Source organism: Streptomyces sp. TBY4 (genome assembly GCF_024213195.1).
GTDB lineage: Bacteria > Actinomycetota > Actinomycetes > Streptomycetales > Streptomycetaceae > Streptomyces.
Map to the genome: position 1 here is coordinate 1 of NZ_JANAVF010000025.1, position 57,191 is coordinate 57,191.

At 72.4% G+C, this 57,191-nt stretch carries 46 protein-coding genes (1 of these 46 running past the window's edge); 17 read left to right on the forward strand and 29 right to left on the reverse strand.

What is annotated here, in order from left to right; translation table 11 throughout:
* Window positions 1–338 precede the first annotated feature (338 nt).
* Window positions 339–1,346, reverse strand: a complete 1,008-nt coding sequence (locus NLX94_RS36445) for a stage II sporulation protein M (protein ID WP_254387566.1) — start codon at window positions 1,344–1,346, stop codon at window positions 339–341.
* A 113-nt stretch (window positions 1,347–1,459) separates the two neighbouring features.
* On the opposite strand from NLX94_RS36445, the gene NLX94_RS36450 reads away from it, so the two are divergent.
* Entirely contained in the window at window positions 1,460–2,383 is a 924-nt protein-coding gene (locus NLX94_RS36450) for an RDD family protein (RefSeq protein WP_254387567.1), read from the forward strand.
* Here the strand turns inward: NLX94_RS36450 and NLX94_RS36455 are convergent.
* Both NLX94_RS36455 and ahcY read right to left on the reverse strand, forming a co-directional pair.
* Entirely contained in the window at window positions 2,380–3,012 is a 633-nt protein-coding gene (locus NLX94_RS36455; protein ID WP_254387568.1) for a hypothetical protein, read from the reverse strand. The two genes, NLX94_RS36450 and NLX94_RS36455, sit on opposite strands and share 4 nt — an antisense overlap.
* Window positions 3,013–3,119: 107 nt before the next feature.
* A complete protein-coding gene (gene ahcY / locus NLX94_RS36460) occupies window positions 3,120–4,571 on the reverse strand; it encodes an adenosylhomocysteinase (RefSeq protein WP_254387569.1) in 1,452 nt (483 codons plus the stop codon).
* 349 nt (window positions 4,572–4,920) lie between these two features.
* Between ahcY and NLX94_RS36465 the strand changes: the two genes are divergently transcribed.
* Together NLX94_RS36465 and lepB are read left to right on the forward strand one after the other, a co-directional pair.
* Complete coding sequence (locus NLX94_RS36465) at window positions 4,921–6,996, forward strand: fructose-specific PTS transporter subunit EIIC (protein ID WP_254387570.1); 2,076 nt, start codon at window positions 4,921–4,923, stop codon at window positions 6,994–6,996.
* 119 nt (window positions 6,997–7,115) lie between these two features.
* A complete protein-coding gene (gene lepB / locus NLX94_RS36470; RefSeq protein WP_254387571.1) occupies window positions 7,116–7,841 on the forward strand; it encodes a signal peptidase I in 726 nt (241 codons plus the stop codon).
* Window positions 7,842–7,910: 69 nt separating this feature from the next.
* On the opposite strand, the gene NLX94_RS36475 is transcribed toward lepB, so the two are convergent.
* The 6 genes from NLX94_RS36475 to NLX94_RS36500 form a co-directional block, all read right to left on the reverse strand.
* The gene (locus NLX94_RS36475) at window positions 7,911–8,855 is read right to left on the reverse strand and encodes a cation diffusion facilitator family transporter (RefSeq protein WP_254387572.1); all 945 of its coding nucleotides are present in this window, start codon (window positions 8,853–8,855) and stop codon (window positions 7,911–7,913) included.
* A 93-nt stretch (window positions 8,856–8,948) separates the two neighbouring features.
* Window positions 8,949–10,121: a mannose-6-phosphate isomerase, class I gene (gene manA / locus NLX94_RS36480; RefSeq protein ID WP_254387573.1), complete on the reverse strand. Its 1,173-nt coding sequence runs from the start codon at window positions 10,119–10,121 to the stop codon at window positions 8,949–8,951.
* A 39-nt stretch (window positions 10,122–10,160) separates the two neighbouring features.
* Window positions 10,161–11,294 (reverse strand): SIS domain-containing protein, encoded by a 1,134-nt coding sequence (locus tag NLX94_RS36485; protein WP_254387574.1) that lies wholly within the window; start codon window positions 11,292–11,294, stop codon window positions 10,161–10,163.
* 83 nt (window positions 11,295–11,377) lie between these two features.
* On the reverse strand, window positions 11,378–11,563 hold the full coding sequence (locus NLX94_RS36490; RefSeq protein ID WP_037797711.1) for a Trm112 family protein: 186 nt from the start codon (window positions 11,561–11,563) through the stop codon (window positions 11,378–11,380).
* Between the two features lie 119 nt (window positions 11,564–11,682).
* A complete protein-coding gene (locus tag NLX94_RS36495) occupies window positions 11,683–13,053 on the reverse strand; it encodes a phosphomannomutase/phosphoglucomutase (RefSeq protein WP_254387575.1) in 1,371 nt (456 codons plus the stop codon).
* A gap of 78 nt (window positions 13,054–13,131) precedes the next feature.
* The gene (locus NLX94_RS36500; RefSeq protein ID WP_254387576.1) at window positions 13,132–13,506 is read right to left on the reverse strand and encodes a DUF3499 domain-containing protein; all 375 of its coding nucleotides are present in this window, start codon (window positions 13,504–13,506) and stop codon (window positions 13,132–13,134) included.
* 114 nt (window positions 13,507–13,620) lie between these two features.
* Here NLX94_RS36500 and NLX94_RS36505 point away from each other — a divergent pair, with 114 nt between their 5' ends.
* The gene (locus NLX94_RS36505) at window positions 13,621–14,127 is read left to right on the forward strand and encodes a metallopeptidase family protein (protein WP_374684065.1); all 507 of its coding nucleotides are present in this window, start codon (window positions 13,621–13,623) and stop codon (window positions 14,125–14,127) included.
* A 27-nt stretch (window positions 14,128–14,154) separates the two neighbouring features.
* Here NLX94_RS36505 and NLX94_RS36510 read toward each other — a convergent pair whose 3' ends face one another.
* The 3 genes from NLX94_RS36510 to NLX94_RS36520 all read right to left on the reverse strand — a co-directional run bounded on the left by NLX94_RS36510 (window position 14,155) and on the right by NLX94_RS36520 (window position 19,965).
* Window positions 14,155–15,639 carry a DUF5719 family protein gene (locus NLX94_RS36510; protein WP_254387578.1) on the reverse strand — a complete coding sequence of 495 codons (1,485 nt, stop codon included), beginning with the start codon at window positions 15,637–15,639 and terminating at the stop codon, window positions 14,155–14,157.
* Complete coding sequence (locus NLX94_RS36515; protein WP_254387579.1) at window positions 15,636–19,334, reverse strand: glycosyltransferase family 2 protein; 3,699 nt, start codon at window positions 19,332–19,334, stop codon at window positions 15,636–15,638. The genes NLX94_RS36510 and NLX94_RS36515 overlap by 4 nt, the downstream gene beginning before the upstream one ends.
* Window positions 19,335–19,701: 367 nt before the next feature.
* Window positions 19,702–19,965, reverse strand: a complete 264-nt coding sequence (locus NLX94_RS36520; RefSeq protein ID WP_112450237.1) for a WhiB family transcriptional regulator — start codon at window positions 19,963–19,965, stop codon at window positions 19,702–19,704.
* A 660-nt stretch (window positions 19,966–20,625) separates the two neighbouring features.
* Here NLX94_RS36520 and NLX94_RS36525 point away from each other — a divergent pair.
* From NLX94_RS36525 to NLX94_RS36535, 3 genes are all read left to right on the forward strand, one after another.
* Window positions 20,626–21,183, forward strand: coding sequence for a cysteine dioxygenase family protein (locus tag NLX94_RS36525; RefSeq protein WP_254387580.1), 558 nt, complete (start codon window positions 20,626–20,628; stop codon window positions 21,181–21,183).
* 105 nt (window positions 21,184–21,288) lie between these two features.
* Entirely contained in the window at window positions 21,289–22,248 is a 960-nt protein-coding gene (cofD, locus tag NLX94_RS36530; RefSeq protein WP_254387581.1) for a 2-phospho-L-lactate transferase, read from the forward strand.
* A gap of 32 nt (window positions 22,249–22,280) precedes the next feature.
* Window positions 22,281–23,630, forward strand: a complete 1,350-nt coding sequence (locus NLX94_RS36535; RefSeq protein ID WP_254387642.1) for a coenzyme F420-0:L-glutamate ligase — start codon at window positions 22,281–22,283, stop codon at window positions 23,628–23,630.
* A 27-nt stretch (window positions 23,631–23,657) separates the two neighbouring features.
* Here NLX94_RS36535 and NLX94_RS36540 read toward each other — a convergent pair whose 3' ends face one another.
* Window positions 23,658–24,536, reverse strand: a complete 879-nt coding sequence (locus NLX94_RS36540) for a DNA-3-methyladenine glycosylase 2 family protein (RefSeq protein ID WP_254387643.1) — start codon at window positions 24,534–24,536, stop codon at window positions 23,658–23,660.
* A 1,395-nt stretch (window positions 24,537–25,931) separates the two neighbouring features.
* Window positions 25,932–27,389 (reverse strand): peptidoglycan recognition protein, encoded by a 1,458-nt coding sequence (locus NLX94_RS36545; RefSeq protein ID WP_254387582.1) that lies wholly within the window; start codon window positions 27,387–27,389, stop codon window positions 25,932–25,934.
* 150 nt (window positions 27,390–27,539) lie between these two features.
* Between NLX94_RS36545 and NLX94_RS36550 the strand changes: the two genes are divergently transcribed.
* The 4 genes from NLX94_RS36550 (at window position 27,540) to NLX94_RS36565 (ending at window position 33,489) form a co-directional block, all read left to right on the forward strand.
* Entirely contained in the window at window positions 27,540–28,289 is a 750-nt protein-coding gene (locus tag NLX94_RS36550) for a TIGR03089 family protein (RefSeq protein WP_254387583.1), read from the forward strand.
* A 215-nt stretch (window positions 28,290–28,504) separates the two neighbouring features.
* On the forward strand, window positions 28,505–29,725 hold the full coding sequence (locus NLX94_RS36555) for an LCP family protein (protein WP_254387584.1): 1,221 nt from the start codon (window positions 28,505–28,507) through the stop codon (window positions 29,723–29,725).
* 222 nt (window positions 29,726–29,947) lie between these two features.
* Entirely contained in the window at window positions 29,948–31,681 is a 1,734-nt protein-coding gene (locus tag NLX94_RS36560; RefSeq protein ID WP_254387585.1) for an LCP family protein, read from the forward strand.
* Between the two features lie 101 nt (window positions 31,682–31,782).
* Window positions 31,783–33,489: an LCP family protein gene (locus NLX94_RS36565; protein WP_254387586.1), complete on the forward strand. Its 1,707-nt coding sequence runs from the start codon at window positions 31,783–31,785 to the stop codon at window positions 33,487–33,489.
* Between the two features lie 105 nt (window positions 33,490–33,594).
* Here NLX94_RS36565 and NLX94_RS36570 read toward each other — a convergent pair whose 3' ends face one another.
* The gene (locus NLX94_RS36570; protein WP_254387587.1) at window positions 33,595–34,620 is read right to left on the reverse strand and encodes a glycosyltransferase family 2 protein; all 1,026 of its coding nucleotides are present in this window, start codon (window positions 34,618–34,620) and stop codon (window positions 33,595–33,597) included.
* 93 nt (window positions 34,621–34,713) lie between these two features.
* Between NLX94_RS36570 and NLX94_RS36575 the strand changes: the two genes are divergently transcribed.
* Window positions 34,714–36,291, forward strand: a complete 1,578-nt coding sequence (locus NLX94_RS36575; RefSeq protein ID WP_254387588.1) for an LCP family protein — start codon at window positions 34,714–34,716, stop codon at window positions 36,289–36,291.
* Here NLX94_RS36575 and NLX94_RS36580 read toward each other — a convergent pair.
* Complete coding sequence (locus tag NLX94_RS36580) at window positions 36,288–36,830, reverse strand: acyl-CoA thioesterase (protein WP_254387589.1); 543 nt, start codon at window positions 36,828–36,830, stop codon at window positions 36,288–36,290. The genes NLX94_RS36575 and NLX94_RS36580 overlap by 4 nt on opposite strands.
* Before the next feature lie 106 nt (window positions 36,831–36,936).
* Between NLX94_RS36580 and NLX94_RS36585 the strand changes: the two genes are divergently transcribed.
* On the forward strand, window positions 36,937–38,283 hold the full coding sequence (locus tag NLX94_RS36585) for an LCP family protein (RefSeq protein WP_254387590.1): 1,347 nt from the start codon (window positions 36,937–36,939) through the stop codon (window positions 38,281–38,283).
* A 71-nt stretch (window positions 38,284–38,354) separates the two neighbouring features.
* Here NLX94_RS36585 and NLX94_RS36590 read toward each other — a convergent pair whose 3' ends face one another.
* The 3 genes from NLX94_RS36590 to NLX94_RS36600 all read right to left on the reverse strand — a co-directional run bounded on the left by NLX94_RS36590 (window position 38,355) and on the right by NLX94_RS36600 (window position 41,511).
* Complete coding sequence (locus NLX94_RS36590) at window positions 38,355–39,437, reverse strand: NDP-sugar synthase (RefSeq protein ID WP_254387591.1); 1,083 nt, start codon at window positions 39,435–39,437, stop codon at window positions 38,355–38,357.
* Window positions 39,438–39,551: 114 nt separating this feature from the next.
* Window positions 39,552–40,202, reverse strand: a complete 651-nt coding sequence (locus NLX94_RS36595; protein WP_254387592.1) for a hypothetical protein — start codon at window positions 40,200–40,202, stop codon at window positions 39,552–39,554.
* A 136-nt stretch (window positions 40,203–40,338) separates the two neighbouring features.
* Window positions 40,339–41,511 carry an acyl-CoA dehydrogenase family protein gene (locus NLX94_RS36600; protein ID WP_254387593.1) on the reverse strand — a complete coding sequence of 391 codons (1,173 nt, stop codon included), beginning with the start codon at window positions 41,509–41,511 and terminating at the stop codon, window positions 40,339–40,341.
* Between the two features lie 205 nt (window positions 41,512–41,716).
* Here NLX94_RS36600 and NLX94_RS36605 point away from each other — a divergent pair, with 205 nt between their 5' ends.
* The gene (locus NLX94_RS36605) at window positions 41,717–43,072 is read left to right on the forward strand and encodes a UDP-glucose/GDP-mannose dehydrogenase family protein (protein WP_254387594.1); all 1,356 of its coding nucleotides are present in this window, start codon (window positions 41,717–41,719) and stop codon (window positions 43,070–43,072) included.
* Window positions 43,073–43,176: 104 nt separating this feature from the next.
* The gene (locus tag NLX94_RS36610) at window positions 43,177–44,475 is read left to right on the forward strand and encodes a glycosyltransferase family 87 protein (RefSeq protein ID WP_254387595.1); all 1,299 of its coding nucleotides are present in this window, start codon (window positions 43,177–43,179) and stop codon (window positions 44,473–44,475) included.
* Window positions 44,476–44,482: 7 nt separating this feature from the next.
* Here the strand turns inward: NLX94_RS36610 and NLX94_RS36615 are convergent, their stop codons facing one another.
* The 4 genes from NLX94_RS36615 to NLX94_RS36630 form a co-directional block, all read right to left on the reverse strand.
* Window positions 44,483–45,559, reverse strand: coding sequence for a membrane dipeptidase (locus tag NLX94_RS36615; protein WP_254387596.1), 1,077 nt, complete (start codon window positions 45,557–45,559; stop codon window positions 44,483–44,485).
* A gap of 205 nt (window positions 45,560–45,764) precedes the next feature.
* Window positions 45,765–46,979, reverse strand: a complete 1,215-nt coding sequence (locus NLX94_RS36620; RefSeq protein WP_254387597.1) for a dipeptidase — start codon at window positions 46,977–46,979, stop codon at window positions 45,765–45,767.
* The gene (gene purE, locus NLX94_RS36625) at window positions 46,976–47,512 is read right to left on the reverse strand and encodes a 5-(carboxyamino)imidazole ribonucleotide mutase (RefSeq protein ID WP_254387598.1); all 537 of its coding nucleotides are present in this window, start codon (window positions 47,510–47,512) and stop codon (window positions 46,976–46,978) included. The genes NLX94_RS36620 and purE overlap by 4 nt, the downstream gene beginning before the upstream one ends.
* Entirely contained in the window at window positions 47,509–48,627 is a 1,119-nt protein-coding gene (locus NLX94_RS36630) for a 5-(carboxyamino)imidazole ribonucleotide synthase (RefSeq protein WP_254387644.1), read from the reverse strand. The genes purE and NLX94_RS36630 overlap by 4 nt, the downstream gene beginning before the upstream one ends.
* 241 nt (window positions 48,628–48,868) lie before the next feature.
* Between NLX94_RS36630 and NLX94_RS36635 the strand changes: the two genes are divergently transcribed.
* Complete coding sequence (locus NLX94_RS36635) at window positions 48,869–49,402, forward strand: GtrA family protein (RefSeq protein WP_254387599.1); 534 nt, start codon at window positions 48,869–48,871, stop codon at window positions 49,400–49,402.
* A 24-nt stretch (window positions 49,403–49,426) separates the two neighbouring features.
* Here the strand turns inward: NLX94_RS36635 and NLX94_RS36640 are convergent, their stop codons facing one another.
* Entirely contained in the window at window positions 49,427–50,692 is a 1,266-nt protein-coding gene (locus tag NLX94_RS36640) for an ATP-binding protein (protein ID WP_254387600.1), read from the reverse strand.
* 50 nt (window positions 50,693–50,742) lie between these two features.
* The gene (locus NLX94_RS36645) at window positions 50,743–51,420 is read right to left on the reverse strand and encodes a response regulator transcription factor (RefSeq protein ID WP_254387601.1); all 678 of its coding nucleotides are present in this window, start codon (window positions 51,418–51,420) and stop codon (window positions 50,743–50,745) included.
* 496 nt (window positions 51,421–51,916) lie between these two features.
* On the opposite strand from NLX94_RS36645, the gene NLX94_RS36650 reads away from it, so the two are divergent.
* Complete coding sequence (locus NLX94_RS36650; protein WP_254387602.1) at window positions 51,917–53,434, forward strand: peptide MFS transporter; 1,518 nt, start codon at window positions 51,917–51,919, stop codon at window positions 53,432–53,434.
* A gap of 72 nt (window positions 53,435–53,506) precedes the next feature.
* On the opposite strand, the gene NLX94_RS36655 is transcribed toward NLX94_RS36650, so the two are convergent.
* The 4 genes from NLX94_RS36655 to NLX94_RS36670 form a co-directional block, all read right to left on the reverse strand.
* Window positions 53,507–54,832 (reverse strand): hypothetical protein, encoded by a 1,326-nt coding sequence (locus NLX94_RS36655; protein ID WP_254387603.1) that lies wholly within the window; start codon window positions 54,830–54,832, stop codon window positions 53,507–53,509.
* On the reverse strand, window positions 54,829–55,971 hold the full coding sequence (locus tag NLX94_RS36660; protein ID WP_254387645.1) for a hypothetical protein: 1,143 nt from the start codon (window positions 55,969–55,971) through the stop codon (window positions 54,829–54,831). Before NLX94_RS36660 ends, NLX94_RS36655 begins: the two co-directional genes overlap by 4 nt.
* 77 nt (window positions 55,972–56,048) lie before the next feature.
* A complete protein-coding gene (locus NLX94_RS36665) occupies window positions 56,049–57,122 on the reverse strand; it encodes a hypothetical protein (protein ID WP_254387604.1) in 1,074 nt (357 codons plus the stop codon).
* Window positions 57,123–57,139: 17 nt separating this feature from the next.
* On the reverse strand, window positions 57,140–57,191 hold the end of the coding sequence (locus NLX94_RS36670; RefSeq protein WP_254387605.1) for an LPXTG cell wall anchor domain-containing protein. It continues 626 nt past the right edge of the window; 52 of the gene's 678 nt are visible here — the last part of the coding sequence; the start codon falls outside the window, past its right edge; it ends in the stop codon at window positions 57,140–57,142.

Genomic DNA, 57,191 nt, shown 5'->3' on the forward strand with positions numbered 1-57,191 from the left:
CTCCGGGCTTTCGTTCTGTTCTTGCGTTTCAGACTCTATCAGAGTCCGTCTCGCTTGTTTTCCGCCTTCCAGGTCATTCGCTTTCGCGTTTTCCCTTTCCGGCGAGTCCGACTCTATCAGAAGTTTTCCACCGGATTTCCCGGCTTCAGTTTCCTGAATGAAGAGTTGGGTGTGCCCGCTTGGAATTCAATTCCTGGGGGCGAGAAAGACTTTAAACCATCGCTGCCGAACTTGTCCAGTTCGAGGCAACCGTTCGAATCTACCTCCCCGCAGCCGCCGTGTCAACGGTGTTTGCGGGACGACGAGGAGACTAGCAGCTCAGCATGCTCGTACGCACATCAGGCCGCGGTGGGGAGCGTCGCCGTGCGGTCGGCCTGCTCCACGTCGCCCACCTCGCCGGCTCGGGCGGCGCGGCCGCCCAGGGCGTAGACGTAGAGCAGGAAGGCGGCCTCGGCAGCCACGCCGATGCCGATGCGGGCCCAGGTGGGCAGGCCGGAAGGGGTGACGAAGCCTTCGATCAGGCCCGACAGGAAGAGGACCGCGGCCAGGCCTATGGCCATGCCGAGGGCGGCGCGACCCTGTTCGGCCAGGGCCACGCGGCGGGTGCGGTGGCCGGGGTCGATGACCGTCCAGCCGAGGCGCAGGCCCGTACCGGCGGCCACGAAGACGGCCGTCAGTTCGAGCAGGCCGTGCGGGAGGATCAGGCCGAGGAAGACGTCGAGACGGTCGGCCGAGGACATCAGGCCGATGCCGACGCCCAGGTTCAGCATGTTCTGCCACAGGATGTACAGGACCGGCAGGCCCAGGAAGCCGCCCAGGACCAGGCAGATCGCGGCCGCCTGGGCGTTGTTCGTCCAGACCTGGGCCGCGAAGGAGGCCGCGGGGTGGCTGGAGTAGTACGTCTCGTAGCCGCCGCCCGGCTTCGTCATCTCCTTCAGGTCCTCCGGGGCGCCGATGGCGCCCTGGATCTCCGGATGGGTGGCTATCCACCAGCCGACGAGCACGCCGACGGCCGTGGAGACCAGCGCCGTGGGTATCCACCAGCGGCGGCTGAGGTAGACGGCAGCCGGGAAGCCCGCCGTGAAGAAGCGGGCCGCGTCGCGCCAGCCGGACCTGCGGGTGCCCGTCACCTTGGAGCGGGCGCGGGCTACCAGCTGGGTCAGGCGCCCCGTGAGCATCGGGTCGGGGGTGCTCGACTGGACGAGGGAGAGGTGCGTGGCCGTGCGCTGGTAGAGCTCGACGAGCTCGTCGGCCTCGGCTCCCGTGAGGCGCCGGCCGCGGCCCAGAAGCTGTTCGAGCCGGGCCCACTCGGCCTGGTGGGCCGCAACGAAGACGTCGAGATCCATGCGGTTGGCGCTCCCCTGCCCCTGGTCACTGCCGGTTTCTCTACTGCTTGCTCCGTCAGCTTGGCAGACTGGAGGCCGATGGGGCGGGGCAGGTCAGTGAAGGGTGTGCGTCGGTGAGCGATCTGGTGACGGGGGACGCGGTCGTCCTGGGGCTTCGGCCGGCGAGGCTGCCGAGCCGGGCGCTGGCGATCCTGCTCGACCTGCTCGTGTACGTCGCCGGGTACCTGCTGATCTCCGTCGGGCTGGTGCTGGCCACCGCATCGATGGACGGGGCGGCCCGGGCGGCCGTGTCCGTGGCCTCGTTCGTGCTCATCCTGGTCGGCGTGCCGATCGCGGTGGAGACGCTGAGCCACGGGCGCTCGCTCGGCAAGCTCGCGTGCGGGCTGCGCGTGGTGCGCGACGACGGCGGGCCGATCCGGTTCCGGCACGCGCTCGTGCGGGGTGCCTTCGGGGTCTTCGAACTCCTGATGACCTTCGGGTCCGTGGCGTGCATCGCCTCGCTGTCCTCCGAGCGGGGACGGCGGCTCGGGGACGTGTTCGCGGGGACGCTGGTGATCCGGGAGCGGGTGCCCGGGGCTCGGGTGATGCCCGTGCCGCCGCCGCCTCCGTGGCTGGCCGGGCGGTTCGGCGGGCTGGACCTGTCCGCGGTGCCGGACGGGCTGTGGCTGGCGATCCGGCAGTACCTGACGCGCATGAACCAGCTGGATCCGCAGGTGGGTGCCTCGATGGCGGCCCGGCTCGCGGACGATCTGGTGGCGCGTACGGGGGCTCCGCCGCCGGTCGGGGTGCCCGCCGCCGCGTTCCTGATGGCCGTGGTGCACGAGCGGCAGTCGCGGGACGCCGCGCGGGCCTTCCGCCCGCAGCCGCCCGCGCCGGGGGCGGCTCCCGTCGCGTACGGGCAGCAGCCCACGCCCGTGGTGATGCCGGCCGTGGTGGCCCCGGCGGCCCCGGTGATCGTGCCCGTCGCGGCTCCGGTGGCGCCCGTACCCGTACCCGTAGAGCCGCCGAAGGCGACCGGGTTCGCGCCGCCCGCCTAGTCGGCCGGGCCGTCGGGGAAGGCGGAGGGCGGGGTCTCCAGGTGTTCGAGTTCTATGCCGGGGGCCGAAAGGACCACGTCACCTGCGATGTGGACCGTGTGGACCTGGCCGGTGTCCAGGGCGGTGACGCGGTACTCGTCGACCAGCAGCGGGCCGCTGTCCGTGGGGTGCTCCGCGCGCTGCACGAGCTGCCAGGCCTGGTCCGTCGTACGGGCCGCCAGGACGGGGTCGGTCAGGGCGACGAGGCGGACGCGGGTGGCGGGGGCGCCGGGGGCGAGGCGCAGCAGCCGTGACGTGGCGACGAGGAAGGCCGGGGAGGTGCCGGTGAAGCCGGCGGCGCCGGGGACGTTGCCCTCGGTGGCCTCGGCTCCGGCCGGGTCGGTGCGCACCCAGGTGATCCCGTCGATGGCGGCTCCGCGGACCTGCCAGCTGGAGGCGTTGACCTCGAGCCGGATGGGGCGGCCCAGTTCGTCGACGGCCAGGTCGAGGGAGCCGCGGTGCGCGCCGTCGGGCGCGGTGAGCTGCGAGACGTAGCGCCAGCCGGAAGGGCCCGGGGCGCAGTGGAAGTGCTCCTCGCCGAGGGGGGTGTGGTCGTGCGGGTCGTGGAGCGCGTAGCGGCCTCGGGGCATGGGGCGTCTTCCTGGGGGTTCCTGGGTTGCGGGCGGGTACGGGGCAGGCCCCCGGCACGGATGCCGGGGGCCTGACCTGACGCGTGGGTGCCGCTGATCCGTGGGGATCAGTAGCGGTAGTGGTCCGGCTTGTACGGGCCGGCGACGTCCACGCCGATGTACGCGGCCTGCTCGGGGCGCAGGGTGGTGAGGCGGACGCCGAGGGCGTCGAGGTGGAGGCGGGCCACCTTCTCGTCGAGGTGCTTGGGGAGTACGTAGACGTCGGTGGGGTACTCGGCCGGCTTGGTGAACAGCTCGATCTGGGCCAGCGTCTGGTCCGCGAAGGAGTTCGACATCACGAACGACGGGTGACCCGTCGCGTTGCCCAGGTTCAGCAGACGCCCCTCGGAGAGGACGATGAGGACCTTGCCCTCGGGGAACTTCCACGTGTGGACCTGGGGCTTGACCTCGTCCTTGACGATGCCCTCGATCTTCGCGAGACCGGCCATGTCGATCTCGTTGTCGAAGTGACCGATGTTGCCCACGATCGCCTGGTGCTTCATCTTGGCCATGTCGGAGGCCATGATGATGTCCTTGTTGCCCGTGGTCGTGATGAAGATGTCCGCCGTCGCCACGACATCGTCCAGCGTCGCGACCTGGTAGCCGTCCATCGCCGCCTGCAGCGCGCAGATCGGGTCGATCTCCGTGACGATAACGCGCGCGCCCTGGCCGCGCAGCGACTCCGCGCAGCCCTTGCCGACGTCGCCGTAGCCGAAGACCACGGCGGTCTTCCCGCCGATGAGGACGTCGGTGGCACGGTTGATGCCGTCGATGAGGGAGTGGCGGCAGCCGTACTTGTTGTCGAACTTCGACTTGGTGACGGCATCGTTCACGTTGATCGCCGGGAAGAGCAGGGTGCCCTCGGCCATCATCTCGTAGAGGCGGTGGACACCGGTCGTGGTCTCCTCGGTGACACCGCGGATCTCCGACGCGAGCTGCGTCCACTTCTGCGGGGCCTCGCCCAGCGTGCGGTTCAGGAGCGTCAGGATGTGCGCGTACTCCTCGGAATCCGCCGTGGACGGGTCCGGAGCGGCGCCGGCCTTCTCGAACTCGACACCCTTGTGAACCAGGAGCGTGGCGTCACCACCATCGTCCAGGATCATGTTCGGGCCGCCGGTCGGGGTGTTCGGCCAGGTCAGCGCCTGCTCCGTGCACCACCAGTACTCCTCCAGCGTCTCGCCCTTCCAGGCGAAGACGGGGACGCCCTGCGGGTTCTCCGGGGTGCCGTTCGGGCCCACCGCGATGGCGGCGGCCGCGTGGTCCTGGGTGGAGAAGATGTTGCAGGAGGCCCAGCGGACGTCGGCGCCGAGGGCGACGAGCGTCTCGATGAGGACGGCGGTCTGCACGGTCATGTGCAGGGAGCCGGTGACGCGGGCGCCGGCGAGCGGCTGGGTGGCCGCGTACTCCCGGCGGATCGACATCAGACCGGGCATCTCGTGCTCGGCGAGGGTGATCTCCTTGCGGCCGAAGACGGCGAGGGAGAGGTCCGCGACCTTGAAGTCGGTGAAAGCGGCAGTCATGTGGGTGCTGCTCCTTGTGATGTGGAGAGGTGGGTACGGCTGAGCCGCGCACCGTCGTCAAGACGGCGCACATGGCGCTCAGTCCGTCGGGGGTCCTCTCTCCCCTCGGCCGGTCCTGAGGACCGCCCGACCGCCATCAGCAGCGACGCCTGACACTGATGACGAATCTACACCGATCGGCGGAGCGGGGCCCAGGTGACTTGGGGGCAAGTCTCGGCTGAGCTTCGGGGCCTACGGCGGAGGATTCAGGGCCTTTCGGACTTTTGATCCGACCCTTACCTGTTGGACGATGCCGTTGGGTCGGGTTGTACGCGCGATCCCGCAGGACAACGCTCGTGAGGAGATTCCAGTGACCAGTCCGGCAGGCCCTCCCGAAGGCGGGGACGCGAGCGGGCGCAAGCCCGTGAAGATCGTCGCCGTTACCGCGTGCCCCACCGGTATCGCGCACACGTACATGGCGGCGGAGAAGCTCCAGCAGGCCGGCGACCGGCTCGGCATCTCGATCAGGGTGGAGACGCAGGGCTCGATCGGGGCCGAGAACGTGCTCTCTGACAACGATGTCAGAGAAGCGGACGCCGTCATCATCGCCGCCGACAAGGAAGTCGACCTCGAGCGGTTCGCGGGCAAGCGCGTCCTGTCCACGGGCGTTGCGGACGGCATCCACAAGCCGGAGGAGCTGATCCGGCGGGCGCAGAGCGCTCCGGTGCAGGCCGGGACCTCGGCGGCGGCGGGCAGCGGCGCCGGCGGGGGCGGCGGCAGGCAGCGCAGTCAGGCGTACAAGGCGCTGATGAACGGCGTCTCGCACATGATCCCGTTCGTGGTCGTGGGCGGTCTGCTGCTGGCCGTCTCCCTCTCCCTGGGCGGGCACGCGGACGCCAAGGGCGGGCTGGTCATTCCCGACGGGACCTTCTGGTTCTACGTCAACAAGCTCGGCGTGACCGGCTTCTCCCTGATGTTGCCGATCTTCTCCGGCTACATCGCCTACGCGCTGGGCGACCGGCCGGCCCTCGTACCCGGCATGATCGGCGGATTCCTCGCCGCGGACGCCGTGCACATCTACGGGGCCGACGCGAACGCGGGCTTCCTGGGCGCCATTGCGACCGGTTTCCTCGCGGGCTATCTGGTCGTGTGGATCAAGAAGGTCAAGGTCCCCAAGGTCATCCAGCCGATCATGCCGATCATCGTGATCCCGATCGTGTCGACCGTGGCCCTGGGCTTGTTCTACATCTACGTGATCGGGCAACCGATCTCCTGGATCTTCACGCACCTGACCGACTGGCTCAACGGGATGACCGGCTCCAGCGCGATCCTGCTGGGCACCATCATCGGCCTGATGATCGCCTTCGACATGGGCGGCCCGGTCAACAAGACCGCCTTCCTCGTCGCCGTCGGCCTGATCGGCACCAACAACCACGTCATGGGCATGGCCGCGGCGGCCATCCCCGTCATGCCGCTCGGCCAGGGTCTGGCCACGCTGCTGCGCCGCAAGCTCTACAGCGACGAGGAGAAGGAAACCGGCCTCGCCGCCCTGTTCATGGGCTTCTTCGGCATCTCCGAAGGAGCGATCCCCTTCGCCGCGGCCCGGCCCGCCCAGGTCATCCCCGCCAACATGCTCGGTGGCGCGGTGGCCGGTGCCATCGCCGGTGTGGCCGGGGTCCAGGACTCGGTGCCGCACGGCGGTCCGATCGTCTCGCTGTTCGGTGCGATCAGCGGCGTCGCGATGTTCTTCGTGGCCATCGCGGCCGGTGCGGTCGTGACCGCGCTGACCACGAACGCGCTGATCGAGTTCAAGCTGCGCCGGGAGGGCGTGACCGGCGGTGCCTCGGTGCTCGCGCCGGAGCCGGCCCTGGTCGGTGCGGGTGCCCCGGTGGGCGGCGGCGGCGCGAGCGCGGCAGGAGCGGGAGCCGCCGCGGCTGCCGTACGGACGCAGCCCGTGCCGGCGGCTCCGGTGGCCGCGGGCGGTCCCCCGGAGGTGCTGTCCGGGTACCTCACCGAGCAGACCGTGAAGACGGAGCTGGCCTCGGGCTCCAAGGAGGCGGCGATCCGCGAGATGGCGGAGATGCTGGCCACGACGGGCAACGTCACCGACGTGGACGAGCTCGTACGGGTCGCCCTGGCCCGGGAGGCACAGGGGACGACCGGACTCGGCGAGTCCATCGCCATCCCGCACGCCAAGACGGACGCGGTGACCCGCCCGACGGTGGGCTTCGCCCGGTCCGACGAGGGCATCGAGTGGGGCGCGCTGGACGGGACGAAGGCCAGGCTGGTCTTCATGATCTCCGTACCGGAGGCCGCGGCCGGGGACGAGCACCTGCGGATCCTGGCGCTGCTGTCGCGCAAGCTGATGGACACCGGCTTCCGCGAGCGGCTGCAGGCAGCCTCCGGCAAGCCCGCGATCCTGGACGTGCTGCGCGAGATCCAGTAGCCGCGAGGCCCCCTCGCACGAGCCCTCGGGCCCCGTACCCCACCTCGGTGGTACGGGGCGCGAGGGCTCTGCGTACGCTTCCCGGTCCGGACACGGTGGTGTGGGGAGAGGGGAAGCGCATGGGACGGGATCGGCGCAGGCCGGGGCGGCGGAGGGGGATCTGGGCGGTGGTGCTGATGGCGCTCGGCCCGCTGCTCTACGCGGGCGCCAGCGTCCTGCTCGTGTTCCTCGGGGGCGACGGGTACGCGAGGGGAGCGATCTCCTCGGAGGCGATGGCACCGGCCTACCACCGCGGGGACGCCGTGTGGATCGCCCCGGTCGTCCCGGAGAAGGTGGGGCGCGGAGACCTCGTGCTCGTCACTCCGCCGCCCTCGTGGGAGTCCGACGCGGACCTCCTCAAGCGGGTGATCGCCGTGGGCGGCGACCGCGTCTCCTGGACCAACGGCGATGCCGCGCTGACGCTGAACGGGGAGCGGCTGGCCGAGCCGTACCTCGCGAACCCGGCCGTACCGGCGATCGCGACCTTCGACGTCACCGTGCCCGAGGGGCGGATCTTCGTGATGAGCGACAACCGAGCGGCGGCCCTCGACTCCTCCGCGATGGTCTACGACCCGGACGACGGGACCCTGGCGCTCTCGGCCGTGCGGGGGGTCGCCGCCGCGGCCCCGGTGATGGTGTCGGTGGCCCCGGTGATGGCCGGCCTGGGGGTCGCGGCCCTCTTCCTCGGCGGCGGTCTCGGCATCGGCTCGCTGGTGGCCCGGCAGCGCGCGGCGCAGGCCGCCCGCAACCCACTCCCCGGCGGCCCGGGCGCCGGCTGGGCGCACCGGACGGCGCCGGAAGACTGATCCGCGGGGCGCGGTACGACGAGGCCCCCCTGCGCTGTCGCAGGGGGGCCTCGTCGTACCGGGTGCGGGTCAGTGGCCCGGGTTGGTGCCCTTCGCGGCGGCTTCGGCGTTGAAGATGTCCGGCTCCAGGTAGATCACGCGGGCGATCGGGACCGCCGCGCGGATGCGGGCCTCGGCGGCGTTGATGGCGTTGGCCACCTCGGTGGCGGTGTCGTCGCTCTGGACGGCGATCTTCGCCGCGACCAGGAGCTCCTCGGGGCCGAGGTGCAGGGTGCGCATGTGGATGACGCCGGTGACCACGTCGCCGTCGACCACGGCGGCCTTGATCTTCTCGACGTCCTCGGTGCCGGCGGCCTCGCCGAGCAGCAGGGACTTGGTCTCGGCGGCCAGCACGATGGCGATGATGATCAGCAGGATGCCGATGCACAGGGTGCCGATGCCGTCCCAGACGCCGTTGCCGGTCAGCAGGGCGATGCCGACGCCCGCGAGGGCGAGGACGAGGCCGACGAGGGCGCCGAGGTCTTCGAGGAGGACCACCGGGAGCTCGGGGGCCTTGGCGCGCTTGATGAACTGGCCCCAGGTGAGGCTGCCGCGGATCGCGTTCGACTCCTTGATCGCGGTGCGGAAGGAGAAGGACTCGGCGATGATCGCGAAGACTAGGACGCCGACCGGCCAGTACCAGTGCGTGATCTCGTGCGGGTTGTGGATCTTCTCGTAGCCCTCGTAGATGGCGAACATGCCACCGACGGTGAAGAGCACGATGGAGACCAGGAAGGCGTAGATGTAGCGCTCGCGCCCGTACCCGAAGGGGTGCTGCGGAGTCGCCTCGCGCTGGGCCTTCTTGCCGCCCAGCAGGAGCAGGCCCTGGTTGCCGGAGTCCGCCAGCGAGTGGACGCTTTCCGCGAGCATCGACGACGAGCCGCTGAAGACGAAGGCCACGAACTTGGCTACCGCGATGGCCAGATTGGCGGCGAGTGCCGCCACGATCGCCTTGGTACCGCCCGACGCGCTCATGGTTGCGATGTGTCCCTTCCTCGGTGCGGCGCCCCGGGCCGGGACGCCGCGCTACGGCCGCAGATTCTCACAGCCACCGAGAGGGACGGTACGTCAGACCACCACAGTGGCACGGAAGACGGTGCCGGTTCCGGACAGTTCGACCTTTTCGCCGACCGGTACGAAGACCGATTCACCGGGTGCCAGGGTCAGTTCGCCGGACTCGGCGGAGTTCGCCTTCGGGGATCCGGCCGTGCACAGCAGGATCTGCGCGGTGCTGTCGGGGACCACCCGGGGGGCGCCGCCGGGGGCCAGGACGAAACGGGAGAGCCGGAATTCGTCGATGGGGGTCTCGTAGACCTCCTCGCCGTTGCCCTCCGGGCGCAGGATGCCGGGGTCGCCGGGCTCGAAGAGGGTGACCTTCAGCAGCTCCGGCACGTCCACGTGCTTGGGGGTCAGCCCGCAGCGCAGGACGTTGTCGGAGTTGGCCATGAGCTCGACGCCGAGGCCATCGAGGTAGGCGTGCGGAATGCCGGCGCCGAGGAACATGGCCTCGCCGGGCTGCAGTTGTACGTGGTTGAGGAGCATCGCCGCGATGACGCCCGGGTCTCCCGGGTAGTGGTGGACGAGCCCGGCGTACGGGGCGTACGGGCCCCCGAGCCGCTCGGCGGCGGCCGCGGTCTCGGTGACCGTACGGGCCATCTCGGCGCGGTCGGCGGTCAGGACGGCGGTGAGCACCTCGCGCAGGGCCGCCTCCTCGGGGTGGGCCCGCAGGAGGTCGGCGTAGGGCTTCAGGGAGTTGACGCCGAGGCCCTCCAGGAGGGCGGCGGCCTCCAGCGGCGGGCGGAAGCCGGAAAGTCCCTCGAAGGGGGTGAGGGCGCAGACCAGCTCGGGCTTGTGGTTGGCGTCCTTGTAGTTGCGGTGCGGTGCGTCGATCGGCACGCCGCGGCGCTCCTCGTCCTCGAACCCGGCCTTCGCCTGGGCGAGATCGGGGTGGACCTGGAGGGAGAGCGGGGCGCCGGCGGCGAGGAGCTTGAAGAGGAAGGGGAGGCGGGGGCCGAACTTGCGGACGGCGGCGGCTCCCAGTTCGCCTTCGGGGTCGGCCGCGATGACGTCCGAGAGGGCTTGCTCGCCTGCTCCGCGGTCGAGGCGTGAGGGGGCGCCGGGGTGGGCGCCCATCCACAGCTCGGCCTGGGGTTCGCCGGTCGGTGCGACTCCGATGAGTTCGGGGATCGCGGTGGTCGATCCCCAGGCGTAGGGGCGGATCGTGTTCGTGAGGCGGTCCATCGGTCGTCTTCCTGGGTGAGAGGGGCGCGATTGTGCGCCTCAGCTGTGTCCCCCGGAGGCCAGCGCCAGGTAGGCGGTGGCGAAATCCGTGACGGCGAGGAGTTCTGCGAGCTGTTCCAGCTCGGTGCCCTCCTCCGGTGCGAGCTCGCTGATGGCCGTGTCGTGGCTGAGGGCGAGCTCTCGTGCGGCAGGGGCGGCTGTCAGTCCGCCTGCGGGCCGGTCGCGCAGCAGCACGATGCGTGCGCGAAGGGCCTGCGGTTCTTCCACTCGGTCGCGGAAGAAGTCATCGGGGTCGGCTCCGGCGGCGAAGTCTCCGGAGAGGAGCACCCCGTGGGCCGGGAGCGCCTCGGGGAGGTCGGCGGCGAGTGCGGGACGGCCGGCGAGTTCGGCGAGGGTGGCGGCGAAGCGGCGCCCGGCGGGTCCGGCTGCGGCGCCCTCGCTCCAGATGAGCGGGAGGGAGTCGGCGAGCTCGGCGGCCAGGGTCTTGGCCGGGTTGGAGTAGGTGGCGATGGCGGGGCCGCAGCGTTCGGCCGTGCGGTCGAGCCGGTCGGCGACGAGCTGCAGGGTGTGCGGGGCGGCGGTGATCAGGCCGACCCGGTCGAGGAGCACCAGCAGCGGGGTCAGCAGGGCCCAGAGGGCGCCGGGGCCGGCCGCGGCCGACTCGTCGTACTCCTGGTACGGGGCCTTGGCCATCGGTACGAGGAGCCCGTGCGCGCCGTCGACCGCTTCGCTCAGCGGCGAGCGCTCGGGGGCGACGGCGACGACGGTGCAGCCGCGCCGGTAGGCCTGCTCGGCGAGGACCGCGAGGCCGGGCTCGGTCCCGTCGGTGGTGGCGATGAGCAGCAGGTCGACGGGGCCGGCCCAGCCGGGCAGGGTCCAGCGCAGGGCCCCGGCGGCGTGCGCGACGCCGGTCGGGTGCAGCCGGATGACGGGCGCGGAGGCGCCGGCGAGCGCCCCGAGCAGGTCGGCGACGCCGGTGGCGGCGGTGCCGGGCCCGGCGATGAGGACCGCGCGGGGGCGGCCGTCGGGTCGCAGGTCGGCGAGGCCCGCCTCGGTGGCGTGCCGGGCCGCGGTGCGCACCCGGGCGCCGGCGTCGGCGGCGCCGCGGAGCAGGCCGCGGCGGTCGGCGCGGGCGAGATCGTCAGGTGCGTCGAGGAGTGACTCGTCGAGCATGGCGGCCTCCGGCTGTGTCTGTGACGGAACCTGTTCGGTGACGGAACCAGTCTCGGCTCTTGCCCGGGGTGGCGGCAGGAGGCTCAGGCGGGGCGGCGCGCCTCGTCGACGAGGAGCACGGGGATGCCGTCGCGGACCGGGTAGGCGAGACCGCAGTCCTGGCCGGTGCAGATCAGCTCGGGGGCCGTCTCGTCCGCCGACTTGTCCTCGAGGGGGGAGTGGCAGGCGGGGCAGGCGAGGATCTCCAGCAGGCCGGCTTCGAGCGGCATGGGGTGTTCCCTTCGGGGATGTGGATCGGGCCAGGTCAGCCTACCGCCGAGTCACCTCTGGTGACGGGTGGAGAGTACTCGGCGGTAGGCGGACATCAGGTGCGGCGGCGCTGCCGGTGCTACGCGCGGATCAGTGCCAGGACCTCGTCGCGGACCTTGGCCAGGGTGGCCTCGTCGCGGGCTTCGACGTTGAGGCGGAGCAGGGGCTCCGTGTTGGAGGCGCGGACGTTGAACCACCAGTCCTCGGCGGTCGCGGTGAGGCCGTCCAGTTCGTCCAGGGTGACGCCCTCGGTGGAGCCGTAGGCGGCCTTGACGGCAGCGAGGCGGGCCGTCTGGTCGGCGACCGTGGAGTTGATCTCCCCCGAGCCCGCGTAGCGGTCGTAGGAGGAGACCAGCTCCGAGAGGGGGCCGTCCTGGCCGCCGAGGGCCGCGAGGACGTGGAGCGCGGCGAGCATGCCGGTGTCCGCGTTCCAGAAGTCCTTGAAGTAGTAGTGCGCGGAGTGCTCGCCGCCGAAGATGGCGCCGGACTTGGCCATCTCCTCCTTGATGAAGGAGTGGCCGACGCGGGTGCGGACGGGGGTGCCGCCGTTCTCGCGCACGACCTCGGGCACGGACCAGGAGGTGATCAGGTTGTGGATCACGGTGCCGGTGCCGCCGTTGCGGGCGAGTTCGCGGGCGGCGACCAGGGCGGTGATGGCGGACGGGGAGACGCCCTCGCCGCGCTCGTCGACGATGAAGCAGCGGTCGGCGTCGCCGTCGAAGGCGATGCCGAGGTCGGCGCCCTCGGCCAGCACGCGGGCCTGGAGGTCGACGATGTTCTTCGGGTCGAGGGGGTTGGCCTCGTGGTTCGGGAAGGTCCCGTCCAGCTCGAAGTACATGGGGACCAGGTCCAGCGGGAGGCCGGTGAAGACGGTGGGGACGGTGTGCCCGCCCATGCCGTTGCCCGCGTCCACGACGACCTTGAGGGGGCGGACGGCGGTGAGGTCGACCAGGCCCTTCAGGTGCTCGGCGTAGCCGGTGAGGGTGTCCTGCTCGGTCACGGTGCCCGGGACGGTGCCGGCGGGGATCTCCGGGGCGCCCTCGTCGTTCCACTTCTCGGCGAGTTCGCGGATGGTGGCGAGGCCGGTGTCCTGGCCGACCGGGGCGGCGCCGGCCCGGCAGAGCTTGATGCCGTTGTACTGGGCCGGGTTGTGCGAGGCCGTGAACATCGCTCCGGGCAGGTTCAGCTTGCCGGAGGCGTAGTACAGCTGGTCGGTGGAGCAGAGCCCGATGAGGGTGACGTCGACGCCGCGGGCGGCCGCGCCGCGGGCGAAGGCCTGGGACAGGGCCGGGGACGAAGGCCGCATGTCGTGTCCGATGACGATGGCCGGGGCACCGGTCACCTCGACGAAGGCGGCACCGAACAGTTCGGCCAGGTGCTCGTCCCACTCGTCCGGCACGACGCCCCGTACGTCGTACGCCTTGACGATGTTCGAAAGATCGGTGGCCACTGCCTGCCCTCCTGAAGGTGATGTGCTGTGAAGCAAACCTACCGTGGACACCGTGCGGCTTTTCAGATCAACTGAATGTCAGGAATCGGGCGAGCGCAGGACGCGCAGGTGTCCGCGACGGGTCTCCCCGGGGTGGGGACCGCCCTGACCTGCGCCGCCCGCTCCGGCCGCGCGCTCCGGCGGACGGGCCGCCTCGCGCACGGCGTTGGCGAGGGCTTCGAGGTCGTCACCGGTGGGGCGCGAGGGCGCCGAACCGTCGGTGAGGCGTACGACGTCCCAGCCGCGCGGGGCGGTCAGGCGCTCCGAATGCTCGGCGCAGAGGTCGTAGCAGTGGGGTTCTGCGTAGGTGGCGAGCGGGCCGAGAACTGCGGTCGAATCGGCGTAGACGTACGTCAGAGTCGCGACGGCAGGGCGGCCGCACGCGGTGCGCGAACAGCGACGTACAAGGCTCACGACGTTGGACGGTACCGCACTCTTGACCGGGCCGCGACGACTCTCCCCCGGGCGCTCCCCCGTGTCGCCCGATCTCCCCCGCCCCGGCGCGGATGTGCGGGCTACCCTGCGGGGGTGACGGACAGCACTCTGCCTCCCCTTCCCCCTCCCCCGCCCGTGCCCCCGGTTGCCTCCCTGCCGGGCGGGTCCCCCGCCGGTGAGCCACGGGTGCGGCGGCGCGACCGGCACGGGCGCGGGATGCGCGGGCCGGTGGCCCCGCCGCAGGTGCCGCTGTCGGCGAGCCGGGGGGAGCTCTTCGGAGACCTCGTACGGGACTCCGTGGAGCGGCTGGAACGGCGCTGGCCGCAGCTGGCGGAGGTGGAGTTCCTGGTCGGCGACGTGCCGGGGCCGCCGGGCGGGGCGGAGGCCGGGTGGAACGACGAGGCGGTGCCGCTGGGGGCGCTGGTGGAGGCCGGGGGCGGGCGGCCGGCGCGGATCGTGGTGTTCCGGCGGCCGGTGGAGATCCGGGCGAAGTCCCGGGACGAGCGGGCGATGCTGGTGCACGAGATCGTGGTGGAGCAGGTCGCGGAGTTGCTCGGGCTGTCGCCCGAAACGGTTGATCCGCGGTACGGGTCGGACTAGCCCGACCCGCACCGCGGACGCCAGGCGCTACTGGGTCAGGACCGAGAGGTCCTGGGAGGCCTTGGGGACGGAGACCGTGGAGTGGTCGTCCGTGAGGGTCTGGACGGTGAACATGGGGATGCCGTCGCGCGGGATCGTCAGGGTGCGGGCGGCGTGGACGGGGCCGCCGGAGACGGTTTCCACCGTGAGGGCGTAGGCGCCCTTGCCGCCCGTCGGGGCGAGGGTGACGGTCTGGGTGGTGCCTCCCTTGACCGTGACGTCCTGGGAGGCCGCCTCGCCGCCCTCGGTGCCCGGCGAGGCCGTCACCTTGACCGTGGCGTCGGCTCCGGGCGGGGCCGTCAGGGAGAGGAGGGTCGCGTTCTCCTCGGGGCGGTTGTCCGCGACGGTCGCCCGCGTGCCGACGGGGGCGGCGGCCTGGATGAAGCCGGTCTCCTGCTTGGCTCCGCTGCCGCGGACCACCCTCAGGGCGGCGACCACGGGGACGGCCTTCTTGCCGTCGGCCGGGGACAGGACGAGGGAGCCCGGTTCGCCGCGGGTGACGTCCTTGAGGTCGAGGCTCGCGGTCATGCCGGCCTTGACGTGGAGCTGCTCGCTGCCCGCGGGGCTGATCGAGCCGGTCGGCCCGGCCAGCTTCACCTTGAGGTCCGCGTCCTCCTCGCCGGGGGCGAAGGCGACGAGCCGTACGGAGGTGGCGTCCGCGGGGATGCCGGGCAGGACCAGGGTGCCCGCCGGGTCCACGGAGGCGGGCAGCCAGTCGGAGCCGACGCCCTCCTCGCCCGCCTGGGCGGTGGCTCCGACGCGGCCCGCGCGGGTGGTCACGTGGGCGGTGACGTCCGCGAGCTGTGCGCCGGGGGCGAGGGAGGCCAGCGAGATGGCCTTGCTGGACTTCGGGTCGATGCGGATGTTCTCGCTGGTGCCCGCTTCGGCCTTGACCACGCCGTCGGGGCCGAACAGCTTGATGTCCACCACGGCCGCGCCGTCGTCGGGGTTGGTGAGGTGGACGTAGTCCTCGCGGCCCTTGGCGGTGCTCACGCCGGGGAACCAGAAGTCGGTGCCGGGCGCGGTGCAGCCCACGCCCAGCAGGCCGCGGGTGCGGCCGACCGAGACCACGGTGGTCTGCTGCGCGCTCCAGCCGGGGGCGAGGAACCCGTCGGCGACGCCGCTGAGCGCAGGGGCCTCGGCGCCGGAGGCCTTGGCGCCCACGGGCTTGCCGGGCTCCTTGAGTTCCAGGACGGGCTTGGCCTCCTTGGTGGCGCCCAGCAGCCGGGCCGTGCCGGTGCCGCCCGCGGCGGCCGCGCCGGGGGTGATCGCCGTGTACAGGGTCTCGGCGATGTCGGAGGTGCTGGGTGCGGGGCACACGAGCAGGGACCGCTCGACCGGCATCCGGGCCGCGGACTTGCCCGCGGTGCCGGAGGCCCCGTCGGCGGCCGGTGCGGTCAGGGTGGCGAGGCCGGTGACGGCGGCCAGGGCGGCCGTCACCGCGGCGAGCGTGAGGGGTACGCGCTGCTTCACTGCTGGGGGCTCCCGTCCGGACGCGGGGCGTACTGCCCGTCCTGCTGTCCGTCGTGCTGGCCGTAGGTGTCGTACCCGTCGTACCCGTCCTGGGCCTCGGGGTGCTGCTGCTGGTAGGGCGGGTACGGCTGCTCGTACGGCGGTCCGGCCTGGTACGGCTGCTCGTAGGGGGTGTCCTGCCGGCCGGTGTACTGCTGCTGCTCGTACGGGTAGGCGTCGTACTGCTGCTGCGGCTGCTGCGGCTGCTGCGGCTGCTGCTGCGGCTGCTGTTCCTGGCCGCCGTAGGCGTAGCCGCCGCTCTGGTCCCCGTACGCCGGCTGCTGGTAGGCGTAGGCGTCCTCGCCGTACGCGTCCGCGCCGTACGGCTGCTGCGCCGGGATCTGCGCGTACGGGTCGGCGGCGACGGCGGCCTCGGCCGGGGCGGGCCCGGCCGGGGCCTCGGGCTCGGACTGCTCGCGCAGGCGGCGGGCCCGGCGGCCCTCGCCGGCCTCCTCCGCGGGGGCCTCCTCCTCGGGCAGGTCGTCGTCGAGGCGGGCGCGGCGGCCCGGCAGGGCCATCACCAGGAGCACCAGGGCGAGCAGGCCCTGGGCCCAGTGCCAGGCGGTCCTGGTGAGGGAGTCCTCGTGGACGAGGTCGAGCCGGCCGGCGTCCGCGGGGAGTTCGAAGCCCTGGGCCCAGCCGTCGAGGGTCTTGGCCTTGAGCGGCTTGCCGTCGAGGGTGGCCCGCCAGCCGGGGCCGGCCTGGTCGGCGATGCGCAGGACGCGGCCGGCCTCGCCCGCCGGGATCTTGGTGTGCGCCTCGACGGGGCCGGAGGCGACCGGGATGGGTGCCTCGCCGGGCTTGCCGGAGACGATGACGGCGCGGGCGACCTGCCGGTCGACGCGCCACAGGGCGCTGCCTTCGAGCTTGCTGAGGCGGCTGAGGCCGGGGGTGGCGTCCAGGACGCGGCCGATCTCCTGCGGGGCGCCGTCGCGGACGAGGACGTAGCGGATGGCGAAGCCGCCGAGCTGGTCGGTCTGGTCGGCGCCGGAGCCGGCGACGAGGCTGGAGACGACCTTGTCGAGGCGGGCGTCGCTGCCGGCCCCGGCGGCGAGTTCGGCGTCGCCGAGGCGGCCGCCGGAGCCGCGGACCAGGCTGTAGGAGAGGGCGGCCGGGGAGTCCGCGCCGATGACGAGGGTGCGGGCCTGGTCGCGGTTGCCGCTCTCCTCGGCGACGAAGGCGGGGACCTGGACGGGGTCGCGGCGCTCCAGCGGTCCGGCGGCTCCGCTGAGCATCCAGCCGGCGGCGCCGACGAGCGGACCGACGGCGGCGGCGAGCGCGATCAGGGCTGCGAGGGGCTGGCGCCAGCCGAAGCTGCGGGCGGCCACGCGCTCCTTGGCCCCGTCGGCGCCGATGACGGCGGCGGCCAGCAGGGCGAGTCCGTAGACGAGGGTGGCGGGGCCGGCCCAGGTGGTGCGGTTGACGAGGACGGCCAGGACGAGCGCGGCGAGCGCGGTGGCCCAGGCGGTGCGTACGGCGAACTGCCGGTCGGCGCGCAGCAGCGCGGCCAGGGCGGCGAGGACGACGCCGAGGAGGATCAGGCCGCCGGCGGTGCGGGGGCCGCCGGGGCTGATGCCGAGCAGGTCCAGGGCGGTGGCCGAGCCGGCTCCGTAGGGCAGTCCGGCCTCGCGCAGGAAGGCGCCGGGCTGGGTGAGCAGGCTCAGCGACCAGGGGGCGAGGACGAGGAGGGGGACGCCGAGCGTCGCGAGGAGGCGGGGGCCGTACGTCTTCCAGTGCGCGCGGCGCAGGACCAGCGCGGCGGCTCCGAGGAGGGCGGCGAGCGGCCAGACGACGGGGGTGAAGGCGGTGGCCAGGGTCAGCAGGAGGGTGTAGGTCCAGGTGGAGCGCCAGCTGCCCTCCCCCTCGCCGAATCCGAAGGCGGCGACGGCGGAGCGGGCGATGAGCGGGAGCAGGATCGCGAGGACGGCGGTGCCGAGGCGGCCGCCGGCCAGGGCTCCGGTGACGGCGGGGAGGAAGGCGTAGGCGACGGCGGCCCAGGCGCGCAGCAGCCGGGATTCCACCAGGGGCCGGGAGGCGAAGTAGGCGGTGAGTCCGGCGAGCGGGACCGAGCAGACGAGCAGCAGGGTCAGGGCGGTGTCGGTGGAGCCGAGGAGCAGGGTGGCCAGGGCGCCGAGGACGGCGAGGTAGGGCGGCCCCCCGGCGGTGGTGCCGGTGCCGACGGGCTGCCAGTCGTCGGCGTAGACGCGCCAGAGGTCGAGTCCGCCGTCGGGGGCGGGGAGCAGGGCTCCGCCCATCAGGGAGCCGCCGCCGAGGAGGGAGCGGCAGGCGATGAGGGAGACGAGCAGGAGGAGGCCGAAGAGGACGGGCGCGGGCTTGCGGGCGATCCGCTTGAGGCGCGCGAACTGTTCGATCTCCAGGTAGTCGGCGTCGTCCCCGCCGGGTCCCGATTCGACGGCTCCGCCGTGCCGGCCGGCGGCGGCGCTCTCGCTGTCGGCGTCGGCGCCGAAGTAGCCGGCGAGCTGTTCGGCGTTGGCGCGCAGGCTGGCGCCGGGCGGCGGGAAGAGGGGGCGCAGTTCCTTGGCGGGGACGGCGGCGCGGCCCCTGCGGCGGCGGGCTCCGAGGATCCGGCCGGGGCGGAGCAGGGTGGCGAGGAGGCCGGTGATCTCGTCGACGGCCTGTCCGGGGGCCTTGCCGACGAGGTAGGCGAGGGTCCGCAGGACGGTGCCGAAGAGGATGCGCAGCAGGACGTACGGGAGGGCCCGGCCGGAGCTGTTGGCCAGCAGGGTGTAGACGGCGCCGGCCTTGTCGACGCGGTGCGGGCTGGCTGCGGAGCGGCCGACGCAGTCGACGGTGCGGCGTTCGCGGGCGGAGGCCTCGGCGTGCCGCAGGACGGCGTCGGGGGCGATGAGGACGCTGTGGCCGGCGCTCTGGACGCGCCAGCACAGGTCGACGTCGTCGCGCATGAGGGGCAGCCGGCGGTCGAAGCCGCCGAGGGCGTCGTACACGTCGCGGCGGATGAGCATGCCGGCGCTGGAGACGGAGAGGACGGGCTGGACCTGGTCGTGCTGGCCCTGGTCCTGTTCGCGCCGGTCGAGGCCGGTCCAGCGGCGGCCGCTGCGGGCGATGGTGACGCCGACTTCGAGGAGCTGCTTCTTGTCGTACCAGCCGCGCAGCTTGGGGCCGATGACGGCGGCGTCGGGGTTCTCGTCGGCGACGCGCAGCAGTTCGGCGAGGGCGTCGGGCTCGGGTGCGCAGTCGTCGTGGAGCAGCCAGAGCCACTGGACGGGTTCGCCGTGGGGCAGCTCGGGGAGGTCGTAGTTGTCGTCGCGCCAGGTGCGGCTGACGGGATCCCAGCCGGAGGGGCGCTTGAGGTACGGGAGTTCCTCGGGGGTCAGGGTGCCGGCGGTGCGGACGGCCTCGTCGACGGCGGCGCCGAAGCCGGTGCGGCGGGCGAGGTGCAGGACGCGGTCCTCACCGAGGGCCTCGCCGAGCAGGCGCGCGGAGTCGTCGGCGCTGCCGGTGTCGGCGGCGACGAGGTTCTGGGCGGGGCGTTCCTGGCCGAGGAGTCCGGCGAGGGTCCGGGGCAGCCAGCGGGAGCCGTCGTGGGCGACGAGGACCGCGGTGACGACGTGCCGGGGGAACTCTGGTGCGGCGGCAGCCTGGTAGGAGGCGCTCGACTGGCTGTGCAGGGACATCGCGGTACGGGCCCTCCGGCCGGGGGTCCGGGGGTGGTGTGCCCTCGGAGGCTGCTGGACAGCGCCCCACCCTAACGGCTGGGAACACAGCGGTCCGCCTCCTGCGGGGAAGGTGCGGGAGGCGGACCGTTTGCTCTGCTCTTCGCCGTGCGGCTCGCGCTGTTCGCCGTACTGCGGTTTGTACTTCTTGTGCCGGTGTGCGCCCTGCGGTCGCTGCCGTGCGTGAGGCCGGGTGCACGGGCGGCTATGCCTTCGGGTGGGCCGCCGGATATGTCGTGGGCCGTGCCGCGGGCCGTTCTGCGGGACCCTCCGCGGGCCGTGCCGCGAGCCCTGCCGTGGGCGCCGTTCGGTGCGCGCCGTGGGCGCTTCAGACGGCGGCCTTCTTCAGGCGTCGCCGCTCGCGCTCGGACAGGCCGCCCCAGATGCCGAATCGCTCGTCGTTGGCGAGGGCGTACTCGAGGCATTCGGAGCGGACCTCGCAGGCGAGGCAGACCTTCTTGGCCTCGCGGGTCGAGCCGCCCTTCTCGGGAAAGAAGGATTCGGGGTCGGTCTGGGCGCAGAGAGCTCGCTCCTGCCAACCGAGCTCTTCGTCCGCCTCCTCGACCAGCAGTTCCTGAACCAGCTCGGTCATGTGCGCCCCTCGCTCTGTCTGTGCGTCCCCGTGGTCATGCCGTCACTCATCGCTACGTAACGACACGAGTGAAATTACAAGTGCGGGGCTCCAGCGCAGTCAAGCCGAGATCTGCTATTGGGCCCCTTATTCACTCTGCGGAACCAAGCCTATGCAGAAAGTGTTCATATCGCCAAAAATCGTGACACATGCCACACGTGTCACATGTGGGACCCTCTCCCCCGTAGTCGACGCGTCACTCTGTGGTGGGGTTCCGATCCAGCCGAAGAAGCGGCGCAGATCACATTTCAGCCACAGAGGGACATCGCACGGCTTTACGGGTTTGAGAGCCGCCACAGCGGTCTGCAGCGCGACTCGCAGCGCCACATCCCCTGGTACCGACTGCACAAACCTTTCTCCGGGCACGTTAACCGGATGAGGTGAAACTTTTCTATCAAATCGGACATTGGGTTGACAGTCCGACCCCCCAGCGGGTCTTCTTGTAGCCATGTCAGCGCCCTCAGCCGCCACCCGGACCCCCATTCGTGGGTTCCTGTGCGCTGCCCAGGTTCGCTGTTGCTGTTGCAGCTGTTGATGCCTCGGGAGCTCCGGCTCCCCTGAGCTCCAGCTCGCCCCCCACAGCAACCGCCGCACGACTGACATCCGTCGAGGAACCCCCCGATGAACAGCACCAGCACCCTGAACGCCGCCCCCACCACCGCCGTCGCCGAGGCCCTCGCCCCGGCGCGCGTCGAGAGCGACCTCCAGATCGCCGGCGACATCCTCTCCGTACAGCACCTCCTGCAGCCCGCCCGCGAGCACCCGGCCACCGTCGCCGAGTTCGTGGGCCTCGCGCGTTCCATCGCCGCCGACCGCTCCGCATGGGAGCACCTGGTCCAGTACGACGCCACGAGCCGCTGGTACCACCGGCTGCGCACCGGCCCCGGCTACGAGGTCTGGCTGCTCAGCTGGGTCCCCGGCCAGGGCAGCGGCCTCCACGACCACGGCGCTTCCTCCGGCGTGCTGACCGTCCTGGAGGGCGAGCTCACCGAGCACACCGCCCGCGGCCCGCTCGCCCTCGGCGCCGGCTCCCAGCGCGTCTTCGCCCCCGGCTACGCCCACGAGGTGCAGAACGACAGCCTCGACGGGGCCGTCAGCCTGCACGTGTACTTCCCCGGCCTGACCGAGATGCCGATGCACAGCTGCTCTCCGGCCCGGCCCGAGGCCCTCTCCGTCTGACCCGCACGCCGCCTGACAGTCCCACCCTCCCCCAGCTACCGCTGGGAGGTGCCCCCGCCGACCACCGCCCCTCAGCGGCCAGCCTGCGGCTGACAGACTGTCTGCATGCGCATTGTTGTACTGGCCGGCGGCATCGGCGGCGCCCGTTTCCTCCGAGGTCTCCAGTCCGCCGTTCCCGACGCGGACATCACGGTCATCGGCAACACCGGTGACGACATTCACCTGTTCGGACTCAAGGTCTGCCCCGACCTGGACACCGTGATGTACACCCTCGGCGGTGGCATCAACGAGGACCAGGGTTGGGGCCGCACCGACGAGTCCTTCACCGTCAAGGAGGAACTCGCCGCGTACGGGGTCGGACCGACCTGGTTCGGCCTCGGCGACCGCGACTTCGCCACCCACATCGTCCGTACGCAGATGCTCGGTGCGGGCTACCCGCTCAGCGCCGTCACCGAAGCCCTCTGCGACCGCTGGCAGCCCGGGGTCCGGCTGCTCCCCATGTCCGACGACCGGGTCGAGACCCACGTCGCGATCACCGACTCGCAGAGCGGCGAGCGCCGGGTCATCCACTTCCAGGAGTACTGGGTCCGGATGCGTGCCGCGGTGGACGCCGAGGCCGTCGTACCCGTGGGTGCCGAACAGGCCAAGCCCGCGCCCGGCGTCCTGGAGGCCATCGCGGCCGCCGACGTGATCCTTTTCCCGCCGTCCAACCCCGTGGTGTCGGTGGGGACCATCCTCGCCGTACCCGGCATCCGCGAGGCCGTGGCCGCCGCCGCGGCGCCCGTGGTCGGCCTCTCCCCCATCGTCGGGGGCGCTCCCGTGCGCGGGATGGCCGACAAGGTGCTGGCCGCCGTCGGCGTCGAGTCCACCGCCACCGCCGTCGCCCTGCACTACGGCACCGAGCTGCTCGACGGCTGGCTCGTCGACACGGCCGACGCGGACGCCGTCGCCGCGGTGGAGGCCGCCGGCATCACCTGCCGGGCGGTACCGCTGATGATGACCGACCTGGCCGCCACGGCGGAGATGGCGCGGGCCGCGCTGGAACTGGCGGAGGCCTCGCGGTGACCGACGAGGACCGGGTGACCGGCGAGGACCGGGTGACCGACGAGGAGTACCCGTGCCAGTTCCTGGTGCAGGCCGTCCGCGGGATTCCCGAGGTACGGCCCGGGGACGACCTGGCGGCGCTGATCGCCGCCGCGACCGACATCGGAACCGACTTCGGGACCGGCAGCGGTGGCACCGGCACGCGGCTGCGCGACGGGGACGTCCTGCTCGTCACCTCGAAGATCGTCTCCAAGGCGGAGGGCCGGATCGTCCGCGCCGATTCCCGCGAGGAGGCCATAGACGCCGAGACCGTACGGGTCGTCGCGCGCCGCGGGACGCTGCGCATCGTGGAGAACCGGCAGGGGCTGGTCATGGCCGCGGCCGGGGTCGACGCCTCGAACACCGAGGCCGGCACCGTCCTGCTGCTGCCCGAGGACCCCGACGCCTCGGCCGCCGCGATCCGGGCCCGGCTGCGGGAGCTGTGCGCGGTCGACGTGGGCATCATCGTGACCGACACCTTCGGGCGGCCCTGGCGCACCGGGCTCACCGACGTGGCGATCGGCGCGGCCGGCGTGCACGTCCTGGACGACCTGCGCGGGGGCACCGACGCCCACGGGAACCCGCTGAGTGCGACGGTCGTCGCGACCGCCGACGAGCTGGCCGCCGCCGGCGACCTGGTCAAGGGCAAGGCCCGGGGCCTGCCGGTGGCGATCGTGCGCGGGCTGGAACACGTACTGGGCGAGGGGTCCTCGGCGGCCGACCTGGTCCGCTCGCCCGCCGACGACATGTTCCGGCTGGGCACCTCGGAGGCGGTACGGGAAGCCGTGACGCAGCGGCGTACCGTACGGGCCTTCACCTCGGAGCCCGTCGACCCCGGCGCGGTCCGGCGCGCGGTGGCGGCGGCCGTCACCGCCCCGGCCCCGCACCACACCACGCCGTGGCGGTTCGTCCTGCTCGAATCGGCGGGCGCGCGGCTGGAACTGCTGGACGCGATGCGGGACGCCTGGATCGAGGACCTGCGGCGGGACGGCAAGTCCGAGGAGTCCATCGCGAAGCGGGTCCGGCGGGGCGACGTCCTGCGGGCCGCGCCCTACCTGGTGGTGCCCTGCCTGGTCACGGACGGCGCGCACGACTACGGGCACGCGCGCCGGGACGCGGCGGAACGGGAGATGTTCGTCGTCGCCATGGGCGCGGGCGTGCAGAACTTCCTGGTCGCGCTGGCCGGGGAACGGCTGGGCTCCGCGTGGGTGTCCTCGACGATGTTCTGCCGCGACGTGGTGCGCAAGGTGCTCGGGCTCCCGGAGGACTGGGACCCGATGGGCGCGGTGGCCGTGGGGCACGCCGCGGCCGCTCCGGCGGAGCGGGCGGCGCGGGGCGCGGAGGAGTTCATCGAGGTGCGGTGAGGTCCGGCGGGGCCTCGGGGACACCCCCTAGAACCTGCCGATGTCGCCCCGGGGCATCCGGGGGGCACGGCGGGGCGGTGTGACGCCGGCCAGGAGGACGAGGCGGGCCGCGCGGTGGCGCTGGCCGGCGTACGGGGCGAGCAGCTCCAGCATCGCGGCGTCGTCCGCGTCCCGGTCGCCCGCCAGGGCGTAGCCGATGATGCCCGGCAGGTGGAGGTCGCCGGTGGTGACGGCGTCGGGGGCGCCGTTGCTGCGCTGGAGGGTTTCCGCCGAGGTCCACGGGCCGATGCCGGGCACCGCCTCCAGGCGGGCGGTGGCCTCCGGGAGCTCCATGGCGGCGGCCTCCTCCAGGCGGGCGGCGAGGCGGGCCGCGCGGACGATGGTGGCGGAGCGTTTGGCGTCGACGCCGGCCTTGTGCCAGTCCCAGGACGGGATGAGGGCCCAGGTGCGGGGGTCGGGCATCACGTAGAGCTCGGGGCCGTTGCCTGGTGTCGGTCCCGGGGCCGGCTCTCCGTACTGGCGTACGAGGCGGCGCCAGGCGCGGTACGCCTCGTCGGCGGTGACCTTCTGCTCCAGGACCGTCGGGATCAGGGACTCCAGGACCAGACCGGTGCGGGTCAGGCGCAGGCCCGGGCGGCGGCGGTGGCTGGCGTGCACGAGCCGGTGGCGGGGCACGAAGGCGGCGGGGTCGTCGGCGGAGCCGAGCAGCTCGGGCAGCCCGTCGAGGATCCAGTCGGCGCCGGGGCCCCAGGCGGTGGCGGTCACCCCCGGCCCGTCCTGAGTCACCCGCAGGGTGGCGGGGCCGGCCGGGGTGCGGGTGGCTCGCCAGACCGTGCCGGGGGCTGTGCGGAAGGTGGGGTCGGCGGGGCCGCGTCTGAGGGGGCCGAGGGTGAGGCCCAGGTCCACCGGGGTGGGTGGGGTCCAGGAGCGGGTGCGGGGGGTGTGGGCGGGGTGGGGTGATGTCCGGCCTCGGGCCTGGGGCCGGGCCTCGCCTGTGGCTTGGCCCTGGCCCTGGCCTTGGCCCTGGCCTTGGCCCTGGTGCTGGCCCTGACCCTGACCCTGGCCCTGACCCTGGCCCTGGCCCTGGCCCTGGCCCTGGCCCTGACCTTGGCCCTGACCTTGGCCCTGGCCCTGGCCCTGGCCCTGGCCCTGGCCCTGGCCCTGGCCCTGGCCCTGGCCCTGGTGCTGGCCCTGGCCCTGGTGCTGGCCCTGGTGCTGGCCCTGGTGCTGGCCCTGGTGCTGGTGCTGGCCCTGCCCCTGGCCCTGGCCCTGGTGCTGGCCTTGGGCTTCGTCGGGGGGCTCGTCTGTGCTCCGGGCCTGGCGGTGGGGGTCGCTGGGGGGTGGGGGCACCGGGGTGCGGCCGCCGCGGATCGCGGTGCGGGTGAGGGGGTCGTAGCGGCCTGCCATGTCCTTGAGCGTAGCCCTGCGGGGCCGTCCCCTACCCGCCCTTCCACCGTTCCCCGGGCGCTGCCCGGACCCGCGCCTCAAACGCCGGCGGGGCTGGGTGTGTCCCCGGGCGCTGCCCGGACCCCGGTCCTCAAGCGCCGGACGGGCTGGAGGGGGTGCCGGGCTGCGCCCGGACCCCCTGGGGCTCCGCCCCAGACCCCGCGCCTCAAACGCCGGCGGGGCTGGATTTGGCTGGCGTCAGCCTGTAGGTGCGCGCAGCGCGCCCCTCCGGCACCCTCAGCCCCTCCGGCGTTTGAGGAGCGGGGGTCCGGGGGCTGGCCCCGGCAACGGCGTCGCACCCGGCAGCGAGTCCGGGCCACATGGGAACCGCGCGGGCGCAGCCCCGGCACGGGGGCCGGGCCCAGCCCAGGGGACGGTCCGGCCCAGCCCGGGGGACGGTGCGGGGCCAGCCCGGGGGACAGTCCGGGCCCAGCCCAGGGCACGGTGCGGGCCCAGCCTGGGGGACGGTCCGGGCCCAGCCCGGGGAACGGGTCCGGGCGCAGCCCGGGGGGCGGTGCGGGCGCGCAAGGGGTCCGGGGCGGAGTCCCGGGGAACGGGCGAAGGGTGGGTAGGGGACCCAGCCCCGCAGGGCCCACCCAGCCGCGCCCGCCCACCGGCACCCGCGCCACGCGGCGGTGGCGCCGGCTCCGACCCGCCACCGCCGGACGGAGTCCGGCGCAGCGGGGCGAAGCCGCGAAGCGGTGCGAGCTCCGCGTTGAGAAGGGGGCCGGCGCAGCGGGGCGAAGCCGCGAAGCGGTGCGAGCTCCGCGTTGAGAAGGGGGCCGGCGCAGCGGGGCGGAGCCCGGGAAGCGCGCCAGCGCTGAGCGGTGCGAGTTCCGCGTCGAGAAGGGGGCCTCAGGGGCGGCCCTGGAGTTTGGCTGAGGCGGTTCGGGTGGGGGGGAGTTGGCTGTAGAGGTGGCGGCCGGGGCATTCGGTGGCGAAGCCGTCGCGGTGGCCCGAGATGACGTTCAGGCTGACGTTGCTGCCCTTCGCGTAGAGGTTGCCGCCGCCCGAGCGGAGGGTGGTCTTGCCGCGGGGGTCGGCTCCGAAGAGGCCCAGCTTCCAGGCCGTGAGGCGGGCCACCGCGTCGACGGCCGCCTTGGGCGGAGCCGTGGAGGCGAAGGTGCCGATGACCGCGATGCCCATGCTGTCCGTGTTGAAGCCCATGGTGTGCGCACCGAGCACCGCCTTGGCGACTCCGCCCGCCCGGCCCTCGTAGACGGTGCCGCACTTGTCGACGGCGAAGTTGTAGCCGATGTCCCGCCAGCCGCTGCTGACCACGTGGTAGCGGTACAGGCTGCGCAGCACCGCCGGGGCGTCCTTGCAGGCGTAGTTGTTGCCGGAGGCGGTGTGGTGGACGAAGGCGGCCTTGACCGTGTTGGTGTAGACGAAGCCGCTCTCGCGCAGGCTCTCGTCCGCGCCCCAGCCCATCCGGGTGACGATCTTCGGGCGCGGGCCGATGTACGGGGCGGCCGCGAGCGCTCCGTCGGCGAGGACCGCGTCGGCGGTGGAGTCGGCCTTGTTGAGGGCGGGGATCTCGTGGGCGCCGAGGGGGGCCATCGGGACGTTGGCGGAGGAGGACTCGGCCATCTCCATGGTCATGCCGGGGAGGAGGGCCATCTCTCCCTTGTCGTCGTCGACAGGCGACAGGCGGTCCGGGGCGGCCGCTTCGGACGGATTGGCGTTCTTGGCGTCCTGTGGGGCCCCGGTGGATTCTCCCGGGTCCACCAGTTCGATGCGCAGGCCCGTCGGGAGGCCGCCGCCCTCCGTGTGGCCGCCCGGTTCCGCCTGGACGCGGACCTCGATGCCGTCGGACTCTCCGACCCACAGGGGGGCGGTGCTGCCGCGGGTGCGGCCGGTGCCCCGTTCCGCCGTGCCGGGGTCGGCGGCGTGTTCGGTGTTGTGGGTTTCGACGTCCTGCCAGTCGGACCAGGCGGCGGTGGCCACCGATCGGGTGCGGACCTGGACGCGGCCGTCGAGGTGGGCGCCGGCGTCGTCCCAGACGACGCCGACCAGCGAGAAGGTCCTGACCTCGCGCGCCGGCAGGCCCCGCGTCTCGGGCAGCCGGGGCGAGGTGCTCATGCCGGGGACCCCGGCGGCGCGGCCCGCCGCGGGTCCGACGGGGACGAGCGGCAAGGACTCGGTGGATCCGGCGGGGACGGCCGGGGTCTCGGGGGCGGCCGGGGTCTCAGGGGCGGCCGGTCCCGCGACGACCGCTGCCGGGTGTGCGAGGGCCGTGGAGGGGAGCGCGAGCGGCAGGGCCAGTGCGGCAGCCGTCGCGACGCCGATGGAGGAAGCAAGGAGTGCACGCATGGAATGGATGTTCAGTACTGGCGGCAGCGGGCGCCATCCGGGAACTGACGTACCGTCCGGTCCGGGCGCCGATACCCCTCCTCCGTACGGGGGATCGTGCTGCGGCCGTACGGAGGAGGGGCGCGGGCCGCGCCGCGTAGGCTCAGGTCCGTGAATGCCACTGACCGCACCCCTGCCGACCTGCTGCGATCCGCGCTCGCCGCCGATCCCGGCCGCCCGCTCGTCACCTTCTACGACGACGCCACGGGCGAGCGCGTCGAATTGTCCGTCGCCACCTTCGCCAATTGGGTGGCCAAGACCGCCAACCTGCTCCAGGGCGACCTGGGCGCCGAGCCCGGCGACCGGCTCGCGCTGCTGCTCCCGGCGCACTGGCAGAGCGCCGTGTGGCTGCTCGCCTGCGCCTCGGTCGGGGTCGTGGTGGAGGTGGGCGGGGATCCGGGCGGGGCCGATCTGGTGGTGAGCGGTCCGGACACGCTGGAGGAGGCCGCCGCGTGCTCCGGTGAGCGGGTGGCGCTCGCGCTGCGGCCGCTGGGCGGGCGCTTCCCGCAGCCGCCGGCCGGGTTCGCCGACTACGCCGTGGAGGTGCCGGGGCAGGGCGACCGCTTCGCACCCTTCCAGCCCGTGGACGCGGACGGGCCGGGCCTGGTGGTGGGCGGCGAGGAGCTCTCGTACGCGCGGATCTGCGAGCGGGCCCGCGAGGACGCGGGGAAGCTCGGCTTCGGCGAGGGCGCCCGGGTGCTGTCCCGGCAGGGCTACGACAGCTGGGAGGGGCTCTCGGCCGGGCTCTACGCGGCCCTGGCGACGGGCGGCTCCGTGGTGCTGTGCCGCAACGCGGAGGGGCTGGCGGACGCGGCTCTGGCCCAGCGGATCGAGAGCGAGCGGGTCACCCACACGGCCTGACTCCACCCGGGCCGGCCGTCACCCGCACGGCCGACCCCACCGCCGCCCCCGCCGTCACCCACACCGCCCAACGCCGGATCTGGGCGATTTGTCACCCACATGGCCCTATACAGGGCCGCGCCCCCGGGCCGCATCGATCACCCGGGGGCAGGATCGGCACAGGCCGTACTCACCCGTACGGCCCGTACCGGTTCGGGTGAGGGGACGGAACGCGAGTGACGGACAGCGCGGGCATACCGGGCGGCACCGATGCGGCCGGAGGCGAGAAGCCTCCGAACGGCCGCAGGCGGCGCCGTCTGCTGCGCTGGATCGGGCTCGGGACCGGCCTGCTGGCCGTCGTCGGGGCGGGCACGGGCTGGTGGATCTACTCCAAGCTCGACGGGAACATCGCCGAGGACACCTCCGCCGCCGCTGAGCTGCGGCGCTACGACAAGGAGCGCCCGGCCCACCTGGGGGGCGGCGCGCAGAACATCCTGCTGATCGGCTCCGACTCCCGCAGCGGCGCGGGCAACGCCCCGTACGGGCAGGACGAGGGCACCCAGCGCTCGGACACCACGATCCTGCTGCACCTGCCGGCGGACCGGAAGAGCGCCACGGCGGTGTCGATACCGCGGGACCTGATGGCCGAGATACCCGCGTGCCTGAAACCGGACGGCGGCCGGACCAGGGAGCAGTTCGCCCAGTTCAACTGGGCGTTCGAGTGGGGCGGGACCGCCTGCACGATCCGGACGGTGGAGGCGATGACCGGGATCCGGGTCGATCACCACATGGTGCTGGACTTCAGCGGCTTCAAGAAGATGGTGGACGCCATCGGCGGGGTGGAGGTGTGCCTGCGGCGGCCGGTGGACGACGCCGAGGCCAAGCTGAAGCTGCCGGCGGGCCGGCAGACCCTGCAGGGCGAGCAGGCGCTGGGCTTCGTACGGGCCCGCCACAGCCTGGGCAACGGCAGCGACACCGAGCGGATGGAGCGCCAGCAGCTGTTCCTCGGCTCGCTCGTCAAGAAGGTGCAGAGCAACGGGGTGCTGCTCAATCCGGCCCGGCTGTACCCGCTGCTGGACGCGGCGACCTCGGCGGTGACCACCGACCCGGGGCTGGCCTCGCTGCGCGGGCTGTACGAACTGGTCCGGGGCGTACGCGACATCCCGACCGAGCAGATCAAGTTCCTCACGGTGCCGCGCAGGCCGTACGCGGCCGACGCGAACCGGGACGAACTACGCGAACCCGACGCGACCCAGCTCTTCCAGCGGCTGCGTGCGGACCAGCCGCTCACCATCGCCCCGCCCGCCCCCACCCCCACGGGCACGCCCACGGCCCCGGGCGGGGAAAGGGAGGTGGCCGCGGGCGACGGCAAGGCGGACCGCCCGGGAACCGCGGAGCCCTCCGGGCCCGTCCCCACCTTCACGGGTACGACGGCCGGTGTGGCCGACTGCCGGTAAAGCAATCCCAAAAGCCGGTGTCCGGGCCGAGCTTGTTGGGGCGATTGCCCCGTTGTAAGTGCGTGGAATTCATCACCAGCATGGTTTGCGGCGAACCTGTCCGGATAAGGTGAGCGATCCGGCGCCCGGCCAGCACAGAGGCCGCGCGCCAGCAGCCGGATCGTTGACCGGGCGCCTGGGGGAGGCGCGTCGCGAAGCACCGACGGAGGATTCGAGTTAACCGTGGATGCGCAGAGCCGTGGACGGGCCGACGAGATCGACCCCGCTGACCAGTGGGTCCTCAACCCCCGCACCGGCAGCTACGAGCTGCGACTGGAGGATTCCGGTGCGCAAGCGCCCTCGCAGCGCTCCGCCCCCCGCACGGCGCCCCGCAGAACTCCTGTTCCCCCCCGCTCCCCCGCGGCCCCGTCCCCCGCGGTTCCCGGACCGCGCCGCGGTGACGGCGGCCCGCCCGGCGGCCGCCGCGGCGGGCGTTCGCGCAAGATCGGCGGTGGCGGCCGCAAACGGGCCCTGACCATCACCGGTGGAACGCTGGCGGTGCTGCTGGTCGGCGGCTCGGTGGCGGGGTACCTCTACTACCAGCACCTGAACGGCAACATCCAGATCACCGACGTCGGCGACGCGGGCACCAGCGGCGGTTTCAAGAAGGACCAGCCGATCAACATCCTGGTCATCGGCACGGACAAGCGCAGCGGCGCGGGCAACGAGGGGTACGGGGACGCCGGCAGCGTCGGCCACGCCGATACGACGATCCTCTTCCACGTGTCGAAGGACCGCTCCAACGCCACGGCGCTGTCCATCCCGCGCGACCTGATCACCGATCTGCCGGTCTGCCCCACGAAGCAGCCGGACGGCTCGACGAAGGACATCCCCGGCGAGCGCGGGGCGCGCTTCAACACCAGCCTCGGGCAGGCGGGCCGCGACCCGGGCTGCACCATGCGCACGGTCAAGGAGCTCACCGGGATCCAGGTCGACCACTTCATGATGGCCGACTTCAACGCGGTGAAGAACCTGAGCACCGCGGTCGGCGGGGTGCCGGTCTGCGTGGCCAAGGACGTCGACGACAGGGACTCCAAACTCAAGCTGACGGCGGGCGAGCACCGGCTGGCGGGCGAGCAGGCGCTGGCCTTCGTACGGACCCGGCACGCCTTCGGCAACGAGAGCGATCTCGACCGCATCAAGACCCAGCAGCAGTTCCTCAGTTCGATGATGCGCGAGATGAAGTCCAAGGAAACGCTCACGAGTCCGAAGAAGTTCTTCTCTCTGGCAGAAGCCGCCACGAAGTCGCTGAGCGTGGATTCGGGGATAGGGTCGATCGGAAAACTTACCGATCTTGCCGGTGAGTTGAAGAACATAGACCTCAAAAACATCACCTTCACCACGCTTCCGGTGCTCGACAATCCGGCGGAGAAGGTCAAAGCCACCGTGGTCGTCAACCAGGCTCAGGCCGAGCCCCTGTTGCAGATGATCCGGGGAGACGTCTCCCTCACGGAGGTCGAGCAGAAGGAGCAGGCCGCGAAGGACGCGGCGGCCGCCGACGCGAAGGCCAAGCTGGACGCCCTCCTGCAGGGCCCCCGCGCCGCCGCCAAGGACGTCCGGGTGGACGTCTACAACGGCGGCGGCCCGGCCGGATCCGCCTCCGGCACCCTGAACTGGCTGCAGAACACCAAGGGAGTGCCCAAGTCCAGCAACCTGGGCAACGCGCCCGCCAAGGTGGACGCCACACAGCTTGAGTACGCTCCCAACCAGGCCGATCAGGCCAGGGCGCTGGCGGACATGATGGGTCTGCCGGCGACGGCACTGAAGATGGGCACGGCCGATGCCGCGCCCAGGACGCCGATGAAGCTGACGCTCGGCGCCGACTTCAAGGGGGCGGGGGTCTCCATGACGGCGCCCCAGCAGGCTCCCGAAGGCGTACAGCGGGTCGAGGCGGACAAGGCAGTCTGCGCCAAGTGACGGACGGGTGGGCCGGCCGGTCCACCGCGGTCACGAAAGGACGTGCCGGCACCCGCCGGACCGGCACACTACCGACACAGAATGATCGTGATGGGGGACGCGTGAGGCACAGCAGCGTGCAAGGGGAGGGGGCTCCGGGCCGGGCCGGCGACGGCATATCCGGCGCCGGCACCCGGCCGACGGCCACCAGTGCCGTACCCGCGCCGAGGTCCGGATCCGGCTCCGGCCGCCGCCGCGCCGGTGGCGGGGGCGGCAGACGGCCGAACCGGCGGGGACGGCGCCGCGTACTGCGCTGGACGGCCTCCATCGTGGCGCTGCTCATACTCGGGACGGCGGCGGCCGGTTACCTCTACTACCGCCACCTCGACGGCAACATCCGCAGCGGCCAGCGCCTGAGCGGCGACAGCGGCGTCGCCCGGAGCGAGGCCGACGCCGCGGGCCGGCGCCCGATCAACATCCTGATGCTCGGCTCCGACCTGCGCGACGAGGCGAACGCCAAGCTCGGCGGCGGCTGGGACATGATCGGCGACTCGGTGCGGGCCGACGTGCAGATGCTGGTCCACATATCGGCCGACCGGAAGAACGCCTCGATCACCACCGTTCCGCGCGACACCATCGTGGACATCCCGGAGTGCACCGATCCCGCGACGGGCACCAAGTACAAAGCCACGAAGATGATGATCAACGAGAGCTTCGCGCGCGGGGGCGCCGGCTGCACCCTGGCCACCTGGGAGAAGATGGCCAACGTCTACATCGACCACTGGATGCTGATCGACTTCACCGGTGTCGTGAGCATGGCCGACGCCATCGGCGGCGTCGACGTCTGCGTCAACCAGAACGTCTTCGACCAGTCGAAGCCCGGTTCGGGGACGGGCGGTTCCGGCCTCAAGCTGACCGCGGGCACCCACAAGGTCCAAGGCCAGCAGGCGCTCCAGTGGCTGCGCACCCGGCATGCCTTCGGCAGTGACATGGGCCGGGCCAAGGCGCAGCACATGTACATGAACTCGATGATGCGCGGGCTCAAGAGCCAGAACGCCTTCACCGACCTCCCCCGCCTCACGGGCCTGGCGGAGGCGGCGACGAAGGCGCTGAAGGTGTCGGAGGAGATCGGGTCGGTCAAGAAGCTCCTCGACCTCGCGCTGCTGCTCAAGGACGTGCCGATCAACCGCATCACGTCGTCCACGATCCCGGTGCTGCAGGCTCCGAACGACGAGAACCGGCTGATCCTCAACCCCGCGGACGCCCCCAAGGTGTGGGAGATGCTCCGCAAGGACGTCGCCCTGGACAAGAACGGCGACCCGGCGCCGGCCGAGAGCGGCCAGCCCGGCGCAGACCCCTCGGGCCCCGCCACGTCGACCGAGCCGACCCCGCAGACGTCCTCCTCGCCGCCGACCTCCAACCCCGCGAAGATCGCCGTACAGGTGGTCAACGGCACGGGTGTCGGGGCAGCGCCGGTGGGCAAGCGGGCCACGGCCATCGCCGGCGAGCTGGTCGCCAAGGGGTACTCGCTGGCCAAGGCGGACGGCGCGCTGACCCCCGAGAAGGCGACGGTCGTCCGCTACGCCACCGACGCCCAGGCGGCCGACGCCCAGAGCGTCGCCGCGGCGCTCGGGATCCCGGGCACCTCGGTGCAGAAGTCGGCCGCGGCAGCCAAGATCACGGTCGTGGTGGGCGCGGACTGGCGCGAGGGCGCCACGTACCCGCAGCAGGCGCCGCCCGAGGCCGGTTCGGTCCCGGAGTCGGCCGACGTGCTCAACGGCACGGACACCAGCTGCATGGACATCTACGCGCCGTTCCAGTGGAAGTGAGCGGCCGCAGGACGGGCTCGCCGCAACGCTGACGCCTTCGGACACCGAAAGGGGTGACCCGGTCCGCCGAGGACCGGGTCACCCCTTTGGTGTGCGTACGCGGGCTCAGGCCTCGGCGGGGTCCCGCCGGATCGACGGGCGGCGGCTCGCGATGACCTTGGCGGCGAGCGAGCGCGGGCTCGTCAGGAAGCCGTACCCCCAGCACACGTGCATGGTCGCCAGGGCGACGGGGATCCGCATGCGGGCCTTGAGCCCCAGCCCCTTGCCCGCCGGGACGGAGCCGGCGGTGATCGCCGCGAGGTAGCCCGCCGGGAGGACGAAGGCCCACGGGGTGACGGCCGCTCCGACGACCACGCCGGCGGCGATCGCGCAGACGGCGGCCGGTGCGGCGAGGTAGCGCAGGTTGATGGAGCCCGAGTGGTAGCGGGCCACCACGTGGCGCCAGCGTCCGTAGTCCTTGTACTGCTTGGCGAGCGCGCGCACGGAGGGCCGCGGGCGGTACTGGACCTTCAGCTCGGGCGAGAACCAGATGAGCCCGCCCGCCTCGCGGATGCGGAAGTTCAGCTCCCAGTCCTGGGCGCGGATGAACTCCACGTTGTAGCCGCCGGCCTGCTCCAGCGCCTCGCGGCGGAACACCCCGAGGTACACGGTGTCCGCCGGGCCCGCCTTGCCGCCGGTGTGGAAGGCCGCGTTGCCTACGCCGATCCGCGAGGTCATCGCGGCCGCGACGGCTTCCTCCCAGGGGTTCTCGCCCTCGGCGTGCATGATGCCGCCGACGTTCTGCGCGCCGGTCTCCTCCAGGAGGCGGACCGCGGTGGCGATGTAGTTCGGGGAGAGCATTCCGTGGCCGTCCACGCGCACCACGACCGGGTGGCGCGAGGCCTGGATGGCCGCATTGAGAGCGGCGGGGGTGCGGCCGGTGGGGTTCGGGACGGTGTGGACGCGGGGGTCTTCCCGTACCAGCTCGGCGGCGATCTGGTCGGTCCGGTCCTTGGACGGCCCGAGGGCGATCACCACTTCCATCTCACCCCCGTACTCCTGTCCGAGGATGTGGCGGACCGAGTCGCGCAGGTGACGCTCCTCGTTGAGCACCGGCATGATCACCGAAACTGCGGGCTGCTGGGTGGGCATGTGGTCCTTCAAGGTCGGGTATCGGTGTCACGTTACCGCGTACGGGGGAACCGGGTGCGCGCCGGATGAGCAGTACGGACAGCAGCTGATCGTATGGGCCTACCGTTCTCACGAATCTGCCGAACGTGCGAGGTGTCCCCCGTGCCCCAGCCGCACCGTCCCACCCGACCCGCCCTGCCCGCCCGGTCCGCCCGGCCGGCGCAGCGCGCGCCGCGGCCCGGCGGTCCGGCCGGGCCCCGGAAGGGCGGGAAGCGGCCGGCGGACAGACCCCGCTGGGGCGTACGGCTCGCCGCGGGACTGTCGGTGCTCGTCCTGGGCTCCGGGGCCCTCGGGCACGCCGTGATGACCGGGCTGGACACCGGGATCCAGCGGGTGGACCCCTTCAAGGACATGAAGAACCGCCCGCAGGCCGGGCACGGGGTGAACTTCCTGCTCGTCGGCACCGACGGACGCGACAAGATCACCGCCGCGGAGAAGCGCGAGTACCGCCTGGGCGGCGCCCCCTGCCACTGCACCGACACCGTCATGATGGTCCACCTCTCGGCGGACCGGACCCGTGCCAGCGTGGTCAGCCTCCCCCGCGACAGCTTCGTGGAGCTGCCCGCGCACGTGGACGGCTCCAGCGGCAAACATCACGGGCCCCACCCCGTGAAGCTCAACGCCGCCTATGCCGAGGGCGGGCCCCAGCTGACCGTGCGCACCGTCGAGAGCATGACCCGGGTGAAGATCGACCACTATCTGGAGGTCGACTTCACCAGCTTCATGAAGACCGTCGACGCCATGGGCGGCGTGGAGATCTGCACCGCCAAGACCATGCGCGACCCCAACACCGGCCTCGACCTGCTCCCCGGCAGCCACCGGCTCAGCGGTGGACAGGCCCTTCAGTACGTGCGCTCGCGCCATGTCGACGGGGCCTCGGACCTGGGGCGGATGCAGCGCCAGCAGCGGTTCATCGCCGCCCTGATCAAGCAGGCCACGAGCGGCGGGGTGCTGCTCAACCCCGTCAAGTTCAAGCAGGTCAGCTCCACCCTGCTGAGCTCGGTCCGGGCCGACAGGGGCTTCGGCTCGGAACAGATGCTGGCGCTCGGGCAGGCCATGCGCGACTTCACCCCGTCCTCCTCCGAGTTCGCCTCCGTGCCGGTCGGCGACCCCTCCTTCCCGGTGAAGGGCATCGGCTCCACCGTGAAGTGGGACGCGGGGAAGGCCGCCAAGCTCTTCCAGGCGCTGCGCGAGGACCGGCCGATGGCTCCGCCCCCGGCCGCCGCCGCCGGCCGCCCGGTGCAGCGGCAGCCCGCGGTACCGGTGGACGTGCCGCCGGGGCAGGTCCGGGTCCAGGTGGAGAACGGCACCCGGATCGACGGGCTGGGCACCCGGGTGGACTCGGCGCTGCGCGCCACCGGCTTCGACACCACCCGGGCTCCGGGGAACGGCGCGAGCCGGGACGTCAAGCGCACGGTGATCACGTACGACCCGCGCTGGGACCGGTCGGCCCGCTCGGTGTCGACGGCGCTGCCCGGCAGCGAGCTGCGGGCGGTGCGGGGGCAGGGGCGGACCGTCGTGGTCATCGCAGGCGCGGACTACCGCAAGGTGGTGGCGGTGCGTGCGGAGGACCCGTACCAGGGCGCCTTCGGCGTGGTCACCGGTGACCAGGTGGTCTGCGGCGGGTCCTAGGCGTCGGCGTCGAGTCCCTGCGCGGACCGCTCCTCGCGCAGGTCGCGGATGGCCTGGCGGCGGGCTAGCCGGTGGGTGCGGCGGATCTGGGCCTCCTGGTAGCGCCGCTCGTCGCGCTCGGTCTCCCGGATCACCTGCGGGACCTCGCGGGGCCTGCCGTCGGAGTCGACCGCGGTGAAGACGAGGTAGGCACTGCCGACCTGGGTGGCGGGGGTGGACTCGTTCCACCGCTCCGCGAGGACGCGTACGCCGATCTCCATGGAGGAGCGGCCGGTCCAGTTGCACTGGGCCTTGACGTGGACGAGGTCGCCGACGCGGACGGGGGCGAGGAAGGCCATCTCGTCCATGGAGGCGGTGACCGCCGGGCCGCCGGAGTGGCGGCCGGCCACGGCACCGGCCGCGTCGTCCACCAGCTTCATGATCACGCCGCCGTGCACCGTGCCGAGGAGGTTGGTGTCATTGGCGGTCATGATGTGGCTCAGCGTGGTGCGGGACGCCGAGATCGGCTTTCCCCGCAGCTCGCCCGGTATCTCTGTCATGGGGACAGCTTAAGTGCGGCCTGCTGGTGTCAGCTCTGCAACAGCAGCGGTACGAAGAGCTGCCGGGGGTGTTCCGGGGGGCTGTCTGCCAGGCATTCTTGGGCACATGAGTGACTGGGACGGGTGGAGCGGCGAGCAGGACCAGCGCGGCCGCCGCGATGACGGGTACGGCCGCGGCAGCGGCCGGGCGGAGCCGGAAGGCGCACAGCGGATGAGGCACGTCCAGCGCCCCGGCCCCGGCCCCCAGGCGTCCCGGCAGCCCCAGCAGCCGCCGCAGCCCCAGCAGCCCCCGCGCCGTCCGGCCCAGCCGCCGGCCGGGCCCGCCTACGTGCCTCCGCAGCAGGACGGCTCGTACAACGGCGCCGGAGGCTACGACAGCGGCTACAACACCGGCCAGGTGTACGGAGGCGGCCAGCCGCCCGGCGGGCCGCGCGGACGCGGCCCCGGCGGCCCGGCCCGCCCGGCGGGCCCCGCACCGGACTGGCGCAAGCGGCTCAAGATCGGCTCGATCGTGCTGGTCTCCGGCCTGCTCGTGACGGGCATCGGCACCTACTTCTGGGCCGACTCCAACGTGCGCCGCGAGGTGGACCTCTCCAAGGTCATCGAGCGCCCGAAGGAGGGCGACTGCACGACCTACCTGATCGTGGGCTCCGACAGCCGTGAGGGCATGTCCGCCGAGGACAAGAAGAAGCTCCACACCGGCTCGGCCGAGGGCAAGCGCACCGACTCGATGATGATCCTCGCCAAGTGCTCCAGCGGGAACACGATGATCTCCCTGCCGCGCGACTCCGACGTGGAGATCCCGTCCTTCGTCGGCTCGGAGTCGGGCAAGAAGTTCGCGGGCACGGGCAAGCGCACCAAGCTGAACGCGGCGTACGCGGATGACGGCCCGGAGCTGCTCGTGCGGACGGTGGAGTTCAACACCGGCCTGCGCATCGACCACTACGCGGAGATCGGCTTCGCCGGCTTCGCCAACATCGTGGACGCGCTGGGCGGGGTGGAGCTCAACATCGAGAAGGGGTTCAAGGACGACAAGTCCGGGGCCGACTTCAAGGAGGGCACCCAGACGCTGAACGGCGAGCAGTCGCTGGCCTACGTACGGACCCGCTACGCCTTCGCCGAGTCGGACCTGCAGCGGACCAAGAACCAGCAGAAGTTCCTGTCGGCCCTGGCCAGCCAGGCGGCGACCCCGACGACGATCCTGAACCCGTTCACGCTGTACCCGGTGCTGGGCGCGGGTCTGGACACGCTGATCGTGGACAAGGACATGTCGCTGTGGGACATGGGGTCGATGTTCTTCGCGATGAAGGGCATCAGCGGCGGTGACGGCGTGTCCATGAACATGCCCATCTCCGGTCAGCGCGGCGGCAACCTCGTCTGGGACAAGGCGAAGGTGCAGCAGCTGGTGCAGCAGATCCAGAAGGACGAGAAGGTCACCGTCCGCGGGAACTGATCACGACGCCCGGTCACGACGCCCGGTCACGGTGGCGGGCGCCCCTCCTCGGGGCGCCCCGCGCATCCGCGTCAGGCGTCGGGGGAGAAGCGGATCGCCGCGTCGGGCAGCCGTGCCCCGCACCAGATCCGGGCGCCGGCGCGGAGCTCGTTGTCGGCCCCCACCTCGGCTCCGTCACCGATGACGGTGGCGTCCAGTACGGTCCGCGCGCCCACCGAGGCGCCCGCGCCGATCAGGCTCGCGGACACCTGCGCGTCCGGGCCGACGACCGCGTCCGCCAGCACGATGGAGCCCTGGACCACCGCACCGGCCTCGATGCGGGCTCCGGCGCCCACCACGGTGCCCCCCGACAGCTTGGCCCCGGCCGCGACGTGGGCCCCGGGCAGGACGAGGGACTCGCCGCGGCGTCCGGGGACGGCCGGGGAGGGGACGACGCCGCGGACCAGGTCGGCGGAGGCCTGGATGATCGCCTCCGGCTTGCCGAGGTCCATCCAGTACGTGTTCTCGGTGACCCCGTGCAGGGTGGCCCCGGAGGCCAGCAGCCCGGGGAAGGTCTCGCGCTCCACGGAAACGGACCGGCCGGCCGGGATGGTGTCGATCACGCTGCGCCGGAAGACGTAGCAGCCGGCGTTGATCTGGTCGGTGATGATCTCCTCGGGCGTCTGCGGCTTCTCGGTGAAGGCCAGCACCCGCCCCCGGGCGTCCGTGGGGACCAGGCCGAAGGCGCGCGGGTCGTCGACCCGCACCAGGTGCAGGGAGACGTCGGCGTCGGCCGCCTTGTGGGATTCGACGAGTCCGGCGATGTCCAGGCCGGTGAGGATGTCCCCGTTGAAGACGAGCACCGGGGAGTCCGGGCCGCCGGTGAGCAGCTGCGCCGCGTTGCGGATGGCGCCGCCGGTGCCGAGGGGCTCGTCCTCGACCACGTACTCCAGGTGCACGCCGAAGGCGGACCCGTCCCCGAAGTAGGGCTCGAAGACCTCGGCGAGGTAGCAGGTGGCCATCACGATGTGCGTGACGCCTGCGGCGGCGGCGCGGGCTATCTGGTGGGCGAGGAAGGGAACACCTGCCGTGTGGACCATCGGCTTCGGCGTGTTCACCGTGACGGGGCGCAACCGCGTCCCCTGTCCGCCGACCAGCAGGATCGCTTCCGTCATTTGCGTTCTCCCCAACCGGTTCCGGCGTACGAAGGTCCAAATTTAGCCCATCCGGGGGGTCCCCAGGGGGCTGGTGCCCGATGTGTGCGACCGTCTGCGCCGCAGGCCAGGGCCTCAGGCGGCGAACGGGTTGGCGTGGCCGGGCAACTGCTGCCCCGGGCGCAGGAACCGCTGGGCGCCCTGTTCGTCGGTCACCGCGTGGAACCCGGCGGCGGTCAGCCGCCGCGCGATCCCCGCGCGGCGGACCGTGCCCACCTGGAAGGCCACGGTGGCGAGCACCGCGAGCAGCCCTCCGGTGGCGACTGCTTCGACCGGCGACTTGTCGGCGAACAGCAGGGCGGTCAGGACGGCGCAGCCCAGGTAGACCACTGTCTTCTGCTTCCGGTCGCCGACGTACTGGGCCATGACGTCGAAGGTGACGAGGTCCTTCAGCACGACCACGGCGTCGGTCGCCCCGGGGAGCGGCTTCAGCGAACCCCGGTCCAGCCCGGGCACGGTCCCGCCGTTGCCGGCCTGCGGATGGGCGGTGAGGGTGGCCGCCTCGCGAACGCGCGCCTCGGGGCGCGGGTCCCGGTACATCCGGACCTGGACGAGCGAGTTCTTGAACCCGGTCCGGCAGGCCGTGCCGTACGTGTATCCGTACTGCTCCGCCACGTACGCCAGGGCGGCCGCCTTCCGAGGGGTGCCCTGCGGGGCGATCTCGACGACGTCCTGCTGCCGGGCTATCTGCTGGAGCATCCCCGCCATGTGACGTTCCACGGACATCCTGTTTCCCCGCCCCCCGCGGCCCCGCGCCTGGGGCCGACCGGCGCACAGCCTAGCCACTGCGTACGGGTTGCACGCGGCGCCCCCGGCATGTGCCGGGGGCACGCGCGTGCCCCCGGTGCCCGGGAGCCCTGCCTTACGGCAGGTTGCGCGCCATGACGATGCGCTGGACCTGGTTCGTGCCCTCGTAGATCTGGGTGATCTTGGCGTCGCGCATCATGCGCTCCACCGGGTAGTCCCGGGTGTAGCCGTAGCCGCCGAGGAGCTGGACGGCGTCCGTGGTGACCTCCATGGCCACGTCCGAGGCGAAGCACTTGGCCGCGGCGCCGAAGAAGGTGAGGTCCTCGTGCGGGCCGCCGCCGGAGACGCGCTCCGAGCGGGCCGCGGCCGAGTAGGTCAGCTGGCGGGCGGCCTCGATCTTCATGGCCATGTCCGCGAGCATGAACTGCACGCCCTGGAAGTCGCCGATCGGCTTGCCGAACTGCTTGCGCTCCTGGACGTAGCCCTTGGCGTAGTCCAGGGCGCCCTGGGCGATGCCGAGCGCCTGGGCGGCGATGGTGATGCGGGTGTGGTCGAGGGTCTTCATCGCGGTGGCGAATCCGGTGCCCTCGGCGCCGATCATGCGGTCGGCGGGGATGCGGACGTTGTCGAGGTAGACCTCGCGCGTCGGGGAGCCCTTGATGCCGAGCTTCTTCTCCGGGGCACCGAAGGAGACGCCCTCGTCCGACTTCTCGACGACGAAGGCGCTGATGCCCTTGGAGCGCTTCTCGGGGTCGGTGACGGCCATGACCGTGTAGTACTCGGAGACGCCGGCGTTGGTGATCCAGCGCTTGACGCCGTTGAGCACCCAGAAGTCGCCGTCGCGTACGGCGCGGGTCTTCATGCCCGCGGCGTCCGAGCCCGCGTCGGGCTCGGAGAGGGCGTACGAGAACATCGCGTCGCCCTTGGCCAGCGGGCCGAGGTACTTGGCCTTGAGCTCCTCGGAGCCGGAGAGGATCACCGGGAGCGAGCCGAGCTTGTTGACCGCGGGGATGAGGGAGGAGGAGGCGCAGACGCGGGCCACCTCCTCGATCACGATCACGGTGGCGAGGGCGTCGGCGCCGGCGCCGCCGTAGCTCTCGGGCACGTGGACGGCGTGCAGGTCGCTGGCGACGAGGGCGTCCAGGGCCTCCTGCGGAAAGCGGGACTCCTCGTCGACCGCGGCGGCGAAGGGCATGATCTTCGCCTCGGCGAGCGCGCGGACGGACTCGCGGAGCATGTCGTGCTCCTCGGCCGGGCGGTACAGGTCGAAGTCGGCAGAACCCGCCAAGATCTCTCACTCCCCAGGTGGTGCGTGGTGTTAACTACCGTTAAGTAGCGCAAGCTTAGTGTCCGCCCGCCGACCGCGTCACGGGCGGACCACGTGAGTTGCGTGACAGCGGGGCCGGTGCGGCCCCCGGAGCGGAATGCATCCCCGGCCACCAGCCCGACTATGCTCGGTTGCCGCGAACGGCCCCGCACCTCCAGGAGCACCCATGGCCCCCCTCAAGATCACTGTGATCGGCACCGGATACCTCGGCGCCACGCATGCCGCGGCGATGGCGGAGCTGGGGTTCGAGGTGCTCGGTCTGGACGTGGTCCCGGAGAAGATCGCCCTGCTCGCCGGCGGCCGCGTCCCCATGTACGAGCCGGGGCTGGAGGAGCTGCTGGCCGCGCACGTGGCCGGACTGCCCGGCTCCACCGGCCGGCTGCGCTTCACCTGCTCCTACGAGGAGCTCGGAGCCTTCGACGCCGATGTGCACTTCGTCTGCGTGAACACCCCGCAGAAGCACGGCGAGTACGCCTGCGACATGAGCTACGTCGACGCCGTCGTGGAATCGCTCGCCCCGCACCTGACCCGGCCCGCCCTGGTCGTCGGCAAGTCCACCGTGCCCGTCGGCTCCGCCGAGCGCATCGCCGTGAAGCTGGCCGCGCTCGCCCCGGCCGGCGAGGAGGTCGACCTCGCCTGGAACCCGGAGTTCCTGCGCGAGGGCTACGCCGTCCAGGACACCCTGCACCCGGACCGGATCGTCATCGGGATCGACGGCGAACGCGGCGAACGCGCCGAGAAGCTGCTGCGGGAGGTCTACGCGACCCCCATGGGCGAGGGCACTCCGCTGGTCGTCACCGACTTCCCCACCGCCGAACTCGTCAAGACCGCCGCCAACTCCTTCCTCGCCACGAAGATCTCCTTCATCAACGCCATGGCAGAGGTCTGCGAGGCGGCCGGCGGCGACGTGGTGAAGCTGGCCGAGGCCATCGGCCACGACGAGCGCATCGGGAAGAAGTTCCTGCGCGCCGGCATCGGCTTCGGCGGCGGCTGCCTGCCCAAGGACATCCGCGCGTTCATGGCGCGGGCCGGCGAGCTCGGCGCCGACCAGGCCCTGACCTTCCTGCGCGAGGTCGACTCCATCAACATGCGCCGCCGCGGCCACATGGTCGAGCTGGCCCGCGAGGCCGTCGGCGGCTCCTTCCTCGGCAAGCGGGTGGCCGTCCTGGGCGCCACCTTCAAGCCGGACTCCGACGACGTCCGCGACTCCCCCGCGCTGAACGTGGCCGGCCAGATCCACCTCCAGGGCGGCCAGGTCACCGTCTACGACCCCAAGGGCATGGACAACGCCCGCCGCGTCTTCCCCACCCTCGGGTACGCCGACACCGCCCTGGACGCCGCCCGCGGCGCCGAGGTCGTCCTCCACCTCACCGAGTGGCGCGAGTTCCGCGACCTGGACCCCGCCGCCCTCGGCGAGGTCGTCACCGACCGGCTCCTCCTCGACGGCCGCAACGCCCTCGACCCCGCCGTGTGGCGGGCCGCCGGCTGGACCTACCGCGCGATGGGGCGCCCGCGCGCCTGACCTCGATCCGCTTCGTTCCGGAGTGCGCGGTTTCGCATCTCGTCACCGGATCGTTGGCGGGAGCAGCCGGGGCCCCGCACGGGGGATGGCTAGACTCACAGCCGATGACCAGTACGAGCAGGACCATCGACTCCGCACTCCGGGGACGCCGCGGCCGCCTGGCCATGGCGGGCTTCTGGCTGGCCACCCGGACCCTGATGGTGGTCCTCCTGGTGGTGAACCTGTCCGGCACCTCCTCGGTACGCGTGGAGATCACCGAGACCTACAACAACTGGTACGACGTCCTCGTCACGGGGACCATGCCGCACGACGACGTCATGTGGCAGTACCCGCCGGCCGCGGCGGCGATCTTCCTGTCGCCCGACCTGCTCCCCTTCCTCACCTACTTCCAGGCCTTCGTCGCCCTGACCGTGGTCTGCGACGCACTGATCGCCATCGGCCTGGTCCGCGCCGCCCGGCGCGCCGACGGCAGCATGGCCGGCGCCGTGCTGTGGCTGGCCGCGCTGCCGCTGCTGCTGTCGCTGCCCTTCGGCCGCTACGACCTCCAGGTCACCCTGCTCGCCGTCGGCTCGCTGCTGTGCCTGCGCTTCCGCCGCAAGCTCGGCGGGGTCCTCGCCGGAATCGGCGCCCTGGTCAAGGTCTGGCCGCTGCTCACGCTGATCGGCACCCCGCGCGGGCGCACCACCCGCGATGCGGTCGTCTCGGCCGTGGCGGCCGGGGCCGTACTGCTCGCCGTGCTCGCGCTGTTCTTCCGCGACACCCTCGGCTTCCTCGGCAACCAGGGCAACCGCGGCATCCAGGTCGAGTCGCTCGGCGGCTCCGCCCTGATGTTCGGCAAGCTGGTCGGCGCCTGGTCCGGGAAGGTCGAAGTCCGCTACGGCGCCTACGAGTACCTCGGCCCGTACGTCTCCAGCGTCGCCCTGCTCTCCGTCGGCCTCACGGTCGTCGGCTTCGCGTGGCTGCTGCTCTGGCGGGTGAAGGCCCGGCGCTGGACGACCGCGACCCCGCTGGACGCCGCGCTGTGCGCCATCCTCGTCTTCACCATCACCAGCCGCGTGCTCAGCCCGCAGTACCTGATCTGGCTGGTCGGCCTCGCGGCCGTCTGCCTGACCTGCAAGCACACCACGCAGCGGCCGGTGGCCGTGCTGATCGTGGCCTCGACCGCGCTCAGCACGGCGATCTACCCCCTGACCTACAGCTCGCAGATCCTGCCCGGCACCGGCTTCGGCACCTTCCTGCTGCTGCTGCGCAACGGCCTGCTGGGCTGGGCCGCCGTCTGGTCCTGCCTGCTCCTGTGGCGGGCGAGCGTCAGCCCCGTCCCCGCAGCCGGGACCGGCGCCGGGGACGAGGCCGCGACGGCCCCGGCGCCGAAGGCCGGCTCCGGGGTTCCGGCGCGCGTCTGACCGCCGTTCAGGACGCCCTGCGGTGCTGGGCCGCGCGGGCCGTGAACTCCGCGTCCCTTATCACCCGCTGGGCGTTGCCCCAGGTGAGCAGGGCCAGGTCGGTCTCCGGCCAGCCCCGCTCCAGCAGTTCCGCGATCAGCCGCGGATAGCCCGAGGGGTCCGTCAGTCCCGCCGGCCGGGGGATGCCCGGCTCGGCGCCGAAGCCGGCGCCCAGGCCCACGCAGTCGGGGCCCGCGACGGCTCGTACGTGCTCCACGTGGTCCGCGACCGCGTGCAGGGAGTCCCCGGTGAGCGCGGTGTCGAAGCTGACCATCGCCAGTCCGTTCGCCGCGCGCAGCGCGAGCAGCACCTCGTCGGTCACGTTGTCCGGGTGCGGATGGAGGGCGGCCGCCCCGGTGTGCGAGATGATCACCGGCGCCTTGGAGGCCGCGGCGAGCTGGCAGGCTGGCGCGGGCGGGCAGCCCTTGAGGTCCAGCAGCATCGCCAGCCGGTTCATCTCCTTGACCACCTCGTGGCCGAAGGCGGTCAGCCCCTCCGTGGCCCACGGGGCCCCGGCCGGCGCGAGGATCCGTACGCCCAGCGCGTGGAAGGCGCGCAGCACGCCCAGCGAATCCGTCAGGGTGCGGCCTGGCACGGGGCCGAGGAGGGAGGCGATGCGGCCCCGGTTGCGGGCGTCCGCCAGGTCGTCGGCGGTCAGCGCGAGGCAGAGGCTGTCGGGGTAACGGCTGATCAGGGCCAGCGCCACGTCGATCTGTTCGAGGGTGTCGGACACCACCTGGTCGGTGGCCGCGGCCTCGCGCGGCATGAGCAGCGACCAGAACTGGGCGCCCACTCCCCCGGCGCGCAGGCGCGGGATGTCGGTGTCGACGCCCGTGTCCGAGGTCTCGATGTCGTGGTACGGACTCTCGCGCAGGGTCCGGACGAGGGTGTTGCTGCCATCCGCGACGGGATGGACGCAAAGCAGTGCGGCGGCCCGGTCCAGGGCGCCCGGGAGCAATGTGCCGGTGGGATCCTCGGCTCCTAGGGAGCCGGGGCCCACGGGGGTCACCGGGTTCGTGTGCGGTTCGTCCTGCAGGTCGGCCATGGCGTGCGCTCCGGTCTCGGCGGCTGTGTCGTTGCGAAAAGCAGCGGGAGAGAAGCAGGGAAGATGGTGCCACCGTGACATGTGGGACGCCGGAGGCGCCCGGCGGATGTGGCGTTCGGGTGTAGCCGGCGGGTGTCCGCAGGCCACGGCCCGTGCGCCCGATCCGCCGGGCGGGCCGGTCGGGAGGGTGCGGGGCTCCTCGGCCTCAGGCCTGGAGGAGCACCGCGTTGGACGGACCCCGGGAGGCCGACTGCTCGCGGGCCACCGCTTCGGCGTCGCGCAGCGTCCGTACCGCGTTCGACCAGGTCAGCTTGGCCAGATCGGCCTTGGACCAGCGGCGGGCCAGCAGTTCGGCGACCAGGTTGGGGTACCCGGCCACGTCGTCGAGCCCCGCCGGGGTGAAGGCGGTGCCGTCGTAGTCCCCGCCGATGCCGATGTGGTCGACGCCGGCCACCTCGCGCATGTGGTCGAGGTGGTCGGCGACCGTGGCGGCCGTGGCCACCGGGCGCGGACGCGCCTCCTCGAAGGCCCGGTGCAGGGCCATCGCCCCGGGGGTGGTGTCGAGGTGGTGGTAGCCGTGCGCGCGCAGGTTCTCGTCGGCGGCCAGGGTCCACTCCACGGCCGCCGGGAGGATGAACTTGGGCACGAAGGTGGCCATCGCCACCCCGCCGTTGGCCGGCAGCAGCGCCAGCACGTCGTCGGGGATGTTGCGCACGTGGTCGCAGACGGCCCGGGCCGAGGAGTGCGAGAAGACCACCGGCGCGGCCGTGACAGCGAGCGCGTCGCGCATCGTGGTCGCGGCGACGTGCGAGAGGTCGACGAGCATGCCGATCCGGTTCATCTCCCGGACGACCTCGCGGCCGAACTCGCTCAGGCCCCCGTGCCGGGGCTCGTCGGTCGCCGAATCCGCCCAGTCGATGGTGTCGTTGTGCGTGAGCGTCATGTACCGCACGCCGAGCTGGTGCAGGGCGCGCAGGGTGGCGAGCGAGTTGTTGATGGAGTGCCCGCCCTCGGCGCCCATCAGCGAAGCGATCCGGCCCTCGGCGCGCGCGGCCTCCATGTCGTCGGCCGTCAGGGCCCGCACCAGGTCGCGCGGGTAACGGTCGATCAGCTGGGCGACGACGTCGATCTGCTCCAGGGTGGCGCTGACCGCGTCGTCCCCGGCGTAGTCGGAGCGCACGTAGACCGACCAGAACTGCGCGCCGACCCCGCCGGCGCGCAGCCGGGGGATGTCGGTGTGCAGGTGGCCCTTCTGGTCGTGGCCGATGTCCCGCCGGTCCAGGTCGTAGCGCACCGTCTCGCGCAGGGCCCAGGGCAGGTCGTTGTGCCCGTCGACGACCGGGTGCTCGGCGAGCAGTTCGCGCGCCGCGTCCAGGTGCCGGGCAGCGTCCGTCCCGCCTGCGGCGTCGACGGGGTTCACTTCCCGAATCCGAACGACTCCTGGCCCGCGACCTTGTTGCGCAGCCGCTTGCCCTTCTCGGTCGCCTGGTCGTTGAGCTCCTGCAGGAAATCGGTCATACGGGTGCGCAGCTCCGGGTCGTGCGCGGCCAGCATCCGTACGGCGAGCAGCCCGGCGTTGCGGGCGCCCGCGATGGAGACGGTGGCGACGGGGATCCCGGCCGGCATCTGCACGATCGACATCAGCGAGTCCATGCCGTCGAGGTACTTCAGCGGGACGGGCACGCCGATGACGGGCAGCGGGGTGACGGAGGCGAGCATGCCGGGCAGGTGGGCGGCCCCGCCCGCGCCCGCGATGATCGCCTTGAGGCCGCGCCCGTCGGCCCGTTCCCCGTACGCGATCATCTCGCGCGGCATCCGGTGCGCGGAGACCACGTCGACCTCGTAGGGGATCTCGAACTCGTCGAGTGCCTGGGCGGCCGCCTCCATGACGGGCCAGTCGGAGTCCGAGCCCATGACGATGCCGATGACGGGAGCTGCTGCGGAGGTGCTCATTCGGTAATGGATCCTCTGAGGTAGCCGGCTGCGTGACGTGCTCGCTCCAGCACATCGTCCAGGTCGTCGCCGTAGGTGTTGACGTGGCCGACCTTGCGGCCGTGTTTCACGTCCTTGCCGTACATGTGGATCTTCAGCTGGGGGTCGTGGGCCATGCAGTGGAGGTAGGCCGCGTACATGTCGGGGTAGTCCCCGCCGAGCACGTTCGCCATGACCGTCCAGCGGGCGCGGGGGCGCGGGTCGCCGAGGGGGAGGTCCAGGACGGCCCGTACGTGGTTGGCGAACTGGGAGGTGACGGCACCGTCCTGGGTCCAGTGGCCGCTGTTGTGCGGGCGCATCGCCAGTTCGTTGACCAGGATGCGGCCGTCGGCGGTCTCGAAGAGCTCCACGGCCAGGTGGCCGGTCACGCCGAGTTCCTTGGCGATGCGCAGGGCCAGGGCCTGGGCCTCGCCGGCCAGGGCCTCCGAGAGGTTCGGGGCGGGGGCGATGACCGTGTCGCAGACCCCGTCGACCTGGACGGACTCCACGACGGGGTAGGACACGGCCTGGCCGTGCGGGGAGCGGACGATGTTGGCCGCGAGCTCGCGGACGAAGTCCACCTTCTCCTCGGCCAGGACCGGGACGCCCGCCTTGAACGGTGCCTCGGCGTCCGCCTGCGTACGGACGAACCACACGCCCTTTCCGTCGTACCCGCCGCGCACCGTCTTGAGGATGACGGGGAACCCGCCGACCTCTTCGGCGAAGGCCGCCGCGTCCGCCGGATCGCTGACGATCCGGTGGCGGGGGCTGGGCGCGCCGATCTCGTCGAGCTTGGCGCGCATCACCCCCTTGTCCGCGGCGTGCACCAGCGCGTCGGGCCCCGGGCGGACGGGGATGCCGTCCGCCTCCAGGGCCCGCAGGTGCGCGATGGGCACGTGCTCGTGGTCGAAGGTGATCACGTCACAGCCGCGCGCGAAGGCGCGCAGGGTCTCCAGATCGCGATAGTCGCCGATGACGACGTCGCTCACGACCTGGGCCGCCGAGTCCTGTGGGGTGTCACTGAGGATCTTGAATCTGATGCCGAGGGGGATACCCGCCTCGTGGGTCATGCGGGCGAGCTGTCCGCCGCCGACCATGCCGACTACCGGGAACGTCACTCCTCCAGGGTATCCGGCGGTATTCCGCCATCCGGACCCGCATGGGGACGGCCCTGGCCGGTACCCGTCGTCGCGCGGGGCGGATGCGCGGCGGGTGTGCCGTGTGTCGCACGGTGCCCGAAGGCGCAGACGTACCGATGGGGTGACACTTAGCATGGGCGCGCGGGTAGATGCATGCGACGCCTCATACGGGGGCCCCGAAGACAGGACTGAGCCTCATATGAGCAAGCCGGAGAACGGATCCGTCCTCGACCGCGTGCGCGGGCTCGCACGCGAGGTCGCCAGGTTCGGAGCCGTCGGCGGGCTGGGGGTCCTGGTCAATCTGGGTGTCTTCAACCTGATCAGGCAGGTCACCGACCTCCAGGTGGTGCGCGCGAGCGTGATAGCCACCCTGGTCGCCATCGTCACGAACTACCTGGGCTTCCGCTACTTCGCCTACCGCGACCGCGCCGACCGGACCGGAGCGGGCCGCACCCGCGAGATGGGCCTGTTCATCGCCTTCAGCGCGATCGGGCTCGTGATCGAGAACGGCATCCTGTTCACGGCCACGTACGGCTTCCACTGGGACGGGCCGCTCGCCTCGAACTTCTTCAAGTTCACCGGCATCGGCATCGCCACCGTGTTCCGCTTCTGGTCCTACCGGACCTGGGTCTTCAAGGCCCTGCCCGCTCCGGCCTCGGCCTCGCTGGTCGTCGAGCAGCGCGACGGGCAGGCCGCCGCCGCGGAGCGGACCCCGGAGACCGCCTCGAACTGAGGGGTCCGCTCGGATCAGGCGCCCTCAGCGGACCGTCTGCTCCCGTTCGGAGTGCTCCGGCGCGGTCCGGCTGAGGAAGAGGGCGAACACCGGCGGCTGGGTCTGGAGCAGCTCCAGGCGGCCGCCGTCGGCCTCCGCGAGGTCCCGGGCCACGGCGAGGCCGATGCCGGTGGAGTTGCGGCCGCTGATGGCCCGCTCGAAGATCCGGTTGCCGAGGTCGGGCGGGACGCCCGGCCCCTCGTCCGTGACCTCCAGTACGGCCTGGTTGCCGATGACGCGGGTCCGCAGGGCCACAGTGCCGCCGCCGTGCATGAGGGAGTTCTCCACCAGGGTCGCCAGGACCTGTGAGACCGCGCCGGGGGTGCCCACGGCGCGGATGCCGGTCTTCCCGGAGCTGACGACGGCCCGGCCGGCGCTGCGGTAGGCGGGGCGCCACTCCTCCAGCTGCTGCTTGACGACCTCGTCCAGGTCGAAGGGGACGGCCGAGCCCGTGCGCGGGTCCCTGGAGTTCGTCAGGAGCCGCTGGACCACGTCCGTGAGCCGCTCCACCTGGGTGAGGGCGATCGTCGCCTCCTCCCGTACGGTCTCCAGGTCGTCGGTGACGGTGATCTCCTCCAGCCGCATCGACAGGGCGGTGAGCGGGGTGCGCAGCTGGTGCGAGGCGTCCGCGGCGAGGCGCCGCTCGGCGGTGAGCATGCGGCCGATCCGCTCGGCGCTGGAGTCCAGTACGTCCGCGACCCGGTCCAGCTCGGGAACCCCGTACCGCTTGTGCCGGGGCCTCGGGTCGCCCGATCCGAGGCGCTCGGCGGTCTCGGCGAGGTCGGTCAGCGGGGAGGCCAGGCGGTTGGCCTGGCGTACGGCGAGCAGGACGGCCGCCACGACGGCGAGCAGCGCGACGGCGCCGACCACGGCCAGGGTCCGGCCCACCTCGCGGGTGACCGTGGAGCGGGACTCCTCGACGACCACGATCTCGCCCTGCTCCCCGCGGGCGGTGCCCCGGACGACGCTGTCGGTGATCCGCGTGCCGATCTCGACGGGCTCCCGGCCGGGGATCGTGATCCGGGCGTACCGGCCGGGGTCGAGCTGCTCGGCGAGGGCGCCGGGGTCCACCGGCCTCTTCTCCAGGACGTCGCCCTCGACGATGCCCATCAGGCGCAGCGCCTCGGATTCGATGCGGTCCTGGGCGCTGCTGGTGATGGTGCGGGTCTCGACGATGACGAGGGAGACCCCGAAGACGGCGATGACGACGAGCACCACGGCGAGCGTGGAGTTGATCAGGCGGCGGCGCATGGGTCAGAGGATGCCCTAGATGTGGGGTCCCGGGAGATTCCCCGCGTGGTTCAGCTCTTCTCGAAGCGGAAGCCGACCCCGCGGACGGTGGCGATGTAGCGGGGGTTGGCCGCGTCGTCGCCGAGCTTCTTGCGCAGCCAGGAGATGTGCATGTCGAGGGTCTTGGTGGAGGACCACCAGGTGGTGTCCCAGACCTCGCGCATGAGCTGGTCGCGGGTGACGACCCGGCCCGCGTCACGGACGAGGACCCGCAGCAGGTCGAACTCCTTCGCCGTGAGCTGGAGCTCCTCCTCGCCCATCCACGCGCGGTGCGATTCGACGTCGATCCGCACCCCGTGGGTGGCCGGGGCCTGGGCGGTCTCGGTGGCGCCGCGCCGCAGGAGGGCCCGGACGCGGGCGAGCAGCTCCGCGAGCCGGAAGGGTTTGGTCACGTAGTCGTCGGCGCCGGCGTCCAGGCCCACGACCGTGTCCACCTCGTCGGCGCGGGCGGTGAGGACCAGGATCGGGAAGCCGTGCCCCTCGGCGCGCAGCCGTCGGGCGACCTCCAGCCCGTCCATGCCCGGCAGGCCCAGGTCCAGGACGACGAGATCGATGCCGCCCTGCAGTCCCGCGTCCAGGGCGGTGGGGCCGTCCTCCCGGACCTCGACCTCGTACCCTTCCCGGCGCAGGGCGCGGGCCAGGGGTTCCGAGATGGATGCGTCGTCCTCGGCGAGCAGTACACGCGTCATGTGGGTGATGGTAGTCCGCGGCGGCGCAAAGAAGAGGCCTGCCTACGGACCCCTCTCTATCTGTGCTCATGGAGGACTGACGACCTTCGAATGTGGCTCGCTGGTTCCACTCCGGCCTGTGATCCATCTCTCAAGTGCTTTCATATCCGACACTGTCGTGTCGTATGGTGTCGAGACGCCTGATGCACTACCTCCACGAGACTTTCGAGCGAAAACCAGCCGAAAGTCTCTATTTCTGCCCTGATCGGGCAGGCATTGTTGTCGCACGCCCGTTCCGGGCGGGATGACAGTGAATGACCTATGGGCCGGGCCCTTCGCGCGATGGAGCGCGGCAGGGCGTGGATCCCGGTAACGGATGTTCCTCTCGCCTCCGCCCCACGCGGAGCGGGACCCCCGGGCGTAGGGGGCCGGAACACCCGCTGCCGGTACCGGCCACCCCTCACCGGGCGCCGTTGAGCTCACGAAGCCGCGCGTCCCGAGCAAGCAAGGATCGACCATGGCTTCCAGCCTGACGAAGGGCTCGGCGGACCCGTCCACCGAGAAGACCTTCTTCGGACACCCCCGTGGCCTGGCCACTCTGTTCATGACCGAGATGTGGGAGCGTTTCTCCTACTACGGCATGCGCGCCCTCCTCGTCGTCTACCTGATCTCGGGCGGCGTCGACGCCGCGACCGACAGCCAGGGCGGCGGCCTGGCCATGAAGGCCGCCACGGCGACGGCCATCTACTCCATCTACGTGGCCATGGTCTACCTCATGGCCATGCCCGGTGGCTGGTTCGGTGACCGCGTCTGGGGCGCCCGCAAGACCGTCGCCATCGCGGGCGGTGTGATCATGGCGGGCCACTTCGCGCTCGCGATCCCCGGCCAGGCGATGTTCTTCGTCGGTCTCGCGCTGGTCGCGGCCGGTTCCGGTCTGCTGAAGGCCAACATCTCCACGATGGTCGGTCACCTCTACGACGGTCCGCAGGACCCGCGTCGTGACAGTGGCTTCACCCTCTTCTACGTGGGCATCAACCTCGGTGCCTTCGTCGCGCCGTTCGTCATCGGCACCGTCGGCCAGACCGTCAACTGGCACCTGGGCTTCGCCCTCGCCGGCGTCGGCATGGCGCTGGGTCTGACGCAGTTCCTGCTGGGCAGCAAGCACCTGAGCCCCACCAGCAACGTGGTCCCCAACCCGCTCTCCGCACAGGAGCGCAAGGCGATCATCACCAAGGTCGCCGCTGTCGTCGGTGTCACGGCGCTGTTCTACGTGATCGTCGGCATCACCGGTGTCTTCACCCTGAACTGGGCGCTCATCCCGCTGACCCTCGCCGGTCTGCTGATCCCGGTCGGCGTCCTGGTCCGCATCAAGCGCGACAAGGACCTCTCGGCCCCCGAGCAGTCGAAGATGAACGGCTACATCTGGTTCTTCGTCGCCGCCGCCGTCTTCTGGATGATCTACGACCAGGGCGGCTCCACGCTGGCCGCCTTCGCCGAGAAGAACACCGCCAACACGGTCTTCGGCTTCGACTTCCCCTCGACGTGGTTCCAGTCGCTGAACCCGCTGTTCGTGATGTCCCTGGCCCCGCTCTTCGCCTGGCTGTGGATCTGGCTGGCGCGCAAGAACCAGGAGCCGACGACCATCGTGAAGTTCGCGATGGCCCTGGTCCTGGTCGGCGGCTCGTTCTTCGTCTTCGTCGTCCCGATGGGCATGGCGAACGGCGGGGACAAGGTGAGCCCGATGTGGCTCGTCTCGATCTACATGATCCAGACGATCGCCGAGCTCTGCCTGTCCCCGGTGGGTCTGTCCGTCACCACCAAGATGGCCCCGCAGAAGTACGCGAGCCAGATGATGGGTGTCTGGTTCCTCGCCGTCACCGCGGGTGACTGCACCACCGGTCTGCTCTCGATCGCCGGGGTGGACCTGAACGGAACCTCGATCATCGCCGCGCAGGCCGCACTGGCCGCGCTGGCGGGCTTCGCGATCTACATGTACCGCAAGAAGGTCCAGACGATGATGGGCGACGTCCACTGACGCACCCCGCCTCGTGGAACGGCCCGGCACACCGGAAGGTGTGCCGGGCCGTTCTGTCGTGCCGGGGTGCCGTTACCGCTGGCCGCGCAGGCGGCGCCACGGGGTGAAGGTGAAGACCGCTGCGCCGAGGAGCAGGATCGTGCCGGCCACCAGGGCCAGGGCCTTGACGCCGCCGTCGTCCGAGGCGCCGGTTTCGGCGAGGCCGCCCGAGGTGCTGCCCGAGGAGCCGGAGGTGCCGGAGGTGCCGGAGCCGCCGGGCTGGGCGGCGGTGTCGAGCGTGAGCGACGGGGTGGCGCCGCTGGCCGTGCAGGGCACCACGATCGGCTTGCCGCCCGCGACCATGACCACGTTGATCGTCAGGTTGCCCGGGGTCAGCGTGGTCTTGCCGGTCTTGCCCGGCTTGTAGGTGCCCTTCATGTCACTGAGGCTGACCGGTGCCCCGCTCTTGATCGGCTCGGCGTTGCCCGGGCCGGTGACCTTGACGGTGCCGCTGTCGGCGCCGCCGAGCTTGATGTCCATCGAGGGCTGGAGCGCGCCCGCCGGAAGGTCCATGGGACTGTTCATGACGCCCTTGGCGGTGGCTGCGGTCAGGTCGTAGCTGCCGCCGTTCTTCTTCGCGCTGATCGTCACCCGGCCCTTCAGGGGGCCGTCGGGCATGAAGGTCCCGCAGTCGAAGGTGACGTCGACGGGCTGGCCCGGGAAGTCGGTCTGGCCGCCGCCGGTCGGCGAGGGCGCGGGGCTGGTGGGCGGAGCGCTCGTCGGGGGCGCGCTGGTCGGCGGCGCGCTCGTGGGCGGCGCACTGGTCGGCGGCGCGCTCGTGGGCGGCGCACTGGTCGGCGGCGCGCTGGTGGGCGGGGTGCTGCCCGCCGCGCTGACCTTGATGGTCGCGCCGGTCGGGACCGTGCCCGTCGGGTCGCACCGGGTGTCGGCGTTGAAGGTGCTGACGTTGACGTTGTACCAAGCGGGGGTCACGGTGACGTCCCCCGCCTTGGTGAGCTTGAACGTGCCCTCCATCGGCGACAGCTTCATGGGGGAGTTCTTGGGAATCTTCGGGTTCTTGCGTTCGCCCGTCACCTTGACGACCCCGGACTGGGCGCCGCCGAGCTTCATCTCGCCGGTCGGCTGGACCGTGTCCTCGTCCAGGTCGACGAAGCCGGGGTTGTCGGCCGCCGCCTTCACGGTCTCCCAGACCACCTTCACCTCGTCCCCGACCTTGGCATTCGCCGGTGCGGTGATCTTGGCCGTGGTGGGGCCGACCACCGCCGAACCGACCGGCGGAGCGCACTTCACCTCGAAGGTGACTTCCGCGGCTTGGGCGGGCGTCGCCACCATGACAAGGCCCGCACCGCCGAGCAGCAGCGCTACCGCGGCCGCGCTCGCCCTCCGTTGGGTCTTCACGAGTGTCCTTTCGTCGTCGGACTGTTCTCAGACGGTGCGGACGTCTGTGGTGCAGGTGCTTCTGTTTCCGTTGCTTCTGTTTTCGGTACTTCTGTTTCCGGTGTCCCCGGCGCGCTGTCCGGGGTGAACCACGGCAGTACCGCCGTGGTGGTCTGTGGGGGTTCGGCCGCCGGGGCGGGCCGGGCCGGTCCTCGTTGGGGGGCCCGCGCGGGGGCCCGTACCGCCGGGATCCGCGGGAGCCGGGCGGTCACGGCGGCCGCCGCGTCGGACGGCGGCCTCGTGCCCCGGTGGCGGCCGCCCCCCGCCTCGTGCCCGGGGCGCGGGCGGACCCGGTCGACGACGGCCATGCCGATCCGGAAGACCGCGGCCGGGATCACCAGCAGGAGCAGGCCCCAGAAGAGCAGCACCCCGTACGGGCGGTCCACGCCCCAGGGCTGCGTGGCCAGGACGGTCTCCCCGTACTTGAGGGAGAGGGTGTAGTCCCCGTGGGCGCCGGCGGTCAGGGTGGCGTCGAGGGCCACCTCGGCCTTGCCGCCGGGCGGGATGGTGCCCTTCCAGCGGACCTCTTCCCAGGTCGGTGCGAACACCCCGTGGGCGGTGCCGAGCTGGAAGACCGGGTCCTTGACCGCGGCGGAGCCGAGGTTGCCGACGGTGACCGTGAACTTCCGGACGGGCGGGGCCCCGAACCAGGTGAGCACCCCGTCCCCGCCCTTGAGCTGGACCCCGGTGAGCAGGGCGAGCCGGGCCGTGCCGCCCTCGGCGGGCAGGTCGGCCACCGGGTGGTCGGTGATCTTCAGGGGGGCCGCGACGGTGGACTGGTCCCCGTTGACGGAGGTCACGTTGACCACGCACGGGCAGGGCTTGGGCGGGGCGACCACCGGGAGCTGCGCGGAGAACTGCCCGTTGTCGGCGACCGAGACGGCCACGCCGTCGGCATTGGCGCAGCTGTTGGTGCCGCCGATCATGTTCTGCCCGCAGACCAGCAGCATCACCATGGTCTTGGGCCGCCAGCCGGTTCCGGTGACGGCTATCTCCGTGCCCTTGGCGACCTCCTTGAGCGAGAGGGCCACGGCGGGTTTGGCCCCGTCGTCGGCGGCGGCCGGGGCCGCCGCGGACAGTGCCAGCGCGCAGGCCAGCAGCCCCGCCGCCAGCCCCGCGCGTCCCGCCGCGACCAGGGCCCTGACCTTGCCGCCGTGTCTCCCACCGGCCTTGGCGCTCACCTGGGTGCTCCCGTCAACTCGTGTTCCGGCACTGGGGCTTCTTCGGGTACGGCGCTCCCGTGCGGCGCGGGCCCGGGCCCGGGCTCGCTGCCGGACCGGATCCGCCGCTTGCGTACGAGGAGCAGCGCGGCCGCCGCGACGGCGCCGAGGCCCAGCAGCCCGAGGCCGGTGGTGCCGGCGATGCCCCAGGGCACGAACCAGACCGAGGCGCTGCCCGTGGCGCGGGCGCCTCCGGGGGCCGTGACGGTCAGGGTCAGGGCGACGCGGTCGAACACGGGCGCGCCGGGCCAGGGTTCGGTCAGCTCGACCCGCTGGCCGGGCAGCACCTCGACCGGCAGGGTGCGCACGCTGCGGCCCGCGACCTCGCCGAGGACTCCCTCGGCGCCGATGGCGAGCTCGGGGGCGACGGCCACGTTCCCGCGGTTGACCAGGGTGTACGCGACGCGCGCGGCCGCGCCCTTGCCCCGTACGGAGACGTCCTCGACCGTGAGCGCCGCCAGCGCCGGGCCGTCGACGCGCAGGTGGACCCGTACGCCCACCTCGCGGCCGGACTCGGTGGCGACGACGGCGGCCGGGTGGTCCCCGGGCGGGGAGCCGGGCGGCACGGTGACGGTGAAGGGGACCACGGCGCGGGTGCGCGGCGGGACCTTGACCGTGGTGCTCGCGCCGAAGCTGATCCAGAGGCCCGCGCCCGTGCCGTTCCCTTCCGGGCCGCCTCCGGCGGCGGGCTCGGCGGACCGCACCGCGAAGGCGCCGTCCGCCGTGTTGTAGGCGTCGGCGCCGCGCAGGGTGATGGTGTGCTCCTGGTCGCTGGTGTTGGCCAGGGCGATGCGGTCCTCCAGCACCGTGCCGGAGGGCCCGGCGAGGTAGAAGAACGGGCGCGCGGAGTCCGGGCGGGCCCCGGCCTTCGCCGCGGCCGGCGCGCTCCCGGCGGCGGGCTCGGCGGTCCAGCCGGGCTCGTCGGCCGCGGCCGGGGCCGCCGCCGCGCAGGAGAGCACGGCGGCGGCCGCGGCGGCGACGGCCGCGAGGCGGAGCCCGCCTGACCTTCGGGGCGAGTGGAGCACGGGCATGACCGGGTGCGCTCCGTTCAGGACCGGGCCCGCTGGCCGCGCCGGGTCAGCCAGAGCACGCCGGCCGCG

What these genes read in the sequence shown, in the direction of transcription:
- NLX94_RS36580 (WP_254387589.1), bottom strand. Translation starts at nt 36,830, where the DNA reads ATGACAGAGATACCGGGCGAGCTGCGGGGAAAGCCGATCTCGGCGTCC.
- lepB (WP_254387571.1), top strand. Translation starts at nt 7,116, where the DNA reads ATGGGACGGGATCGGCGCAGGCCGGGGCGGCGGAGGGGGATCTGGGCG.
- NLX94_RS36575 (WP_254387588.1), top strand. Translation starts at nt 34,714, where the DNA reads ATGGGCCTACCGTTCTCACGAATCTGCCGAACGTGCGAGGTGTCCCCC.
- NLX94_RS36585 (WP_254387590.1), top strand. Translation starts at nt 36,937, where the DNA reads ATGAGTGACTGGGACGGGTGGAGCGGCGAGCAGGACCAGCGCGGCCGC.
- NLX94_RS36615 (WP_254387596.1), bottom strand. Translation starts at nt 45,559, where the DNA reads ATGGCCGACCTGCAGGACGAACCGCACACGAACCCGGTGACCCCCGTG.
- NLX94_RS36485 (WP_254387574.1), bottom strand. Translation starts at nt 11,294, where the DNA reads ATGCTCGACGAGTCACTCCTCGACGCACCTGACGATCTCGCCCGCGCC.
- ahcY (WP_254387569.1), bottom strand. Translation starts at nt 4,571, where the DNA reads ATGACTGCCGCTTTCACCGACTTCAAGGTCGCGGACCTCTCCCTCGCC.
- NLX94_RS36570 (WP_254387587.1), bottom strand. Translation starts at nt 34,620, where the DNA reads ATGCCCACCCAGCAGCCCGCAGTTTCGGTGATCATGCCGGTGCTCAAC.
- NLX94_RS36515 (WP_254387579.1), bottom strand. Translation starts at nt 19,334, where the DNA reads ATGTCCCTGCACAGCCAGTCGAGCGCCTCCTACCAGGCTGCCGCCGCA.
- NLX94_RS36635 (WP_254387599.1), top strand. Translation starts at nt 48,869, where the DNA reads ATGAGCAAGCCGGAGAACGGATCCGTCCTCGACCGCGTGCGCGGGCTC.
- NLX94_RS36590 (WP_254387591.1), bottom strand. Translation starts at nt 39,437, where the DNA reads ATGACGGAAGCGATCCTGCTGGTCGGCGGACAGGGGACGCGGTTGCGC.
- NLX94_RS36630 (WP_254387644.1), bottom strand. Translation starts at nt 48,627, where the DNA reads ATGGTCGGCGGCGGACAGCTCGCCCGCATGACCCACGAGGCGGGTATC.
- NLX94_RS36610 (WP_254387595.1), top strand. Translation starts at nt 43,177, where the DNA reads ATGACCAGTACGAGCAGGACCATCGACTCCGCACTCCGGGGACGCCGC.
- NLX94_RS36490 (WP_037797711.1), bottom strand. Translation starts at nt 11,563, where the DNA reads ATGCCGCTCGAAGCCGGCCTGCTGGAGATCCTCGCCTGCCCCGCCTGC.
- cofD (WP_254387581.1), top strand. Translation starts at nt 21,289, where the DNA reads ATGCGCATTGTTGTACTGGCCGGCGGCATCGGCGGCGCCCGTTTCCTC.
- NLX94_RS36650 (WP_254387602.1), top strand. Translation starts at nt 51,917, where the DNA reads ATGGCTTCCAGCCTGACGAAGGGCTCGGCGGACCCGTCCACCGAGAAG.
- purE (WP_254387598.1), bottom strand. Translation starts at nt 47,512, where the DNA reads ATGAGCACCTCCGCAGCAGCTCCCGTCATCGGCATCGTCATGGGCTCG.
- NLX94_RS36475 (WP_254387572.1), bottom strand. Translation starts at nt 8,855, where the DNA reads ATGAGCGCGTCGGGCGGTACCAAGGCGATCGTGGCGGCACTCGCCGCC.
- NLX94_RS36665 (WP_254387604.1), bottom strand. Translation starts at nt 57,122, where the DNA reads ATGCCCGTGCTCCACTCGCCCCGAAGGTCAGGCGGGCTCCGCCTCGCG.
- NLX94_RS36645 (WP_254387601.1), bottom strand. Translation starts at nt 51,420, where the DNA reads ATGACGCGTGTACTGCTCGCCGAGGACGACGCATCCATCTCGGAACCC.
- NLX94_RS36455 (WP_254387568.1), bottom strand. Translation starts at nt 3,012, where the DNA reads ATGCCCCGAGGCCGCTACGCGCTCCACGACCCGCACGACCACACCCCC.
- NLX94_RS36445 (WP_254387566.1), bottom strand. Translation starts at nt 1,346, where the DNA reads ATGGATCTCGACGTCTTCGTTGCGGCCCACCAGGCCGAGTGGGCCCGG.
- NLX94_RS36520 (WP_112450237.1), bottom strand. Translation starts at nt 19,965, where the DNA reads ATGACCGAGCTGGTTCAGGAACTGCTGGTCGAGGAGGCGGACGAAGAG.
- NLX94_RS36595 (WP_254387592.1), bottom strand. Translation starts at nt 40,202, where the DNA reads ATGTCCGTGGAACGTCACATGGCGGGGATGCTCCAGCAGATAGCCCGG.
- manA (WP_254387573.1), bottom strand. Translation starts at nt 10,121, where the DNA reads ATGGACCGCCTCACGAACACGATCCGCCCCTACGCCTGGGGATCGACC.
- NLX94_RS36525 (WP_254387580.1), top strand. Translation starts at nt 20,626, where the DNA reads ATGAACAGCACCAGCACCCTGAACGCCGCCCCCACCACCGCCGTCGCC.
- NLX94_RS36640 (WP_254387600.1), bottom strand. Translation starts at nt 50,692, where the DNA reads ATGCGCCGCCGCCTGATCAACTCCACGCTCGCCGTGGTGCTCGTCGTC.
- NLX94_RS36545 (WP_254387582.1), bottom strand. Translation starts at nt 27,389, where the DNA reads ATGCGTGCACTCCTTGCTTCCTCCATCGGCGTCGCGACGGCTGCCGCA.
- NLX94_RS36605 (WP_254387594.1), top strand. Translation starts at nt 41,717, where the DNA reads ATGGCCCCCCTCAAGATCACTGTGATCGGCACCGGATACCTCGGCGCC.